At 39.6% G+C, this 54,406-nt stretch carries 72 protein-coding genes (1 of these 72 cut by a window edge); 10 read left to right on the top strand and 62 right to left on the bottom strand.

The features are described 5' to 3' along the window. The 4 genes from MN869_RS09765 to cxpE form a co-directional block, all read right to left on the bottom strand. Positions 1-2,132: the 5' portion of a CSLREA domain-containing protein gene (locus MN869_RS09765; protein WP_033134572.1), read on the bottom strand. 379 nt of this gene lie to the left of the window's left edge; only the first 2,132 of its 2,511 coding nucleotides appear in the window; its start codon is at positions 2,130-2,132; its stop codon lies beyond the left edge, outside the window. 16 nt (positions 2,133-2,148) lie between these two features. Beyond that, positions 2,149-4,035 (bottom strand): rhombotarget A, encoded by a 1,887-nt coding sequence (gene rbtA, locus MN869_RS09760; protein ID WP_033134571.1) that lies wholly within the window; start codon positions 4,033-4,035, stop codon positions 2,149-2,151. Between the two features lie 113 nt (positions 4,036-4,148). Further along, entirely contained in the window at positions 4,149-4,847 is a 699-nt protein-coding gene (locus MN869_RS09755; RefSeq protein ID WP_004805642.1) for a DnaA/Hda family protein, read from the bottom strand. Between the two features lie 20 nt (positions 4,848-4,867). Then, entirely contained in the window at positions 4,868-6,061 is a 1,194-nt protein-coding gene (gene cxpE / locus MN869_RS09750; protein WP_004805641.1) for a chloramphenicol efflux transporter CxpE, read from the bottom strand. Positions 6,062-6,195: 134 nt separating this feature from the next. On the opposite strand from cxpE, the gene purM reads away from it, so the two are divergent. Together purM and purN are read left to right on the top strand one after the other, a co-directional pair. Further along, entirely contained in the window at positions 6,196-7,266 is a 1,071-nt protein-coding gene (gene purM, locus MN869_RS09745) for a phosphoribosylformylglycinamidine cyclo-ligase (protein WP_033134570.1), read from the top strand. Continuing rightward, positions 7,263-7,892: a phosphoribosylglycinamide formyltransferase gene (gene purN, locus MN869_RS09740; RefSeq protein ID WP_171061089.1), complete on the top strand. Its 630-nt coding sequence runs from the start codon at positions 7,263-7,265 to the stop codon at positions 7,890-7,892. The genes purM and purN overlap by 4 nt, the downstream gene beginning before the upstream one ends. A gap of 37 nt (positions 7,893-7,929) precedes the next feature. Here purN and MN869_RS09735 read toward each other — a convergent pair whose 3' ends face one another. After that, a complete protein-coding gene (locus MN869_RS09735; RefSeq protein WP_033134569.1) occupies positions 7,930-8,721 on the bottom strand; it encodes an alpha/beta hydrolase in 792 nt (263 codons plus the stop codon). Positions 8,722-8,879: 158 nt separating this feature from the next. After that, positions 8,880-9,902, bottom strand: coding sequence for a signal peptide peptidase SppA (gene sppA / locus MN869_RS09730; protein WP_033134568.1), 1,023 nt, complete (start codon positions 9,900-9,902; stop codon positions 8,880-8,882). 139 nt (positions 9,903-10,041) lie between these two features. On the opposite strand from sppA, the gene MN869_RS09725 reads away from it, so the two are divergent. Beyond that, positions 10,042-10,998, top strand: coding sequence for a lysophospholipid acyltransferase family protein (locus MN869_RS09725; RefSeq protein ID WP_033134567.1), 957 nt, complete (start codon positions 10,042-10,044; stop codon positions 10,996-10,998). A gap of 1 nt (position 10,999) precedes the next feature. Here the strand turns inward: MN869_RS09725 and MN869_RS09720 are convergent, their stop codons facing one another. The 4 genes from MN869_RS09720 to MN869_RS09705 form a co-directional block, all read right to left on the bottom strand. Further along, on the bottom strand, positions 11,000-13,426 hold the full coding sequence (locus MN869_RS09720) for a DNA internalization-related competence protein ComEC/Rec2 (RefSeq protein ID WP_241345136.1): 2,427 nt from the start codon (positions 13,424-13,426) through the stop codon (positions 11,000-11,002). A gap of 88 nt (positions 13,427-13,514) precedes the next feature. Then, positions 13,515-14,750 (bottom strand): lipoprotein-releasing ABC transporter permease subunit, encoded by a 1,236-nt coding sequence (locus MN869_RS09715; protein WP_050511498.1) that lies wholly within the window; start codon positions 14,748-14,750, stop codon positions 13,515-13,517. Next, on the bottom strand, positions 14,743-15,432 hold the full coding sequence (lolD, locus tag MN869_RS09710; RefSeq protein ID WP_004654642.1) for a lipoprotein-releasing ABC transporter ATP-binding protein LolD: 690 nt from the start codon (positions 15,430-15,432) through the stop codon (positions 14,743-14,745). Before lolD ends, MN869_RS09715 begins: the two co-directional genes overlap by 8 nt. Continuing rightward, on the bottom strand, positions 15,425-16,660 hold the full coding sequence (locus MN869_RS09705; RefSeq protein WP_004805624.1) for a lipoprotein-releasing ABC transporter permease subunit: 1,236 nt from the start codon (positions 16,658-16,660) through the stop codon (positions 15,425-15,427). Before MN869_RS09705 ends, lolD begins: the two co-directional genes overlap by 8 nt. A gap of 25 nt (positions 16,661-16,685) precedes the next feature. Here MN869_RS09705 and MN869_RS09700 point away from each other — a divergent pair, with 25 nt between their 5' ends. Next, complete coding sequence (locus MN869_RS09700) at positions 16,686-17,267, top strand: PilZ domain-containing protein (RefSeq protein ID WP_005204919.1); 582 nt, start codon at positions 16,686-16,688, stop codon at positions 17,265-17,267. 13 nt (positions 17,268-17,280) lie between these two features. Here MN869_RS09700 and MN869_RS09695 read toward each other — a convergent pair whose 3' ends face one another. Next, the gene (locus tag MN869_RS09695; protein ID WP_033134605.1) at positions 17,281-18,174 is read right to left on the bottom strand and encodes an EamA family transporter; all 894 of its coding nucleotides are present in this window, start codon (positions 18,172-18,174) and stop codon (positions 17,281-17,283) included. 7 nt (positions 18,175-18,181) lie between these two features. Further along, complete coding sequence (locus MN869_RS09690; protein WP_005151751.1) at positions 18,182-18,652, bottom strand: YaiI/YqxD family protein; 471 nt, start codon at positions 18,650-18,652, stop codon at positions 18,182-18,184. A 233-nt stretch (positions 18,653-18,885) separates the two neighbouring features. Here MN869_RS09690 and MN869_RS09685 point away from each other — a divergent pair, with 233 nt between their 5' ends. Together MN869_RS09685 and MN869_RS09680 are read left to right on the top strand one after the other, a co-directional pair. Then, positions 18,886-19,824, top strand: coding sequence for a hypothetical protein (locus MN869_RS09685; RefSeq protein WP_243307371.1), 939 nt, complete (start codon positions 18,886-18,888; stop codon positions 19,822-19,824). Positions 19,825-19,949: 125 nt separating this feature from the next. Next, on the top strand, positions 19,950-20,174 hold the full coding sequence (locus MN869_RS09680; protein WP_171553576.1) for a hypothetical protein: 225 nt from the start codon (positions 19,950-19,952) through the stop codon (positions 20,172-20,174). Between the two features lie 123 nt (positions 20,175-20,297). Here MN869_RS09680 and MN869_RS09675 read toward each other — a convergent pair whose 3' ends face one another. The 14 genes from MN869_RS09675 to MN869_RS09615 form a co-directional block, all read right to left on the bottom strand. After that, a complete protein-coding gene (locus tag MN869_RS09675; RefSeq protein ID WP_243307369.1) occupies positions 20,298-20,825 on the bottom strand; it encodes a glycosyl hydrolase 108 family protein in 528 nt (175 codons plus the stop codon). Continuing rightward, positions 20,822-21,217 (bottom strand): hypothetical protein, encoded by a 396-nt coding sequence (locus tag MN869_RS09670; RefSeq protein WP_005145920.1) that lies wholly within the window; start codon positions 21,215-21,217, stop codon positions 20,822-20,824. Before MN869_RS09670 ends, MN869_RS09675 begins: the two co-directional genes overlap by 4 nt. A 39-nt stretch (positions 21,218-21,256) precedes the next feature. Next, complete coding sequence (locus MN869_RS09665; RefSeq protein WP_243307366.1) at positions 21,257-22,072, bottom strand: LamG domain-containing protein; 816 nt, start codon at positions 22,070-22,072, stop codon at positions 21,257-21,259. Positions 22,073-22,074: 2 nt separating this feature from the next. Continuing rightward, a complete protein-coding gene (locus MN869_RS09660; protein ID WP_243307357.1) occupies positions 22,075-24,750 on the bottom strand; it encodes a phage tail protein in 2,676 nt (891 codons plus the stop codon). Then, a complete protein-coding gene (locus MN869_RS20405) occupies positions 24,734-24,859 on the bottom strand; it encodes a hypothetical protein (protein WP_279324139.1) in 126 nt (41 codons plus the stop codon). Before MN869_RS20405 ends, MN869_RS09660 begins: the two co-directional genes overlap by 17 nt. A gap of 62 nt (positions 24,860-24,921) precedes the next feature. Next, the gene (locus tag MN869_RS09655; protein WP_243307355.1) at positions 24,922-25,170 is read right to left on the bottom strand and encodes a hypothetical protein; all 249 of its coding nucleotides are present in this window, start codon (positions 25,168-25,170) and stop codon (positions 24,922-24,924) included. Between the two features lie 8 nt (positions 25,171-25,178). Continuing rightward, positions 25,179-25,985: a phage BR0599 family protein gene (locus MN869_RS09650; protein ID WP_243307354.1), complete on the bottom strand. Its 807-nt coding sequence runs from the start codon at positions 25,983-25,985 to the stop codon at positions 25,179-25,181. Continuing rightward, positions 25,982-27,136 carry a hypothetical protein gene (locus tag MN869_RS09645; RefSeq protein WP_243307352.1) on the bottom strand — a complete coding sequence of 385 codons (1,155 nt, stop codon included), beginning with the start codon at positions 27,134-27,136 and terminating at the stop codon, positions 25,982-25,984. The genes MN869_RS09650 and MN869_RS09645 overlap by 4 nt, the downstream gene beginning before the upstream one ends. 514 nt (positions 27,137-27,650) lie before the next feature. Then, positions 27,651-28,043: a hypothetical protein gene (locus MN869_RS09640; RefSeq protein WP_243307350.1), complete on the bottom strand. Its 393-nt coding sequence runs from the start codon at positions 28,041-28,043 to the stop codon at positions 27,651-27,653. A 32-nt stretch (positions 28,044-28,075) separates the two neighbouring features. Then, on the bottom strand, positions 28,076-31,537 hold the full coding sequence (locus MN869_RS09635) for a hypothetical protein (protein ID WP_243307348.1): 3,462 nt from the start codon (positions 31,535-31,537) through the stop codon (positions 28,076-28,078). A 57-nt stretch (positions 31,538-31,594) separates the two neighbouring features. Next, entirely contained in the window at positions 31,595-32,113 is a 519-nt protein-coding gene (locus MN869_RS09630; protein WP_241332996.1) for a hypothetical protein, read from the bottom strand. A 24-nt stretch (positions 32,114-32,137) separates the two neighbouring features. Next, positions 32,138-32,734, bottom strand: a complete 597-nt coding sequence (locus MN869_RS09625) for a hypothetical protein (protein WP_243307346.1) — start codon at positions 32,732-32,734, stop codon at positions 32,138-32,140. 52 nt (positions 32,735-32,786) lie between these two features. Continuing rightward, complete coding sequence (locus MN869_RS09620) at positions 32,787-33,740, bottom strand: KilA-N domain-containing protein (protein ID WP_243307336.1); 954 nt, start codon at positions 33,738-33,740, stop codon at positions 32,787-32,789. 79 nt (positions 33,741-33,819) lie between these two features. Beyond that, positions 33,820-33,990, bottom strand: a complete 171-nt coding sequence (locus tag MN869_RS09615) for an Arc family DNA-binding protein (RefSeq protein ID WP_243307334.1) — start codon at positions 33,988-33,990, stop codon at positions 33,820-33,822. A 113-nt stretch (positions 33,991-34,103) separates the two neighbouring features. Here MN869_RS09615 and MN869_RS09610 point away from each other — a divergent pair, with 113 nt between their 5' ends. Beyond that, the gene (locus MN869_RS09610) at positions 34,104-34,376 is read left to right on the top strand and encodes an Arc family DNA-binding protein (RefSeq protein ID WP_243307332.1); all 273 of its coding nucleotides are present in this window, start codon (positions 34,104-34,106) and stop codon (positions 34,374-34,376) included. 26 nt (positions 34,377-34,402) lie between these two features. Here MN869_RS09610 and MN869_RS20475 read toward each other — a convergent pair whose 3' ends face one another. From MN869_RS20475 to MN869_RS09430, 36 genes are all read right to left on the bottom strand, one after another. Then, a complete protein-coding gene (locus tag MN869_RS20475; protein ID WP_347709333.1) occupies positions 34,403-34,540 on the bottom strand; it encodes a hypothetical protein in 138 nt (45 codons plus the stop codon). A gap of 92 nt (positions 34,541-34,632) precedes the next feature. Continuing rightward, positions 34,633-35,166, bottom strand: a complete 534-nt coding sequence (locus MN869_RS09600; RefSeq protein ID WP_243307327.1) for a phage tail assembly chaperone family protein, TAC — start codon at positions 35,164-35,166, stop codon at positions 34,633-34,635. 40 nt (positions 35,167-35,206) lie between these two features. After that, entirely contained in the window at positions 35,207-35,671 is a 465-nt protein-coding gene (locus MN869_RS09595) for a phage tail tube protein (RefSeq protein ID WP_243307325.1), read from the bottom strand. Between the two features lie 56 nt (positions 35,672-35,727). Next, the gene (locus MN869_RS09590) at positions 35,728-36,090 is read right to left on the bottom strand and encodes a DUF3168 domain-containing protein (protein WP_243307322.1); all 363 of its coding nucleotides are present in this window, start codon (positions 36,088-36,090) and stop codon (positions 35,728-35,730) included. Continuing rightward, positions 36,087-36,548 (bottom strand): HK97-gp10 family putative phage morphogenesis protein, encoded by a 462-nt coding sequence (locus MN869_RS09585; protein ID WP_241345160.1) that lies wholly within the window; start codon positions 36,546-36,548, stop codon positions 36,087-36,089. The genes MN869_RS09590 and MN869_RS09585 overlap by 4 nt, the downstream gene beginning before the upstream one ends. Before the next feature lie 8 nt (positions 36,549-36,556). Beyond that, positions 36,557-36,904: a phage head closure protein gene (locus tag MN869_RS09580; protein WP_243307320.1), complete on the bottom strand. Its 348-nt coding sequence runs from the start codon at positions 36,902-36,904 to the stop codon at positions 36,557-36,559. Between the two features lie 7 nt (positions 36,905-36,911). Next, positions 36,912-37,205 (bottom strand): head-tail connector protein, encoded by a 294-nt coding sequence (locus tag MN869_RS09575; RefSeq protein WP_243307318.1) that lies wholly within the window; start codon positions 37,203-37,205, stop codon positions 36,912-36,914. After that, positions 37,202-38,623 (bottom strand): phage portal protein, encoded by a 1,422-nt coding sequence (locus MN869_RS09570; protein ID WP_243307316.1) that lies wholly within the window; start codon positions 38,621-38,623, stop codon positions 37,202-37,204. Before MN869_RS09570 ends, MN869_RS09575 begins: the two co-directional genes overlap by 4 nt. A gap of 10 nt (positions 38,624-38,633) precedes the next feature. Further along, positions 38,634-38,801, bottom strand: a complete 168-nt coding sequence (locus tag MN869_RS09565; protein WP_243307314.1) for a hypothetical protein — start codon at positions 38,799-38,801, stop codon at positions 38,634-38,636. A gap of 86 nt (positions 38,802-38,887) precedes the next feature. Further along, positions 38,888-40,225 (bottom strand): phage major capsid protein, encoded by a 1,338-nt coding sequence (locus MN869_RS09560; RefSeq protein ID WP_243307312.1) that lies wholly within the window; start codon positions 40,223-40,225, stop codon positions 38,888-38,890. Beyond that, the gene (locus MN869_RS09555; RefSeq protein ID WP_243307310.1) at positions 40,222-40,812 is read right to left on the bottom strand and encodes an HK97 family phage prohead protease; all 591 of its coding nucleotides are present in this window, start codon (positions 40,810-40,812) and stop codon (positions 40,222-40,224) included. Before MN869_RS09555 ends, MN869_RS09560 begins: the two co-directional genes overlap by 4 nt. Positions 40,813-40,866: 54 nt before the next feature. Next, on the bottom strand, positions 40,867-42,549 hold the full coding sequence (locus MN869_RS09550; RefSeq protein ID WP_243307307.1) for a terminase large subunit: 1,683 nt from the start codon (positions 42,547-42,549) through the stop codon (positions 40,867-40,869). A gap of 2 nt (positions 42,550-42,551) precedes the next feature. After that, on the bottom strand, positions 42,552-43,001 hold the full coding sequence (locus tag MN869_RS09545; protein ID WP_243307304.1) for a terminase small subunit: 450 nt from the start codon (positions 42,999-43,001) through the stop codon (positions 42,552-42,554). 108 nt (positions 43,002-43,109) lie between these two features. After that, the gene (locus MN869_RS09540; RefSeq protein WP_243307301.1) at positions 43,110-43,346 is read right to left on the bottom strand and encodes a hypothetical protein; all 237 of its coding nucleotides are present in this window, start codon (positions 43,344-43,346) and stop codon (positions 43,110-43,112) included. Continuing rightward, positions 43,343-43,621, bottom strand: a complete 279-nt coding sequence (locus tag MN869_RS09535) for an HNH endonuclease (protein ID WP_243307300.1) — start codon at positions 43,619-43,621, stop codon at positions 43,343-43,345. Before MN869_RS09535 ends, MN869_RS09540 begins: the two co-directional genes overlap by 4 nt. Further along, positions 43,596-43,808 (bottom strand): hypothetical protein, encoded by a 213-nt coding sequence (locus tag MN869_RS09530; RefSeq protein ID WP_243307299.1) that lies wholly within the window; start codon positions 43,806-43,808, stop codon positions 43,596-43,598. Before MN869_RS09530 ends, MN869_RS09535 begins: the two co-directional genes overlap by 26 nt. 13 nt (positions 43,809-43,821) lie before the next feature. After that, the gene (locus tag MN869_RS09525) at positions 43,822-44,073 is read right to left on the bottom strand and encodes a hypothetical protein (RefSeq protein ID WP_243307290.1); all 252 of its coding nucleotides are present in this window, start codon (positions 44,071-44,073) and stop codon (positions 43,822-43,824) included. Beyond that, positions 44,063-44,563, bottom strand: coding sequence for a recombination protein NinB (locus MN869_RS09520; protein ID WP_243307288.1), 501 nt, complete (start codon positions 44,561-44,563; stop codon positions 44,063-44,065). Before MN869_RS09520 ends, MN869_RS09525 begins: the two co-directional genes overlap by 11 nt. A gap of 7 nt (positions 44,564-44,570) precedes the next feature. Further along, positions 44,571-44,747 carry a hypothetical protein gene (locus tag MN869_RS09515; protein WP_243307286.1) on the bottom strand — a complete coding sequence of 59 codons (177 nt, stop codon included), beginning with the start codon at positions 44,745-44,747 and terminating at the stop codon, positions 44,571-44,573. Beyond that, positions 44,747-44,920: a hypothetical protein gene (locus MN869_RS09510; protein WP_243307284.1), complete on the bottom strand. Its 174-nt coding sequence runs from the start codon at positions 44,918-44,920 to the stop codon at positions 44,747-44,749. The genes MN869_RS09515 and MN869_RS09510 overlap by 1 nt, the downstream gene beginning before the upstream one ends. Positions 44,921-44,958: 38 nt before the next feature. Continuing rightward, positions 44,959-45,315 carry a hypothetical protein gene (locus MN869_RS09505; protein ID WP_243307494.1) on the bottom strand — a complete coding sequence of 119 codons (357 nt, stop codon included), beginning with the start codon at positions 45,313-45,315 and terminating at the stop codon, positions 44,959-44,961. Beyond that, the gene (locus MN869_RS09500; RefSeq protein WP_243307282.1) at positions 45,281-45,565 is read right to left on the bottom strand and encodes a hypothetical protein; all 285 of its coding nucleotides are present in this window, start codon (positions 45,563-45,565) and stop codon (positions 45,281-45,283) included. The genes MN869_RS09505 and MN869_RS09500 overlap by 35 nt, the downstream gene beginning before the upstream one ends. Positions 45,566-46,035: 470 nt before the next feature. Continuing rightward, positions 46,036-46,569: a hypothetical protein gene (locus MN869_RS09495; protein ID WP_033134632.1), complete on the bottom strand. Its 534-nt coding sequence runs from the start codon at positions 46,567-46,569 to the stop codon at positions 46,036-46,038. Positions 46,570-46,578: 9 nt separating this feature from the next. After that, entirely contained in the window at positions 46,579-46,815 is a 237-nt protein-coding gene (locus tag MN869_RS09490) for a hypothetical protein (protein ID WP_243307281.1), read from the bottom strand. Next, entirely contained in the window at positions 46,815-47,219 is a 405-nt protein-coding gene (locus tag MN869_RS09485) for a hypothetical protein (protein ID WP_171553605.1), read from the bottom strand. The genes MN869_RS09490 and MN869_RS09485 overlap by 1 nt, the downstream gene beginning before the upstream one ends. 66 nt (positions 47,220-47,285) lie before the next feature. Continuing rightward, positions 47,286-47,474 carry a hypothetical protein gene (locus MN869_RS09480; RefSeq protein ID WP_243307279.1) on the bottom strand — a complete coding sequence of 63 codons (189 nt, stop codon included), beginning with the start codon at positions 47,472-47,474 and terminating at the stop codon, positions 47,286-47,288. Further along, positions 47,471-47,788, bottom strand: a complete 318-nt coding sequence (locus tag MN869_RS09475; protein WP_243307277.1) for a hypothetical protein — start codon at positions 47,786-47,788, stop codon at positions 47,471-47,473. The genes MN869_RS09480 and MN869_RS09475 overlap by 4 nt, the downstream gene beginning before the upstream one ends. Next, entirely contained in the window at positions 47,788-48,003 is a 216-nt protein-coding gene (locus MN869_RS09470; RefSeq protein WP_243307275.1) for a hypothetical protein, read from the bottom strand. The genes MN869_RS09475 and MN869_RS09470 overlap by 1 nt, the downstream gene beginning before the upstream one ends. Continuing rightward, entirely contained in the window at positions 47,996-48,523 is a 528-nt protein-coding gene (locus MN869_RS09465; protein WP_243307272.1) for a hypothetical protein, read from the bottom strand. Before MN869_RS09465 ends, MN869_RS09470 begins: the two co-directional genes overlap by 8 nt. Before the next feature lie 12 nt (positions 48,524-48,535). Next, positions 48,536-49,399, bottom strand: a complete 864-nt coding sequence (locus MN869_RS09460; RefSeq protein WP_243307270.1) for a phosphoadenosine phosphosulfate reductase family protein — start codon at positions 49,397-49,399, stop codon at positions 48,536-48,538. A 43-nt stretch (positions 49,400-49,442) separates the two neighbouring features. Next, positions 49,443-49,847 (bottom strand): hypothetical protein, encoded by a 405-nt coding sequence (locus MN869_RS09455; RefSeq protein ID WP_243307262.1) that lies wholly within the window; start codon positions 49,845-49,847, stop codon positions 49,443-49,445. A gap of 44 nt (positions 49,848-49,891) precedes the next feature. Beyond that, on the bottom strand, positions 49,892-51,214 hold the full coding sequence (locus tag MN869_RS09450; protein WP_243307259.1) for a DnaB-like helicase C-terminal domain-containing protein: 1,323 nt from the start codon (positions 51,212-51,214) through the stop codon (positions 49,892-49,894). Further along, the gene (locus tag MN869_RS09445) at positions 51,214-52,053 is read right to left on the bottom strand and encodes a replication protein (RefSeq protein WP_171553615.1); all 840 of its coding nucleotides are present in this window, start codon (positions 52,051-52,053) and stop codon (positions 51,214-51,216) included. Before MN869_RS09445 ends, MN869_RS09450 begins: the two co-directional genes overlap by 1 nt. Then, on the bottom strand, positions 52,053-52,211 hold the full coding sequence (locus MN869_RS09440) for a hypothetical protein (RefSeq protein WP_241286655.1): 159 nt from the start codon (positions 52,209-52,211) through the stop codon (positions 52,053-52,055). The genes MN869_RS09445 and MN869_RS09440 overlap by 1 nt, the downstream gene beginning before the upstream one ends. Before the next feature lie 54 nt (positions 52,212-52,265). Next, positions 52,266-52,532 carry a hypothetical protein gene (locus MN869_RS09435; protein WP_061519342.1) on the bottom strand — a complete coding sequence of 89 codons (267 nt, stop codon included), beginning with the start codon at positions 52,530-52,532 and terminating at the stop codon, positions 52,266-52,268. Between the two features lie 10 nt (positions 52,533-52,542). After that, positions 52,543-52,773: a hypothetical protein gene (locus MN869_RS09430; RefSeq protein ID WP_112986275.1), complete on the bottom strand. Its 231-nt coding sequence runs from the start codon at positions 52,771-52,773 to the stop codon at positions 52,543-52,545. A 123-nt stretch (positions 52,774-52,896) separates the two neighbouring features. Here MN869_RS09430 and MN869_RS09425 point away from each other — a divergent pair, with 123 nt between their 5' ends. The 3 genes from MN869_RS09425 to MN869_RS09415 form a co-directional block, all read left to right on the top strand. After that, positions 52,897-53,643: a LexA family transcriptional regulator gene (locus MN869_RS09425; RefSeq protein WP_112986276.1), complete on the top strand. Its 747-nt coding sequence runs from the start codon at positions 52,897-52,899 to the stop codon at positions 53,641-53,643. 3 nt (positions 53,644-53,646) lie between these two features. Then, positions 53,647-53,934, top strand: a complete 288-nt coding sequence (locus tag MN869_RS09420; RefSeq protein ID WP_171293742.1) for a hypothetical protein — start codon at positions 53,647-53,649, stop codon at positions 53,932-53,934. A 204-nt stretch (positions 53,935-54,138) separates the two neighbouring features. After that, a partial coding sequence (locus tag MN869_RS09415) for a pentapeptide repeat-containing protein (RefSeq protein WP_243307252.1) occupies positions 54,139-54,406 on the top strand: 268 nt, incomplete at its 3' end.

Here is a 54,406-nt window from a genome sequence, read left to right as displayed (position 1 = left end):
TTTTCTGGACCAGTCCCACCTTCTCCAGTGTCACCATTGTCATTGGCAAAGTTTAATAAATTCAGGCTAAGTTTTTGCTTTTCCTTATATTTAAACGTTAAAGATGTATCAGTTGCCACAGGTGCAATATTTACGAAAGCTGCACGAATTAAGCCAGACGAACTTATATTTGGATTAGACTTTGACGTGATCGTGTATTTACAGAAAATCTTGTCTCCTGCTTGGGTAATACTGTCATCCTTACGGTAAAAAATAATTTGCTGAAGGTCTTTATTCCAAGCACATACTAAATTTTCTTTGTCACTTGCATCAATATCAGTGACAGTATCATTAATTTGACCTTTACCAAGAGGTTCTGTCGTGACATTATATAAATCAGGATTAAAAAACTCTAATTTATAACTACCATCAGCTTGCTCAGTATCTTGAGGTAATGGTAATTGATAGTTACTTAAATCAATGTAAATTGCACGATATTTCAAATTAGCTTTTGTATATTGTAATAGCTTTTGATATTGATCCAAACGAGATTTATAGTAAGTTAAAAAATCAGGATTATTTGGATTTTTGACCAAATTATCAAAGAAGTTATATTGAGATTGATAAGTTGACATTGCACTACTAATAGAGGTATTAGTCAAATCTTGTAAATCACCCGCTGTAAATCGCATTAACTCAACTGAACCAATATCACAACGGTTGCTCGCATCAGGATTGTAATACAAAGTACCATCTACAATACGCGCCAAACCACGTTGGTCCGTTGCACTACAAGAAATTCCATCAACATCTAATAAACCAACTATTTTTGTAGTCGTCTTATCATCTACCTTAACTTCTATTTCTGTTACATTTTTCTTTGGGTAATAGATTGGTAGAAATGCAGTATAAGCAGAAGCTGCTTGTAATGGACTTAATAGTGTTCCAATACTAATATTACTGACATTTAAATTGGTTGTATTATTTTTAAGTGACTCTTTTGGAACATCACAGACATTATTGATTGGAGATGTAGAATCGCCCTCTTTTAATGAAAGCGCATTATAAGCTATACCAAAACTAACCTCTTCCTGATTGACGACATCACCAAATAGATATCGACATGCATAACTATTCACCCCACCATTATAAGCAAGAACGTTATAGGTTAATACTTTCCCACCAATTTTATCATAAAGCAGAGTTGTAAAAGCTTGATTTTCAACAATGGTATTACTGGTTAAAATTATATTACTTGCATTACTTAGAATACTGGAATTATTATTTTCTTCAGTTCCTGGTTTAGTATCACCTGTAAATTTGATTAAATTACCAGATGAGGAATTAACAATATTTTTTGCAATCGTATTCGTTATTAATGTTGCAGTTGACTCTCCACAAAACTCAATCATACTGCTTGAGTTTCCAGAACCATTTGTAACAAAGCTGTTTGATGTTAAATTAATCGTACGTTTTGCATACGTCACATCATTAAAACAACTCATAGACAAGACACTACCTTTATCAGCCTGATTTCCCTGAATCAAGCTTTTCGTCAAAGTTAGTGTTGTTGAGGGACCTGCTAAATAAACAGCCCCCCCCTCTTTTGCGTGGGAATCTAAAATTTGACTACTTTGTAAGACAACATCAGCACCTGCATAAATCGCTCCACCACGATCTGCCGTCCGACCACCAGTCAAAATTACATTACTGAGACTGAGAGCTTTCGTTCCTAATGTTGTATTAAAAATACGTGAATTCTCAGCTTTAATCGTAGTTTGCAAAGGAATTTGTGCTGGATATTGATTAACTACATCATTTAATAGAACATTTTTTTCCTGCCAATCAACTGGACTAGCACCCCAAATTGCGACATTCACATTTGGCGTTAATTCCTTCTTAAGGGTATAGACCCCTTTTTCAAGCTGAATAACTTTCTGCGTACTTGAAAGCGTATCTGTGACCACACACCCACCATAAGCAACGCGTGTTTCGGCTGTTTTTAACGCTTCGCGCAATGAACAAGCAGAAGGGTTTTCACCATCTTCATCCACAAAAGTAGTGACTTTAATAGGTGTGCTACTAGTTGCCGCTAACAGTGGCATTGTCGCCAGAACCATGGTTGCTAAAATTGTTTTTTTATAATGTCTCATCTCATCTCATCCCTGATTATGATTTAATGCGGCGCAATCCTACCAATCCAAGTAACATCAAGATCGCACCCATTCCAAAGCTACCCGTACTCACTGTTTTGCTTTTAAAGGTATTCGGTGGATCTTGTACAATTGTTGCTGGAATATCAATAAAATAGTTTGATACATCATTAAAACGAGTCGTAGTCGTCATTACTCGTAAATTAAATTTATCTGCACCATGCCAATCACTATCAGGCACATAAGTCACATTACCATCCTGATCAATGCTGGTCTTGCCTTTAGATGGCGTTTGTGTTTGCACGACTTCTAAACAACCGACTTTCCAAGGCTGACCATCTGAACGCTTACCAAGTTGTGCTTCACATGTTGCAGGATCTAGCAACTCACCGTCTAACAAACTCTCCGCTATACTAAACTTAGCCACTTGTCCGTATAAAATATCTTGACCAACAATTGGAATCTCACCACGATTGACAATTAACTCAACTGAGCCCAAATCACATAATTCATTAAAACCTGTACGGCTTTTCCCGCGTTGATCTGTAGGCTCACAATTTGCTGTACTGAAGGTTGTACCATCACTATAAATGCGCCCTTTATTAACAATGAGTGAATCTGACAACTGTTTATAAGAAGCCAATAAACGGGGTTTAAAGAAACCAAGCATTTGATCTTTCGGAATAGAATAAGGGCACAGTAACCCCTTCGCTGGTGGAGCTGCACAAATTCCTTCATCATTTGTACCCCCCGCAATTAAGGCTTGCTCAGGATCATTCTGATTCCACATAAAGTTTGGTAAACGTTTTTCTGCATTACGATCACAATCTGATGTGGTTAAATTACTTTGAACAATGGTCGTATCATCTGAAGTGTTCGTACAATTCGTATTTCCATTCGCAACTAAAATACTATTTGAAACATAAGAACTAGGGTATTCTTTAACTGTTTCTTTTTTCTCGCCATTTTCATCAGTTGTAGTGGTTATTTTGAAATTTAAAGACTGTAAATGTAACCCAGCAGCATTTTTAATAATTGTATTATTATTCAGGATCATCCCTTCACGAATATTCGCAACATAGCCCCCTTTATTATGAAAAATAGTGCTACTGCGAATACCTGAAATACCTGTTCCCAATGCCCCACCAATAGTATCGTTATTAAAACCAGTTTGGACATAGAGCAAAGCACCATTGGTACCTGCTACACCTTCATTATCCCGTATTACCGATTGTGCAATCAGATACATTGGCATTTCACTATAAATGACAGCGCCCTGATCCGCCTTATTATTTTGTAAAATACTATTATTAATATAGACATACCCTGCTGTGTTTTTCGCATCCGATAAGACACCAGCATTATAAATTGCACCGCCCCGATTTGCTGAACCACCCACTAACCTTGAGTATTGAATCGATAAACTTTCTCGATTGAGAATTAAACCGCCATCATTAACCTTACTGGAAGCTCCTTGTAAATTTAGCTCAATCAAACCGACTGCAAGTAGTGCACTTTCAACATTATTATCATCAATTACGAAAAGACGATCAGAACCCACCATTTTAATCGTCGCATTATTTAAGCCTTTTTTATTGTCATTAAAGCCATCACTAGCTGCCGTCCGAATTGTAGCTGCCGCTTTGATATTTAAAGCTGAATTGATTTGATAAGTCTGGTCTCGTTGCAAAATGATGTTACTGGTTGCATCTTTATTACCACATCCGTGATAACCATTTTCAAACTCTTTTTGACTTCTTTTATTTAAAAACTCAACAGCTTCTCGTAATGAACAAACGGCATCATCTTTGTCTTCATCAGCCAATGTTGTAACTTGAATATCCGCAGAATATGCATGTCCAGTAATCGCAAATAAAGCGCAGGCAAGCGTCCGTTTGAGCATACCGATCTCCTTCTATTTTTCATTTTTCTTTGTATTGCAAACGCAATGTTTGCAACCACATTCCTTTGTGCGTACTTTGTCATAGCTCTCGAAATTACTCAAGAAATTTTATGCTATTGGCGATATTCATCAATCAAAGCATAAATCTGCTTAAGTGTTGTATTTGAAAGCTTAGTTTTTTCACCCTTTAGCATTTTTTCCAACTGAGCCAGTGTCTGTAATAAAATTGATGCCTGATGCGGACCATTGCTTAACAAGTAATCTACGATCTGTTGATCAAAATGAATACCACGTCGAGTCATAACCGATTGTAGTAAAGCATGCCGATCAATATAGGAACTACCATTCGGCACTTTTACACTGACAGCCTGAGTCAACCTTGACTGTAAATCTGGTAATTCAAGCTTTAGCTCAATTGGCGCAACACGAGAAGAAAAAACCAACTGCCCTTCATGATTATTCATTAAATGAAAAACGGCTTTCTGCCAATGTGGAACGCCACTAATCGAATCAATATCATCTAATGCAACTAAATCATAAAATTCTAAAGACGTGATTGCTTCGATGGGTGCATCTAATAATTCTAATAATGAAACTTTGATTGCAGGTCGACCTAACTCTAAATATGAATCACAGATCGCTGAAAGCAAATGACTCTTACCTGTTCCAGCACCGCCATAGACATAAAAGCGGCTCACCAACCCAGCATGTAGCTGTCGAACTGCATCAACCACAGGTCCCCAACCCGGTCCCGAAAAATCACTGATTCGAGCATCGAGTTGAGGTTCTATATCCAGTTGTAGTTGACGCATATACTTAATTTGTTCCTCAATTACTTTAAGTCATTCGAGTTTGAAGTCTCTGTATCTTGAGAGTTTTTAATTTGAATATCAAGCTCTACATGACCTGATTCAATATTTATATGTTGAGTTTCACCTTCCACCAACACAACTTCTGTTGGTAATCCATATAAGCGACTTTTTTCATAATTATCACGTGCGTGCTTTAATAATACAACAATGACAGCAGCCACAGGTAAGGCAATTAACATTCCAAGGAAACCACCAAGTTGTGCACCAGCCAATACAGCAAAAACCACTGCGACTGGAGATAAACCAATTTTATCTCCCAACAAGAATGGCTGAAGAATATAGCCTTCGACCATCTGTCCAATCATAAACACAACACCAACCAGAAGTAGCTGCGTCCAGTCCAAACCAAACTGAAACAGTGTTGCGATTACGGCAGCAATAATCCCGACACCAAAGCCTAAATAAGGAATAATGCTTGCTAAACCAGCAATCATTCCAATAATCAAGCCAACCTCAAGACCAATCAGTTGTAGACCAACAGCATAAACAATGCCTAACAGAAGCATGACAAGGAATTGGCCTTTAACAAAAGCACCTAATACACTATGACATTCACGAACGATGGTTAACGTTGACGCTTCATAAGGACGTGGAATTAAACGTCTAAAGCTTTGCAGCATTCTTTCCCAATCAAGCAAAAAGTAGAATGAGATAATTGGAATTAAAATCACCACACCACCCAACTGAATAAAGTTCAATCCAGATTGGGCAACTCTTAATGCCATGGTTTGAATACTGTCAGCACTGTAGTTGGTCTGGATATAATCCATAAAAGCTTTGGTAATCTGCTCAGTATCAATTTCCATCGGCACCACATTAAAAGTATGTGATACCCACGGTAAGAAGGTTGCATTAATCCAATGAATTCCCGCAGGAATACTATCCCGCGCATACATCAATTGCTTCCAGATCAATGGTACTAAGAACCATAAAACCATGGTCAAAGTCACACCAATACCAATAAATACGATGCTGATTGCGAGCCAACGGGGCAATTTAATTTTGACAAGAACATCCACAAGCGGGCTAAACAAGTAGGCAATGAAAAAAGCACCTACAAAAGGAATCACAATGGGCTTTAATAGATAGAGCACCCAAAGGAGTAATGCGAGCCCAGCGAGGATAAAGATACGACGTAGTACCTGATCTTGCATAAAATCTAGCCTTTTTTCGTGTAATCGTTATAAATGGAAAAAAATTTTAATTAAAGATAGCATTTTCGAGCATAAATAACATAAGAGTTTCGTATATTCAGGTTATAATCTGCCGCCACTGCGGAGACTTCACTATGAGCAACTCAACTTCTACCCCAAATACTGGTTTAAGCTATAAAGATGCTGGCGTCGACATTGAAGCGGGAGACGCATTGGTCGATCGTATCAAATCTGTCGCTAAACGCACCACTCGTCCTGAAGTAATGGGCGGTCTTGGTGGTTTCGGTGCCCTATGCAAAATTCCAAAAGGTTATGAAGAACCTGTTTTAGTATCAGGAACAGATGGTGTAGGGACTAAATTACGTTTAGCACTAAACCTCAACCGTCATGACACGATTGGTCAAGATCTCGTTGCAATGTGTGTAAACGACTTACTTGTTTGTGGTGCTGAGCCATTATTCTTCCTCGACTACTATGCGACTGGTCATTTAAATGTTGATGTTGCAGCAGATGTCGTAACAGGTATTGGTAAAGGTTGCGAACTTGCTGGTTGTGCATTGGTCGGTGGTGAAACTGCTGAAATGCCAGGTATGTATGAAGGTGAAGATTACGATCTTGCTGGTTTTGCTGTTGGTGTGGTTGAGCACAGCAAAATTATCGATGGAACTAAAGTGAAATCTGGTGACGTACTTCTTGGTGTAGCATCTAGTGGTGCACACTCAAATGGTTACTCATTATTGCGTAAAATTTTAGATGTTAAGAATGTAGACTTAACTCAAATCGTCGATGGTCGTCCACTTGCCGACGTGGCAATGGAACCAACACGCATCTATGTAAAACCAGTACTTGAACTTTGCAAACAAGTTGATGTTCATGCAATGGCACATATCACTGGCGGTGGTTTACCAGGTAACTTACCACGTGTACTTCCAAATGGTGCTCAAGCTGTCATTGATGAAGCAAGCTGGGAATGGTCTGAATTATTCCAGTTGTTACAACGTGAAGGCAACGTAGAACGCTTTGAAATGTACCGCACATTTAACTGTGGCGTAGGTATGGTGATTGCAGTTGATGCAAGTGAAGCAGACAAAGCTATCGATCTCTTAAATGCTCAAGGCGAAAAAGCATGGAAAATTGGTTATATCCAAGAAAATGCTGAATCAGTTGAAGGCGCAGACGAAAAAATTCGCGTGATCTTTGCATAATGAGAATTGCTGTCCTTGTCTCTGGCAACGGTAGCAACTTACAGGCCCTGATCGATGCAAATCTTTCAGGGCAAATCATTGGTGTCTTATCCAACAAAGCTGATGCTTATGCATTACAACGTGCCAAAGATGCCAATATTGCGACCGCTGTTATTTCACATAAAGATTATCCAAATCGCGAAAGCTTCGATGACGCCATGCATCAACAATTATTAGCATGGCAAGTTGATCTCGTGATCCTTGCTGGTTTTATGCGGATTTTAACACCAAGTTTTGTTAGCAAATGGCAAGGCAAAATGTTAAATATCCACCCTTCTCTGCTGCCTTTCTACAAAGGTGTGAATACACATCAACGTGTATTAAATACCGGAGATCGTTTGCATGGCTGTACCGTTCATTTTGTAACAGCAGAACTCGATGCAGGACAAAGTATTGCGCAATCGGCAATTCAAGTTGGTTTGCAGGATTCGGTAACAAGCTTGGCGCAACGTGTGCATGAACTTGAACACTTTATCTATCCTCAAGTTGCACAATGGTTCTGTACAGGTCAACTGACCTGGCAAAATGGTCAAGCCTATTTCAATCAGAAACCTTTAGAACGGCCAATTCAGTTTGCACAGTTCTAAAAAATAAAAACGCATCCTAGGATGCGTTTTTATTGATTTAAACCACTAAACTTTTAATTTTCTCTATTGTTTCCATCGGATGCTCTAATGGGAACATATGTCCGCCCTCCATTACAGAAAAAGGGATACCCAATTTCTTTTTCGCCACTTGCGGGAATTTTTCTTTTAAGAAAATACTGTCTTGCCCCACAACCAAATGTACAGGTACAGGAGGTTTTGGCATCGGTAACCACCACATGGATGGCGTAGTCCTAAACATTGCCACTTCATCCTCTTTCGCAATGGTCAGTGTGACACCACCATTTTGTGGGTCATCTGTCAGGGCATAGTCGATATAAGCTTGAAAGCAATCTGGATCAAAGTACTGATAAAAACCTCTCGAACCTAGCAGCTCCGCAGCTTGTTCACGCGACTCCCAATGATCACGACGACGTACCGACAAGCCAGCTGGGGTGATTTTATCCACTAATTTAGGTTTAAAGATTTTAGCAAGATGAAAAACAAAGGATGCTTTACCAATAATGAGTGGTGGATCAAGCATGATGACTTGTGAAAATAGTTCAGGACGGCGATAAGCAGCCATCAGTGTCAAAACTGAACCCAATGAATGCCCCAAGCCAATCACTTTACGCCCTTGTGCTTGCTGCACAATGCTATCAATAATCTGATCGACTAAGTGCGTCCAACCATGGGTAATTGGATAGCGCTTGTCATTTCCAATTTCTGCAACATAGATAATGTCGTATTGATCTTTTAATTGATCAAACAGCTTTTGATAAACTTTAGATGGAACGCCATTGGCATGGGCAAAATGAATCAAAGGTTTCATAAGCTTGTCTTTTATTTTCACTGATTGGTCAATTATCCTGCTCTACATATGTATTGCAAATTAAAAGGATAACTGTCCAGTTATTTTTAGCATAAAAAAGGCTGTGATATACACAGCCTCCTTAAAATCAACATAGTGCTTTGATCAAAGCCTATCTATTATTGTATTTTCGCGTTCTGCTGAGTTTCTAGCTGTGCAGCAAGCGAACTACTAATACCTGCACCGAGCTGCGCCCCCATACGTCCTAGAATTGATTCTAACGGATTACGTTGAACGGTATAATCTACTTTTTGCTCAATCTTCAGATCACGCATCAATGTGGTCAAACTACCACTACGGTCAGCAACACCTAAAGCAACAGCCTGTTCACCTGTCCAGAACAATCCAGAGAAAATAGCTGGGTCATTTGACTTCAAACGTTTACCACGCCCTTCTTTCACTGCATTGATAAAGTGAGTATGCACATTATCAAGCACCGACTGCACATGTTGTTTCTGTGCTGGATCAAGTGGCTTGGTCATACTTAAAATATCTTTATTACTACCCGCAGTCAGAGTACGGTCTTCAATGCCTAACTTCTGCGCCAAGCCACTTAAGCCATAGTTCGGCATAATTACACCGATCGAACCCACTAAGCTAGATGGATTGACAATGATTTCATCTGCTGCTGAGGCAATATAATATGCACCCGATGCGCCCATATCCCCAATCACCGCATAGACTTTTTTATCTGGGTGCTGTTTTTTCAAGTAACGAATTTCTTGCCAGATTTCATCCGACTGCACTGGTGAACCGCCTGGTGAATTGATATTCAATGCAACTGCTTTACTGCCACTCGCTTCAAATGCACGTTTTAAAGCTTTGTTGGTATCTTCACTATTCACAGTAGACTGGCCAGCAGATGAATCGATGGTTCCCACAATATCAACAACAGCCAAGTGATTGCTGCTGATACTGGTGGTTGCTTTATCTGATGACGAGGTACAGCTCTTGGTCATTGCCAATAATACAATCAGCAAATATGCAAAACCCAAGCATTTAAAAAAGATGCTCCAACGGCGGCTACGACGTTGTTCTTCCACAGAAGCAAGAACAGCTTTTTCTAAAATTTGCCATTCTTTGCCTGTCACATTATTACTATTTGTAGATTCATTTTGTGGTTTTGGTGGCCAATCGGACATAAGATTCCAATCCAATATATTTTAAAAAGTGACTTTATTATATACGCGGATTTGAGTAAAACTGTTTAAATAACTTGTCTTAACTTATAATTATTTTTTGCTTTATACTTTCCTTTGTAATTTTTCTAATTTTGAATACATGACCCAGCCCAAATCAAACAATTCAAGTTATCGTCTTATCAAGCTTGTTAGTCATCAGCCACTCCAATTGGGACGGTTTTTTGCACGCTTGGTTGCAGCCTTAGTCAATACATTCCCGCTGTCTAAGCTTTCAAAAATTATCAGCTTGAATATACAAATTGCTTTTCCTGAAATGGAACAACAACAAAGACAAAAACTCACCAAACAAGCAATACAAAACGAACTGACCTCTTATTTCGAGTTTTTGAGTATTTGGGGTTCAACAAATGAAAAAAATATCAAGAGCATCCATCGCATTCAGGGTGAACATTATTTCCATGAAGCTGTTGCAGAAAAGAAAGGGTTGGTATTAGTCGTTCCTCATTTTGGTACATGGGAAGTCATGAACGCATGGTTATCACAATACACCCAAATGACGATCCTCTATAAACCAGTTAAAAATCCCGATGCTGACCAGTTTGTCCGTGATGCACGTAGTCGCGAACTAGCCCATCTGGTTCCTACCGATGAAAGCGGGGTTAGACAGATTTTTAAGGCCTTGAAACAAGGTGGAACTACTGCGATTTTACCTGACCATACCCCTGATCATGGCGGGGACATGATCAACTACTTTGGTATTCCGCTTGCCTCCAGTAGCCTCAGTGCCAAACTGATTCAAAAAACCAAGGCCAAGGCCCTCCTCATCTATACAAAAAGAAATGATCAAGATGGCTTTGATATGTATGTCGAACCGATCAATCCTCAAATCTATGAAGGTAATGCCGAAGATGGCACGTTAATTATCCATCAAACTTTAGAACAACTGATTCGACGTTATCCAGAACATTATCACTGGAGCTACAAACGTTTTCGCGCTAATCCCGCTTTAAAAAAAATCTACGATATTGATGAAAAAGAAGCACTGGCAAAAGTGGCTGAAGTTCGTCAACAAACGCAGCAAAATAAAGAAGCTTAGACTATTCTCGCTGTAGCCACTTCCATTGCTGTCTTTGTTGCTTTAATTCAGTAACACCATTTTCAAATAAAAAAGTTAAACTGCCTGACTGTGCTGTATTCAGCAAAGGAATATTTAAGGATTGAAGACGACTTTGTAATTCTTGGCTTGGATGGCCGTAACGATTATCGAACCCAGCTGAGGCAATCGCTAATTTAGGGTTTAATGTCGCTAAAAAATCATAGGCAGAGCTATACTTACTGCCATGATGCCCTAAAACTAGAACATCCACTTTTAAATCAGGATAGTGCTGCAATAGCTTATATTCGGTTTCCCACCCCGCATCCCCCATAATCAGAAAATTTTGATACGGTTGTGCATTCAGGAATTGTAAATAAACGACACAAGACTGCTCATTTTGCTGGTATGTGGCAACAGCCAAGCCCTCTTGATCGGGTGATAAAATTTCTATTTTTAGATTTGAATATGACCAAGTCTGACCTTGTTGGCACAATGAGAAATTATTTTTAAATGGCATTTTTTCATTGCGGTCATTGGACTGCACTTGAGTGATTGCAAAAGCATTTTGAATTGCTGTAAATGCACCACTATGATCTTGATCCAGATGAGACAAAATCACATGATCCAATGCCCGTATCCCTTGCTGCCTTAAAAAAGGAATGATGACGCGCTCGCCCAAACTAAACCTAGTTTCATCATATGACCCACCCGTATCAATCATTAGACTCAGTTCTGGATGCTGTAAAAATATAGCCTGTCCCTGTCCAACATCAAGAATAGTAAATACCGTTGATTGGACTTTTATCCCAAGAAAAATCGGTAAAAAGCACACCAGCGACCAGATCTTGGAGACTGTGCCTCTTGGCAGAAATAGAATCACGATACCAATAATAAAACCCAACATCATCAAGGGAGTGTAACTGACACCATATAACTCAGGTGAAATGCGCTGTAGGCTATTGAGTAGCCATAACAAAATAGCCAGTAATCCATCACTCAACTGAAATAGTAGTTGCCCAAGCGTAGGAATCAACAACCAAATACATGCTGCGATAATCCCTAAAGGCACTACTACGCCACTAAGCAATGGGATGGCAATCAAATTACTGATCGGCGCAAGCCATGAAATCTGCTGAAAGAAAATAAGTACCAAAGGGAGTAATGCAATGAAGATTTTCCATTGCGACTCAATCAGAAGCTTCACCGCTAGAAGTAGTTTTTGAGTCGTTGTGATGACTTGTTCTTGAGGTACATCCCTAATCGTTTGATAGATGCGCAGCAGAATAAAGCACGCCCCATAGGACAACCAAAATGCAGCAGACAAAATACTGAATGGATCAAAGATCAGCAATAAGCTTGCGCTATAAATCAATAATGCAAATGGTTGAATCGACTGTCTAAACCATAGAAAAATGCTGGCAATAATTACGGTTAATAAAGTTCGCAATGCAGGAATTTCAAAACCGACAAAGGCCACATACAACAGTACACTGAATCCAAAAGGCAACAGTACTAACACCTGTCGTGGTTGCCATAAATATAATTTTGGCGCATAACGCTGAACCATGCACTTTAATACCCAAGTCAGCATCAGCGCAAAAACCAAGACATGTGGCCCAGAGATTGCCAATAAATGTGAAAGACCTAATTGTTGGAATTGTTGCTTTAAACGATTTGATAACAAGCTTTCGTCACCAGTCAGCAAAGCCAATAACAACCCTTTGTGCTGTAGCGTACTCGCTTGTAACATTTCACGGAATGACAAGCGCAGTATTTCAACATTGAGCAAAAATTTTTCTTGTAGGGTCTGTTGTTGCTTAAGATGCTGGTGGTAGCCCAAACGATAGATCTGATCCTGACTTAAAGACTGGATGTCGCTGACCTGATAAGCAGACATGATATTTTGTTGTAAAAACCATTTTTCCTGATCAAATGCACCTGCGACAGCATAGCTATGTGCAGGTTTTATCCTCCCAGATAGACGATAATAATGACCTAATTGCAACTCTTGCTGCTGAACAATTGGATTATTTTGTTGTTTTATATAAAGTACCCAATCAACGGGCTGTGTGTGCCGATTAAGTACTTCTGCGATTTGTTTCTGCCCATCGTCGCTTAACTCGTCAATCTTTTTGATATATATAATGGCTTCAAAAGGCTGTACTTCAATTTCTTTGAGTTTTAGCCGTTGCTGCAAGGCTGAATCTGCATAATAAAAACCTGTACATAACAAGGCCCAACTGACACTACATAAGAGTAACAACCTATAGGCAACAGATTCAGAATATAACGTTCTTTTATATAGACCCAGACCAAATATCACGGCTGCTAATGTTAGCCAAATCCACCAAGTTTGTGCGGCAAAGCTAAAATCATGTCCCATCAGGGCAATACCAGCAATCCAGCTGATTAAAACAATTTTCAACATTTCTTAAAATTAGATTTAGTTTTTCTAAAGACAAAATTAAAGCCCTTTTTCAGGGCTTTAACAAGAGGTCTAATTCAATATTTATGCACTATTCATAACGTAATGCTTCCGCAGGTTGAACTTTAGCTGCACGTAATGCTGGATAAATTGTTGCGAGTAGGCTTAACAGTAGCGAGACACTCACAACAAGTAAGACATCTTGCCAGCGTAAATAGGAAGGCAGATAATGCACAAAATACGCATCGAGTAGATTCAAGCCAAAGGTGGTATTGATCCATGACACAATATTACCAATGCTTAAAGATAGAATAATGCCTAAAACAGTCCCTAAACCCGTTCCAATCACACCAATAATTGTCCCCTGCACCATGAAAATTTGGGTGATCAATAAGGGAGACGCCCCTAAAGTACGTAAGATTGCAATGTCTGACTTTTTGTCGGTAACCAACATCATCAAAGATGAAATGATATTAAAAGTAGCCACGATAATAATCAGTAAAAGCAATAACCCCACCATATTTTTTGCCATTTGAATGGCGCTAAATAAATTACCTTGGGTATATGTCCAATTAGAAGCATAAAAATTACTTGGTAATTTTTTGATAATGCTCTCAGAAATTTCTGGTGCGGCAAAAATATCATCCAGCTTTAAACGTATGCCCTGCGCACCATCTGGTAAGCGTAATAAAGTTGATGCATCATTGAGTGCAATATATCCCACCATCGAATCGACTTGAGTCCCGATTTTGAATATTCCAACCACTTCAAAACGTTTAAATCGAGGCACAACACCTGCCGATGAACTGGTCGCTTCTGGTAAAACCAGTGTTACAGGATCATTAAGTTTAAGTCCCAAACTATCAGCTAAATCTTGTCCTAATACGATTCCATATTTCCCTTTTTTCAGCGCATCTAGACTGCCTGCTTTCATATAGTCATGAACAATAGAGACTTGTTTTTCATATTCTGGCTCAATCCCCGAGATCGAAATCCCAGTCACTTGACCATGTGCAGTTAGCATCCCTTGTAACTGGGTATAAGGCGCAACTGCAACAACATGAGGCTGTTTAGCGATATCTTTCGCCAGACCATCCCAATTGGTCATAATTTGTGTTGAGGCAATGGTCGCTTGCGGCACAATGCCTAAAATACGGTTTTTTAATTCCCGGTCAAAACCATTAATCACAGATAAAACTGTAATCAGTACCGCCACACCCAAAGTGAGACCAATCATGGTCATCAACGAAATAAAAGACACCAGACGGCTTTTTTTTCTCGCTTGTGTGTATTTCAGCCCAATATAAAATGAAATGGGTTTAAACATGCTCACCCACCCATATACCATCTTGCATATGCAAAATTGAATCTGCTGACTGTGCCAATTGTTCATCATGGGTCACGATCAACATTGCCATGTTGAGCTCTTTTTTCAAATCGGTGAGCAATTCAAAAATATTGAGTGCTGTTTTACGATCCAGATTTCCTGTTGGTTCATCTGCCAACACCACAGCTGGCTTGGTCACCAATGCACGGGCCAACGCCACACGTTGCCGTTCACCACCCGACAATTCGCCTGGTTTATGATCCATACGATGGGATAAACCTACTCGATCCAGTAAATATTCAGCCTGCTTTTTCACGTCCTTAAAGTTGCTTTCTCTGCGCAACATTAATGGCATAGCCACATTTTCTAGAGCTGAAAATTCAGGGAGTAAATGATGGAACTGATAAACGAAACCAAGGTATTGATTACGCTTGTAGCCACGCTCCGCCTCGCCTAAATTATCAAAGCGTTGGCCTTGTAAAAATACTTGTCCTTGTGAAGGCTGCTCCAAGCCACCTAACACATGCAATAAGGTACTTTTACCTGAACCACTTGAACCCACAATTGAAACAAACTCGCCCGCATTGACTTGAAGAGATAAGCCTTTGATCACTTCAACTTTACTTTTGCCATCATCGAAATGCTTAAAGATATTTTTTGATTCTAGAACGATCTTACTCATAACGTAATGCCTCAGCTGGTTGCGTTTTCGCTGCACGAATAGCGGGGTAAATTGTTGCTAAAAAACTGATAGATAAAGATGCTGTCACAACAATCAGTACATCTTGCCAGCGTAAATAGGAAGGTAAATAGCCAATCACATAACCACTAAATAAATTCAGTCCAAAGGTATGATTTAACCAGCTCACCAAATCGCTGATGGTTAATGCAAAACTGCTACCTAAAATCACCCCGATCACAGTACCCACAACACCAATGATGGTGCCCTGTACAATAAAAACAGACGTGATAAATCTTGGAGAGGCGCCTAAAGTACGCAGAATTGCGATATCCGCCTTTTTATCGGTGACCACCATCACCAATGAAGATACGATATTAAATGCTGCCACGACAATAATCAGAAATAACAGCAAACCGACCAGGTTCTTTTCCATTTTTACTGCGCTGAATAAACTCCCATGCGTTTCCTTCCAGCTTGTTGCATAAAAATTATCAGGTAATTGTTTAACAATCTGGTTAACTACTTCGGGAGCAGCAAAAATATCATCCACTTTAAGGCGTACACCTTGTGCACCATCAGGTAAACGCAATAAAGTAGAAGCATCATTCAAGGCGATATAACCGACCATTGAATCCACTTCTGCACCGACACTAAAAATCCCCACGATTTTAAAACGTTTAAAACGAGGTACCACACCTGCGGGTGACGGTGTCGCTTCAGGCAACACCAAAGTCACACTGTCATTTAAGCCAAGGCCGAGTGCATCGGTCATATCCTTGCCGAGGACAATCCCAAACTCGCCTTTTTTTAATGCATTTAAATCACCTGAAACCATGTGGTTCTGGATAATCGAAACCTTCTTTTCATATTCAGGATCAATCCCCGTCACCATAATGCCTGCAACTTGCCCTTGCCCAGTTAACATCCCTTGCAATTGAGTAAAAGGTGCAGCACCAGTGACATGCGGATGCTTCTCAACTTTTTTTACAAGCTCAGGCCAATCTGTTAGAATTTGAGTAGAAGAAACAGTGGCTTGTGGAACCATTCCAAGGACACGATTTTTTAATTCACGATCGAAACCATTCATAACAGATAGCACTGTAATGAGAACAGCGACACCAAGCGTCAAGCCGATCATGGAAACTAAAGCGACAAAAGAAATAAAATGATTACTCCGCTGAGCACGAGTGTATCTCAACCCTATATACAGCGAAATTGGCTTAAACATACCATCTAGTCCGAGGTGATTTATTATGGAAAATTCACAACATCATCTTGTTGACGACAACACTGAACGTCGAGTGATGTCTCGTATTGATGCTGTGTTGAGAATCAACTATCAAATCATTCCAGATGATGTTGCGTTGAATGACCCGTATGATTCTCATTTCGTTTTGCCACGCTATTTTCTACTACTTGCAGAATTAGATCAATTTGATCATGCGTTTCGCTACGAATTAGAACAATTAAATGAAAAAGATCAACAAATTGCTCGCATCTTATCCCTTTTTAACCAAAAATTGAATCTGATTACAGGCTCTTTTTACGACAATATCGTGCAATCCTTATTGCCCGTTCCTGAACAAGTAAATTTTTCGGAGAATGGTTTAAGTTTTTATAGTTCGCAAGATATTATTGAAGGCACATATATCCATATTACCTTGAGCCACCCAGAAAATTTCTTCCATATTGCAGCAACAGCACAAGTGGCACATAGCACGGCAGACGAACAAGGTAAGTTCCGTATCGGCGCGTATTTCATTACTTTAAATCCGCAAGATCGGGCTAAATTAGCGGCCAGTATTCAACAAACACAACAAACGGAAAGTAATTAATCCCCACATTTTCTTATATTTTTAAACGGCGATATGCTCTTAAATCTTTAAAGAAATAAAGGAGTAGTCCAAATAAAATAATACTCGCCCCAATAAAGACCTGAGCGGACAATTGTTCGTGATTCAGGTATGCCCCGATCAAGATCGCCAACATTGGCGTCATCACCGTTGTTAATGACAATGTGGTTGCTTTTAGATTTTGCACCAATTTAAAGTAGCAGAACATGGCGATCAACGATGCCATAATCACCGTATAAGCCAATGCCAATAATGATTTGGCTGATGGGAAATGTGTTGGAACATATTGCCAGATCCACGGGATTAACATGGTTGCGAATATTGTTGAAACCAGAATTGAACCCGTTGCCTGTGCCATGACAGGCAAATCTGCATTAATCTTCTTCACTAGAAAAATTGACAATGAATAAGAAAAAACACTAATCAGCATTAAAATAATACCAATCGGCTGCACATGTTGCTGGCTACCACTCAGGCAGATCATGGCTAATCCAACAATCGATGTTGCCATCCCTAACCACTGTAAACCCGCTAGTTTTTGCTGGAAGCCAAAGCGCCCAATTAGACCGGCCATAATCGGCGCCAAACCAAACATCAGCGCAATCAATCCAGAACTTAAATAAGCTGTTGCCGCATAGGTAAAGATTTGCGATCCAATCAGGCTTAATGAACCCGCAGCATAACTGAATACTGCAATTTTATGGACTGGGAACTTAACCTTCAACAGCAATAACACCGTTACAGCCAAAGGCAAAGCAATAAAGAAGCGGATCACCAATGCCCACATCGGATGTAGGTCGGAGACACTCCATACAATCGCTAAAGGTGTAGTTGCCCAAATAAAGACTAATAGCCCATAAGTAAGCATGAGGTTAATACGTGATGGCATAACCGACTCAAGAAGCTGTCTTACGTTTCTGTTTTAAAATGGTCTGATCCAGTGAACTTGAGAACTCTCGCTTGTCTCGTTCTGAGATCGGAGGAGGCCCACCGGTTTGAACTCCTGCACCACGTAAAGTATCCATAAAATCTCGCAAATGCAGACGCGCTTTCACATTTGCAGTGGTATAGATCTCACCTCGCGGATGGATTGCAATCCCGCCCTTTTCAATCACTTGTGCTGCAAGCGGTATATCCTGCGTAATGACAATGTCATTTTCTTGCATTCGATCTACAATTTCCTGGTCGGCCTTATCGGCACCACTCATCACTTGAATTGATTTAATCCGCAGTGACGGCGTAATACCCACATTTTGATTGGCAACAAAAATAACTTCAAGTTGATAACGATCAGAAGCACGTAGAATAACTTCACGTAAAATTTTAGGCAAAGCATCAGCATCTACCCACAATTTGAATGGCAGCACGTTGGCAAAAGCTCATGAAAGTAAAAAATATAGTGTAACAGATTACTGGAAAAGTAGAGTGAAGATCATCCTACTATTCACATCGACAGTTCGTTTAAGACATACTTAAGCAGCATATTGATATTTCGAGCTAAAAAGTAAATTAATTGTAGAGAATTACAGATTCAGACTTGAAATATGACAGTTACCCTCGATTTAATAGAATAAGTTCAATCTTTTTAGCATTACGCTTTATGAAAAATCAAAACAGTCCAGAAATCATTAAAATTCAAGATCAAAATTTCGGTAATCATGTCGAGCATTGGAACTTACTGACAGATACTCCCGAAACGGATGTTCCCAAATGGTTAGGATTGGCTCTTGATGCACCGGTAATGCCGATGGGCCTGTGTCAGGACGAACATGAAATGGATCAATCATTCTGGTTGATTCAAGGTCCGAGTGGCGAAGCTGTTTCGATTAATCAAATTATTGCGGTTGAAGATCAAAAACCTCGTGCATTGAAAACAGCATTTCCAAGTTTTGATAGCCCATATAAATATGATGCGCAAATCGAGCGAATTATTACCTGCGATTCTTCAACTCAGGCAGTATTACGTTTGAACTTAAATAAAAATACCGTTATTTATGCATTCGATAATTTATTCAGTGTAAATAGCTGTCAATATGACAAGAATCAAACCTATCAAGTTCAATTTAATGCTTGGGCATATGAATTAGAAACGGTTTCGGCTGATGAGAAAATCATTGTTGATGACCCAGCTTCAATTAAGCATCATCGCGCATTAAATGCGATTTTGACAGAGCATAATGGAATTGCCCCTGACAATTTACAAGAATTGATTAATGACTGGCAACCAAAAACACCAGAAGATCAAGAACCTGTCACTGTCGACTTTTCTAAAATGGTAGCTTACTTATTTGGTGAAACATTAGGTCAAGAAGATGAAGCTTGGTTCCAAGGTAATATCGTTGGCAAAACTTCTATGCAGTTTATGCAAGAACAATATACCCTTTATGATGTGACACTGGTATTAGAAGATGATTTACCTGCAATCTTGATCCGTATTGCAACCAAGAATGAATTGTATAAAAACTTTAACATTGGACAATATATTCGCGGTAACCTATGGATTCAGGCCAATATTTATGCTAAAACCCCTAGTGTTTAGGTGTTTTTAAATTAAATATCAATGCTTTAATAAAAATAAAAGCATTCTGAAATCCAAATATGTACACACATATGTACACAGTAGATAAAAGCCCTTATGGGCTTCTACTTTTTGGAGAATCTAAAATGCGCTACTTCTACATAAAGAAAGGCAGGCAATATTTGCATATACAGCACTCACTTTTTGAAGATTATCAAGACTATTCAGATATCAATGCAATGGTCACCCAGCAGTATGTATTTTTAGATACCAAAGATGATGCAAAAAAGTTTTTAGAAAAACGAGAGGCAGATAGATTCATGGTGACCAGAGGAAGAAAGCTGAAAGGTGTAGAGGTTGTGAGGGAGTAAGCTTGCTAATGCTGAACACACTGCAAGCAAACCGAAATACTGACATTTGTTTTAATGCTATGAGCTGTGCATCCAGAAAATAAGAGACACAGCACTGTGATAATGGTTGCAAATTTAGAGCGTTTACATTGCTTCTGAATTATCTTCTGCTGCATAGATTAGATTCTCCGCAACACGATTAGTCCAACCTTTGCCGTATGTAGGCCATGTGCTCAACGATGTATAGAACTTCAAACGCTCTGCATTGAGCTTTAGAAGTACATCATTTACATCCATAGCCTTTACTGCAGTAATCGTTTTAGGGCCAATGATTCCATCATCTGGTACGCCAGCCACTTGTTGAAGCTCTTTGATTGCTCGCGACTTCCCTGCATTAATAGCAAAATCCCAAAGCTGAAAGACGATAGATGAATGCAAACTATCTGCACCCAATTTATCCCACCAATCCTTTTTATAGATCTGCTTTGCCTGATCAATGGTTAGATTCTTGATATCAAGATTTGGGTAGGTGTTGGCAGCTATGCCAAACTTGGTACCTTTTAAAGCACCTACACCAACTTTCCCGCCAGTCCAATTACCAGGATCACGCTTATCGATTGAATAGCCTGCTTCATGCCCAATTAGTCGTTCAAATGCTTTATCAAAATTCATGTCTCACCGCCTGAAATATCGTTCTTTGCTTTCTTGATTTCTTTGATCACTTCTACAATCGTTTTACCTTCTTGCTTGTCAATAAAGTTGAATATCCAACGGACCAATGCCCAGCCGGGTAAACCACACATAAAGAACAAACCGCCGATTGCAAACCATCCCCATGTATCTGTAGCCCATGCATGGAGTGTGAATTTCATGATGATGAAAGACCCACCTGCAAGGCTCGATACCACTGTGCAAATCAGCCCTACTGCCCACTCCTGTGGAGACCTTGGCATTCGAGTCATCATCACAACTGCTGCAACCAAAGCGACTGCTAAAGTCACCATGATTGCTACCCCGTAAAACTTTAAAATTGCTGCAAAACCGCCAGTTGAAACTGGTTCCATTCACTTTCTCCAGATAATAAAAAAGCCCCGATTGGGGCACTAAATTTGATAAGTTATAGTGAATTTTGCTTTATATACAGCTACACCTTTGGTTATCCTGACTTTTCTAATTGAACCGTCAAAATATCCAGTGCCATTATGTGCTCTTCCTATATTGACCTGTCTTGACGTTCCGTAGTTTTGAGATGATGTTTTAGAAAATCTAGATACGCCATCAATATAAACTCTCAGCATGCTTCCCCATCTGACAACAGCTATGTGATGAACATTTCCGTCATTAAGAGTTACCAAAGAAGTCTTTTCAAATGTTAACTGGTCAAGCCAATAAACACCGTCCTTGTCGTACCAGAGCGATACGTTGCCGTTTGTTCCATCCCTGAAATCAATCAGGCATCTAGAAACTGTTGATGTGCTTTTTATTGCGCATTCAACAGTCATATCTCCTGTGCCAAAACCAAAGTCCGCATGAGCTGGAGTTGATATATATGAGCTTGTTCCATTAAAGACAGCAAAATTTGCGGAATAAGTTATTGATGTTGCTGTAAAGGTCTTTGGCTTTAATCCCCTATCAATCACATCCGCAAACAAGTTCAAGTAAGTATCAGCGTATTCAACGATACCTCTTGTTGATACAGATATCTGACTACTTAGCTTCTCTATTCCTGCTTTTACACTACCAAATCTCACATAGTAATCAGCATCAGAGGCAGCGGTAGAATCGGTATATGTTAGACCTGTTATTCCTGTTGCTATTGGCGGGGGCATAGCCCCCACGTTAAGAGGAGTTGTTGATCTATAGTAATTGACGGTATTGAAGAACCCATCAATTTTGTATGTGTAATCTATGATAGCCATTTTTATCTCACAGTATAATGAATGTCATATGGCGCACTAAAGAACGTTGAAAGCTCAACGGTATGCTTGAAATACTGATAAGACTCATAGCCATCTCTAGTGGTTTTTGCAGATACTTCAAGCTTTACAGTGTCAGCTTGCATAGATGCAATCGGTAGTGTGTAAGAGCTGGTTCCTGTTGCATTTACATTGTGAGTTGCTATCACAACATTAGCTCCATTTAGCTCTTTAATGACTAGCATCGTTGCTGCTCCACCTTCTAGTGCAACACCGCCATCAGTCCAACCGAGTATTGAGCCACCAGTTTGCTGCAATCTATTACGATCAACCCACGTCACAACAAGATCAGTTTCAATCTCTTCTGGGTAGTATTCAGAATTGATTTTGACGTTTGCAGGCGGATAAGGCCGATTAGGGCGTGCATTCATTTCTAATGACATTACAGAAGCTTCATTAATATCTAAGATGCCGCTTGGTGTAGTTGTCAGCACTTTCGCATGAATCACTTCGTTTAAAACATATTGTTCAGAATCGAATGCATTAAAAGCATCATAGAAGTAAAAAACCGCATCTTGTGAATGCGGTTTTGGTACTGTGTCTAGTGCTGCCCGTTTGACAGTTAGTATCTTTGTCGATGCGTCATAACTTTGGTAAACCATCAACTCTTCATCACAAAGAATCAATGTACCAACTTCAGCCTGACTAATTGATGCAACATTCTTAACAGCGAATGATGAATTCAAATATCCAATGTTCTGATCTAAAGTTGCAACAGGACAATAATCAACTATTGAAGCTTGTTGATATCCACTTTCATCATCTGTATATAGCAAAGCATTGATAGAATTGTTTTGAGGCTTTTTAGTCGCAACAACTAAATATCCAAGATCAGGGTTGTTAGCCAACTCGGCATCAACTTGTGTTTGTCCAAATCGTTGTACAGCTTCAAAATACGGCATTTCGAAAACTACACTTTGGTTCGGCTGAGGCGGTAATACCACAGAAGTTGGTGGATCTACATTGATTGTAGGGAATATGGTTGATGAATAAGGAATAACTTCAACCCAATCCAATGAAACAGTATTGTCTCGACCATCTCCAAGACCAATCTTCATAATACGAACTGGCACTTCATTCATATTTTGATTGGCCCAAGTCAGCTTCACAACATCATATTTATTGATCTTGCGAGCTTCATATTTTCCTGTTGTGAATGTGCCTTTGCGCGTTGGAGTTGAAAGCTGTTTTAGCTTCCAATTACCCACCAATTCTGCATTTCTTCTATTCATGAAATATGGAAAATCAAGAGTTTGAGCATTTACCTCGGATGACAACACAGAACCAATTTCATCAAGAGAAAATGAAGAGCTTTTAATGTTTTGACGATCATAGTAATTCACATTAACCGAGTTAATTACATCATCAACATTCGCAATTTCAATATTGAAAGACTTAATGTTGCTTTTATTAAATACAGGAGCAATGCTTAAATTAAGCAAATCATCACGAAACAAAACTATTTCGTATTGCCCTGTTTGTCGATTTAAACGTATTCCAGCTTCGATATGAAATAGAAGTTCATCAATTGCCTCTTTGCAGGATTTCTCAGTAAATGCACCAGAAACACCTAACGACTCATCAAATATACGATCAGCAGCTGCCATAAAGTTCACATCATTGATCATCGACTCTGGCTTATTCATCGCAGTGTCATCCGTAATGATTTCCCTAATTTTATGTATAACGTTTAAATCCAAACCAACTCTATCATCATCAGCGGGCTGTATTTCAAGAAAGAAGATGTCTAGAGATGCGCCCATAACGTGCTGATTTGTACTTGGATTATATTTTGAGTTGCTGCACCAAGCGATTTCTGAAAAAGACTCCAATGGGGCCACTATTTTTATATAGTTCTTGTCTCCACTTGTTGACGCGCCAACGGTTGTTGATTCAACTCTGATTTTTATCTTATATGGAGACGTGTTTGTGAAAGACTGTGTTTCTTCATGATAACCAGTGAATGGATTTTGAGAACTGCCACCCTCACCACCGCCAGACTTGTTTGGGCTAAATGTCTTCAAGTTTGCATTGTAACTTATTGTTTGGGTTGTTATAACTCCGTTATTTCCTCTTGAAGCCAAGAAAGTGAAATCATGTGGCTCTACAATAATAAATTCACCGTCAAGAATTTCAGCCTTTTCATCGTACCATTGCAGTGCCCCATTATCTTTTATGTGAATTCGCTTTGGCCAGTACAATACCTCTTTTAGCATTCCTGACATAGCACATAAAAAGAAGCCCTGATCTGTGGCAGGTTCAGTTGTATTTGCCTTAAATCCTCGAAAAACTAGATAAGATAAATTAGGAAAGGATGAAACCAGCTCGCTATCTTGAGCTGCCAGGTAGTCATTCTGACGTAGATACTCTTCGCGCCCTGTGTGAATGTCAATAATTCCTGACCAGCCACCCTCCCCTTTTTCTCCACCAAAAATATCCCCTTTTAATACAGTCATGGAGGTGTCACCAATTTTAAGCTGGTTAAGTTCTTCAGGTTTGGTGAATATCCACCCACGATTATCAGGATTGATATTTATAATTTGCTCAATACAGTTGCCGATAACAACCTGCAACCCTGCAAAATAGTTGTATCCGATTACTTGTTTACTGCTTCCGCCCATTTCTAGCTACCTCTACAACTTGCAGTGCCATTGCATCGCCAGTATTAATAAAGTTTTCTTCATCTAAACCATTCAGTAAGAAGTCCTGAAAATCCCAACCTCTCGCCAAAAAAAATGCCCGAGTTCCCCGCGAGCACATGTTTGCCTTTCGTATGTCGGACATATAAATTTTCATTTCTTACCCCCTTTGGTTGTAATGGCTTCCGTACTCTCGTTGCCTTTCCATACAATATTTCCATGAATGTGTGGAGAGCCAAAAATAGAAGAAAAAGAGACACCTTCGTCAGCAAGCGAACCGTCCATTTGAGATGGTTCTGCACTATTCTTTCTCTGCATTTTTCGCATGTTGTAATACGAATAAACAGCTGTAGCCACCGTAATTGCTAAGATGGCGTAGATAATCCATGGTGCAATAACCATTACTCACCTCACTTAATTATCTGATCATTAACAGGATTGGATGCTGGAATATTAGGGAAACCCATGAAGCGGAGATGGTTATCAAAGATGGTGTGACATGGACCTGCTCTTGTCTGGTCACAACCAGGTGCGATCATCACAACATCCCCTACTTCCATTCCAAAATGCTGACGACCCAAAACTAAACTCCCGCCCACGCTAGACATGATGCTTGTAAAGATTCCATTCTTATAAAGCACACCACGGCTGAAATAGTTTTCTGGATACATGGAACTGTTATTTATCGTGAAACTAACAGTCAGTCCACTGATTGCAGTCACAGTGACTTCAACCGACCAATCTTCAATCTTAAGCCCACAAATACGATCATAGATTTTGTTTGAACAAGTCTTTTGAAACTTGCGTGTCAGAATGCTTTTGTTCTGTTGAGTCTCTGCTGTAGAGCTCACAAGTGTCATAGTTTTTGCATCATCATCAAACTTGGGTTGTGTAATACGGCCAATGTGGATGACCAATGTCACACCTTTATAGAGTTCCAGAATCGTTACCGTGACACTCTTGTAGTAGATCTTGTTGATGAATAAAGCTTGTAGATCATCACCTTCAGCATTCAAAATTTGCATCGGGTATGGGAAAGTTATCTCTGTATCGCATTTATCAATGTCTTCATCTGTAATGTCACTACGCCCCACAACCAATGGCAGATAAGTGCGCCCATTATGCTCAACAGCCTTTGCTGCGCTTGTGAAGTACCATGTTTTGTCGCCATGCTTGAACTCAAATAAGTCCTTTTTAGATTTGAATAGGTTCATCATGGTGATAACTCAACTATTGGAACAGTTGCCTCTACAATTTCAGCGCCATTGAAATAGAACTCAACTGCGTCACTGTTTAACCGGTACAAGCCAAGGTACGAAACACGATCAATATTTAGAGGAGGCTGAGGAGTCAGGTTCATCACGATATTTGCACCACTAACACTTGAAGATGTGACTGAATGAGCCGTCCAAATACCATTTGCTTTGATAGCAATGTTCTTTCGGTCACTCAGAAAGTTGTCATTCTTAACTGTTATACTTGAAGCAGAACGAGATACTAAGTTGAAGTTGTTCTGATAACTCGGCATCCAAAACTGATTTAAACGTCCACGTCTGCGGTAGAACCACTTCTTGTAATCAATGTATTCTTGGCGACTCTTCATGATCACGCGAAAGTTCTTGTTGATCAGAGGATTGATCCAATGCGTAAATTGCCAGAACTGCCCTACCTCACCATCTACAATCGTTTGATGCTGTTCAAAGTTGATATCGAGAAAGTCTCCATCAAGCAATAAAGGTGTGAAATAAATGTCATCGCCTTTGTATTGTTGCGGATCTGCTGCCACTAGATATTCAACACTGTCAGTCACTCTTAAAGCGATTGTTGGCTTGAACATTAGGCCATTGGCTTGTGATGTTGGATTGCCTGCAATGATTACCTTTCGCAATGGGATTATCTTCGCATCAGATGCCATTACAGCCCCATTTAATCGATATCCATCAATGTATACTGGCTCATCTTCAATCACCTCATATCTACCAATTTCGGTGACTTCTGCAACCTTTAAAACTCCCACAGCATGCACAAGGATCAAGGTGCCAACATTGATACCCAAGTTACTTGTATCGGTCTCAACAAAGTCATCTGATAGATTGCCTACCAGTTGTGATTCTAAAGGCTGCGGCACCAAATACTCTTTGCGCATCCAAGAGTACAAATCATTGAACATTTCAGGCACTTCATTTCTAAATGCCATCATTGACCAGTTGAAAGATTGACGCGCTACATCAAGCAAAGGAATCCTTTCCTCATTCGAAGCATCAAAGCTTTGGTGCACATCAGTCTTAAACTCATATCGTTCAGTTGTTTCAAGTAATGGACATTTGGTGAGCAAGATATATTCATGCCCGTTTACTGTGACTTTCATATATTTCACCCATAAAAAAACCGACCATTTTCAGGTCGGTTCTAAGTTCTCTCAATAGCTGGCTCAGTCATTAAGATGCATCCAAATAATTGAAGTTATAGTTGCCATTAAGCTGATATAACTCAGTTGATTATTCATTCACTTAAGCCCTAGTCGATTTTCTGCAAACTTAATTAATAGATGCACAATCTTTATAACGATATAACATGCAACTACGAAAGCTATTAATTTAATAAAACTATCTGGTTCAAGATTAATTACGTTCATATTAACCCCTAGTAAGTTGAGTGAAAAACTGGTATCTTTATTGAACATATAGTTATGTCTCCTTGATCTCGCTGGTTAAGTTGATTTAAAGAACCCTCGATTGCCGTCGAGGGTTTTGCTTTTTGTAGAAATGAAAAAAGCCGCTCGAAAGCGACTCAGTTCTGGTTATCTCTTATACGTGTGTATCTAAAGTGTAGGCGTTAAAAAACCGACCACAGTAGGTCGGTTCAATAGAATTTTGGTTTTATCAAGCCAACGTTAGTTTTCCAAAATGATATGCATCAATAGAGTCAATATTAACAACTACAAATGTACCATCCTGTGAAGGTATGACCTTGTCACCGATATAATACTGAGCATCAATCAAAAATAATTTATGAATGTTCTCTATTAAGTCCCCTTTCTCCTCATCTTCCTTAATTTCTTCTGGTGTAGATGCTTCTAATGCTAAATCTTCAAAAGCTTTGAGGGTTGCATTTTGTCTGGCTTCCAGAAAAACACTTCTTGGGACAGGTCTACCAGAAATAATAACTCCATTACATGCAAGAGTAATTGGATCACCACCATTACGGAAACGCTCAGGATCAGCTTTTACAACAAGTGCTAGAAGTCTTATTTCTGTATTTCTTAAATCACTCATATTTTACCTTTATTATCAATTAGAAGTGCCTATTAACTAGGCACACCTAACATACCACGAATTGTAGATTTGTGGAGTTTGATAAAGTTCATAAACACCTTCGCTCCATAAGGGGTTGCCATTGCTTGTGGAATCTCCTTAGGGTCAATGAAGTTGTTAATAGTGAATTGATTTATAGCTTCTGAAGCATTAGCCGCCTGCTCATTCGCTGCCTGACGGTCTGAGAGGTAGCCACTTATTGCTTGGTTATTTGCCATATCCAAAACTTTAGTATCTACAACACCACCATCCGCAAAGCCTTTGCCAGTACGCATTGCTTCCACATTACCAACACCACCCCAGCGAGCTACATCATCTTGCGAGAAAACAACCTCGCCTTTATGGACTATGCCTGCTGGATCGTATTTACCACCAGCACCCGTGTAACCACCGTTTGCGAAGCCTTGAGGTGTGAATGCTTGTAATGTCGCTTGTAATGCCCCCGTTTCAAGAGTTGCCATTGCTACTGCTGGCATGTTGTAAGGGAAAGGTGCTGATGCCCAAGCAGCACTAATAGCTGTCACACTGTTCATTAATACACTGGCAAGGTTAGCCCCTTTTTGGATGGCGACTAAAGCTCGATATGAACTTGAACTTTCGTCAACAAAGTTAAGCATCACCCCAGATAAGCCGCCAAATACATCTGCCGCCATGCCAAGTTGATAAGACTTTGTTCTGTTCCAATAGTCCTCATCAATTAACCGCATACGGTCATTATGAGCTTTCCAGATCGCCTCACGTTCGGCTGCGGTTTCAGCTAATGCCATTTGTGAATCAAATAAATCCTGTGATTCATCGTACCGATCAAAACGGTCACGCTCCAATTGAAAGCGCGCACCTGAACCAGTCATATCTGCATAACTTTGCCCCCATGCCATTGAAGCATCTTTGAGATTCTTGCGCTTCTCAAATTCTTCTTCAGCATATTTAATGGCTAATAGTGTATTACGCTCATTTAGATCATTAATTTTTTCAAGTTCTAACCTCTCTAAGCGATACCGTTCTTGCATGTATTCAGCATCAGACATATAGAATTGGCGTGAATCTAAAAGTCGCTGCTGTTGCTCCAACCGTATCCATGCTAGTTCTTGATTTGATCTTCCAATCAATGACTGAATTGCTAGCTTCTTTTGCTCCTCATTCATATCGGAATCAAGCTGAATCATTAGCTCATTGATATAAACTTTATGATTAAGCTTTTCCTGTTCTGAGTTTTTCCATTCTTTTAATTCGGCATCTAGTTGTGCTTTGTATAAAAGTATCTCTAGGGCACTTCTAGATTCAGCATTGTCGATATAACCAGCTTGCATTTTTTGATTAGGAAACTCAGCTTCTCGAATTTTTTTAAGCTCAATCTGAAGATCTTTTTCAATCTTCATTTCACGTGTAGCATATTTATAATAAATATCTTCACGGTCCTGATATTGTTTCTCTCTTAATTTTTCAGCCTCATTTAGTGCCTTACTTCGATCAGATTCGCGTTTTTTGGCAACTTCATCAGCCTTTTTTTCAGCCTCCTCGCGTATTTTGCTAGCCCTCTCGATTGCCCAAGCTTGCTTTTCAGCTTCAACAACCAAATTTGGAATTTGATTTGGTTTTGAAAGATCTACTTTTGCACTTGCATATGCATTTGCTTGAAACTCAGCTCTATCTCTAGCAATACCATTTCTAACTTGGTCTTGAATAAACTTTTCACGTAAAGTATCTGCCTGCACTTGATTAACATAAGAGCGTTGCTCACTAGTTAACTTATACATTTCAATAGCTTGCTTGCTAATTTTTTCCGCAACCTTTCCGTGTGAATCTGCTAATTTTAGATTCTCTTGGATCATGGCTTGTGTGATGCTTTTTTGCTGACTCATTTCTTCATTAGCCAGCTTCACCGCACCAGTCTGAGCATCAATTTTAGCTTTACCTTCCGCACTAACACCATTTAGTTTGTTGATTTTTGCTGCTAGTGTTTCTGCGCTAATTTGTCCGTTCTTGTACTCCAAACCAAGCTGACTAATTTGTTTGGCAATATCAGAAGATGCCTCGCCAGATCGGTAAAGATTCAAAGTTAATGCAACCAACTCATCTTTTGCATCTTTATATTTACTTGTTAACTCAATTAAAGAATCTGTTTCAGCTCTTAATTGATTTCGTTGTTGCGCCTCCGTTAATTGCTGATATTGGCTAACAACATCATCAACTGCTGCACCATTCTCATTCAATGATTTAGTTGCTTTATCTGTATTATCTCTAAGTAATAGATAACTCGCTGCTGCCCCTGCAACCAAAATTCCCAATCCAACAGGTCCGCCCAATACTCCAAGCAGCCCTCTACCAACAGTAATAGCCATTGATTTGCTAGCATTGTTTGCATTCTGGGCTGCGGTATTAGCCGCAAGAGCTGCTGTGTGCTGCTGCTCTAATGGGATAAGTGTTTTTTCAATAAAAGCCAACCTTGCCATACCAGCCATACGTGCAGCTTGGGCACGCGCATTATTAAGCTCAATTTCTGTTAGATGCAAAATCCTTGCAGCTCTATGAGCTGTTATCTCATTTGATAATTGAGTTGCTCGCATATCAGCTAATTGAACATTAGTTTTTTCAATTATTGCTGTAGTTGCAGCATAGATAGTTGGAATGTATGCCCCCACTAGGAAAGCCCCACCAACTGTAAGCACGCTTGTTAATACATCTATGTTTTTAATTACACCCGTTATTGCTGGCAACGCTTCATTAATGAGTGTGGTTTTTAAGCCTTGCCATTGTAAATCGTATGTTTGAAGATTATCTTTTGCTTCTGACATTTGCTGGATCATACTGTCAGACATGATTGCGCCTGCTTCTTTTGCGCGGTCTCCCCACTCTTTAAAACCCTTTCCTCCATCTCTCAATAAAGGAATTAGCTTTGAAGAATCTGAGATAATTGCTTCCATGTAAAACTTAATATCGTTTTCAGTAGCAAAGACTTTTTGTAAAGAGCTGTAAAACAATTGAATTGCATCTGGTCCAGACAACTTCTGGAATTGATCAATTGTCACCCCAACCAAAGGTGCAATATTGGTAAAGAAATCAGCTAACGGACCACCGCCAGTTTGCTGAAAATCACCAATACGATCCTGCATATCTTTCATTTGATCTGCAAACTGCTCCAACTCAATTCCTGCGGTTTTTGCACCAACTGCATAGTATTGAAATTGTTGTGTGGAAGCGTTTGAAAGGTCAGCTAATTTTTTAATTTCATTCCCTGTATTAATTGCTTCAACAGCTAATGCGGTAATACTTGCAACAGAGATTCCAGCTATCAAACCAGATAAAGCAGCAACTGAGCTCCCAACGATGTCAAAGCTTTCTGACATATTTTCTGTGCTTTGCACTGTCTGGCGTTCTGCTCTTTGTAAACCCTGATTATAGCTGCCTGTTTGCGCAACAAGATTTAGTGTCAAAGTGCCTAGGTTCGTTGCCATAACTTTTCTCCGATGAATAAAAAACCGCCTTTCGGCGGTCATTTGACATTGATTCAATTACGATATTTGTTTTAATACATTTAATATACTTTTGTATGCCATTGATTTATCACCATTCAAAACAACAGCACCATCTGTATATTCACCTGATAGTGTTGTAATTCTAAACTTAGAATTCTTTGAATTCACTATCTTTTTAGCTTGATCAATTGTGATTACATAGGGTGCTTTGCTTGCCTTATAATATTGATTACGCTCTATATCTGTAACTACATTCATACGCTTAGCTTCAAATATTTCACCATCAACATTAAAACTCAATGAATTCAAGTTTTGAAAGTCATGCATATATTTAACCTCCAAAATTATTAAATCTGGTGCTCTATCTGACCACCTTGCGCCAAAAAATACATTGCTAGGATGCCACTTGTCTTTTGCAAAGGCTGGCATTTCTCTTGTGCTAATATTTTTAGAATTATCAAACATAGCAGTGGTTGTTGTTGCCTTGGACATTTGATCAGCAGTACAACCGAATAAATTTAAAGTAATAATAAAAATTAAAATTTTATTTTTCATAAAAACCCCATTTCATACAATTATTTAGTTTACACAGTTTTTAAATTTAGTGGCAACTTGGTCAATTGCACTAATTGCAGCTGGTGCTCTAGCACCTGACCATGTTCCAATGTTTCTAAAACCTACATTGCTAGTTCCGCCAGTATTTTCTTGCGCAGCTTTTAAGTTCTTAAATTTCAAACCGACATTGTTTTTACTCAATGAAATCTTCGCATCATATTGAATAATATCTACTATTAACCCACCTTGTTGTGGTTTAGTTTTAATTCGACCACTTGCAACCAAGGTCTGTCCACTATCATCAACATATTTAAATAATCCACCTCCTTGCACTACAGCTGAGTTTTTATTTTGATAATAGTTACCAGTATAAATCCCAACAAAACTTCCAGCGCTATCACGCAAAACCACACTGTCATTAGTGAAAATATCAGCTGAGCAAGCTTTAATTTTTTCAAATGGAACTTCAGTGCTAAGCTGGAATGATTTATCTACCTCATCAATATATGTTGAGTTCCCCATACCAGTAGGAATAGTTTTAATATTTGATGGAAGATCAATCGGATTTGAAGAACAACCAACCAACCCAATAATTAAACTTAGCAAAATAATCTTTTTCATAAAAAATACCCTCTTATTTGAGGGTATTTATAACATAAATTGAAATGAAGGTTTACATTGGTACAGTTTTAAGAGGCAGCTTGCGCAAGTTACTTGCTCTCTGTCTTACTTCATATCCAGTAATGAACTCCAATAATGGCTCAACTGCTTCTGCAAGTTTCACGACATTTAAAGAACAATGATGAACAGATTGCGGCATTACAATAACTTTACCCTTATTAATTACCACATAATAAACTAGACGCTCATCATTGGTATTCTGGTACTGCATTTTCTCACTAATCTGCTCCGCAATCTCATGTGCAATTGGGTTCTGCAAAGCAGGATAACGTGACGCCAAGTTCTTAACAAACTCATCCAATTGTGTGAGTGCATCAGAAGTTTCATGTTTTTCAGGCTTGCTAGTTAAATCCATCACTTCAAGATAATGCTTTGCATCATCAAAATGAATTGCACGTAATTCACGATAACTGGCGGAGTATTTAAAATGATTCTTCAAACGGCTCCACATCTGAACAATTAGGTTTTTATTGCCGTTTGCTCGTGTGTGAACAATGTTATAAAGAATTCCTGCCTGTTCAGGTGAAATTGTCTGCTTACCATTTAATAACCATTCCATCACAAGTGAGTCATAAGCACGAATAACCATTAAATGGAACTTAGGACTAATCCACATTGCATAGGCATATACTAGCTCCTTTACTACGTACGCACCTTGTTTTTCTCCGCCCTTAATAACATTGATTGCTTTTTGACCGATGCTCAAATTTGAGCATCGGTCATCTTCTGAGCTTCTCATATTTGAGAAGCTTTCTACTTCTACGATCAAATCTTGTGTTTGTTGATTACGTAAAAAGTTTGAAGGCTTGTGTTTTGCTAAATCTCCACTCGCCTTATGTAGATCATTCAAACAATAACGCCCGTCTTCATCTTGGCGTATTGTGAAATCACCAATAACAAAAGGCTTATTGTTTGGGTTTAAAAAGTTTTGTGTTAAACTTGTCATAGTTAATATTCCTTACTGTTTGTTAACAATCAAAAAGCCCTGACTCTCACCTCAAGGGCTTTTTTCATGTCTATACGATTCATGCTTTCGCACTCTCTATTTCTTGACGCAATTTTTTAATTGCTTGTGTGATTACATAATTTACTGGCCTTTCGTTTTCAATTGCCACCTCCTTTAGCCATTCATGTAACTCGTGATCAATACGCAAGTTGTACTGCATCTTGCGCTGTGGTTTTGTTAATGCCTCCATTTTATTCTCCTATCAATCAGGTATTATCAACTATAGAATTAATCAGGTAGCATTGTCAATACCTGAATAATAGAACTAATATGTATTGCAAATTTGTGGTATATGGTTTTCCGATGAGTAAAAATGGTGGTAACTTAACAATTCAGTACAATCTACGTTGGACTGAAGAGATGCGCGATAAGATTGCAGAAGCAGCTAAAGAAAATACTCGCTCTATGAATCAGGAAATTATTGCTCGCCTTGAACAAAGCTTTGAACAGGGGTTAAACCACGAAACTGAAATGTACATGATGGCTCAAGTTGTCAAAGATCAGCAAAAGCAAATTGACCAGTTACATGAAATGGTAAAACAACTAGTGTTTAGACCAAGACAAATGGATGATTAATTCATTCCCCTTGGGAACAGATATGTCTACTTTCCAACCATGCTCATCATGTAGTCTTCAACATCAAGTTCAACTGGCTTAGGCTTCTGCTCATGTGGCATGAAGTCAAATGGTGAAAAAGGTTTGGCGCCTTTTCCTTTATTTGAATTTGCATAGAAGGCCATTAGATTGCCAACAGCTTGCTCTACTCTTCTGCCTAGGTTTAGTGAGCCATATTTCAATCTATAGGCCCTCCAGAAGGCCATTTCAGAAATACTTATTTTTTGCTCTGCTTCTTCAATGGTGCTGCCACCGATTCCGTTGAGGACAAGTTCTCCGAGGAGTTCGTTTCGCTCGAATTCTTCTTGACTAACTTTCCCATGAAGTTATTCACTTCGTCAGCAATCTGGTACAAAGCCGCAATGAAAGACGGATCTGAGTCATATACATCTTGAGCTGATGCGAAGAAAGGTGTGCCCTTTGCATCTTCGCAAATGGTGCCTAAAAGTTGTGTTGCTTGGAGTTGATCAGAATCAACCGACTTGAGTTTAGATTTCTCAACATCTTCGTAATCAATATCCCATTCAAAAGCTTTTGCTGCTTCACGACTTGCCTTAAAGCTCATGCGCTTAACAAAGACTTGGCCTTCTAATTCAACCTGATCACCAACTTTTAAATCATGGTTTTCTGAAACTGTTTTTAACTGTTCAAGATTTTCTTTGGTTACTTCAACTGCCCACTTAACATCACGTTCAACTGGAGCACCAGCTTTAGTAATATTCTTTGCTTTCTTAAAATCAACTTTAGCCATTTTAATTCTCAAAAGTAAAAGCCCCTTTCGGGGCTAGATGTTAGGTTTTAGGTGTGAAAACAACAGTTGATGAACGTTGCAAAGTGACTGTATAGCCAACTAGTGCATCTGCTTCAAATGACGGTACAGGGGTTGATACGCCACCAGTGAATGTCCACCAAGAACGAGTTGTTGGAACTGTAACCGTGCCACCTGTTGCTGTGACTGGTGCTGTGCCATCTGAGGCACCCACATAAAACTGTAAGCCTTCTTTCTTTTCAGTGGCCCATTCGATTAGTTTGAGATGGCTTTCGTTTTCAGGATCTAAATTGAATGTAAGACTTGATTCTGCTGGGTCACTAAGTCCATTAAGATAAGACTTACTTTGAGTTTCATCTAAACAAGTATTTTCAATTCGAGTAGTTGAGTCACTACCCAAGTCGATACCCGTTAAACAAACAAGTTGAGTTACTGCTGTGCCATCGAATGCATAGACATTCGTGCCTTGTACTTTAATTTCTGCCATTGCATTTCTCCAGGCATAAAAAAAGCGCCCTTATGGACGCCTGTTAGTGAATTTGTTTATCGTGCTAAGAACCAATTTGCATCAAAGCCACGGCTAAATAGTTTGGTATCTGGCTCATAATTGCTGATTCGTGGATTCAAGATATAGCTTTGATTTTCTAATGCTCTTCGGATTGCATCACGCCCTTCATAAGCGCGTTTTTGATTGGTGTCATACACAATCACCTGATACATGATGTGATCAGTCCTAGCGGGGCAATCAAGGCTATTCTCAGCATTGCCACCAACCTCTTGCCAGACTGCATATGGTACGGGTGTATTCAGTGGTGCGATGTCTTCATAGATTCGAAGGTTGTCACCAAAGATAGCTTTCACCGCAGCATCAGCATTCAGAGTTTTGTAAATCGGTAGATAAATCATAGGTTTGCCAATTCCTTATCTAGTTCAGCATCAAATACTTCTGCGAACTTGTTTGTAACCTGCTGAATATTGGTTGCTAATGCAGGCCGCATGAATGGAACCGCTGGCACGCCTGATCGGCCATATTCGATCCATCTCCAATGTCTCGTATCGCCACCACTGGTCGGCTTTGGATTTTTGTTTGAAAACGACGCACCGCCATCAACGCCAACCCGCATAATTACTACATCTTTGTTCTTACTTTTTCCGGGTGATACTTTTACGTTTTTCCATATCTTCTCTCTTGTATCTGGATCATCAATGGCTTTGGCATTCAATCGAGCAGCATCTCGAACAATGTTCATTGCTTGACGTGCTGCTTTACGAGCAATGCTTCTAGCTTTACGAGGATTGGCAAGTCTTTGAAGTCGATTCTTGACATCATCAAGACCTGTAATTTCAACTTCTACGCCTGCCATAACCACCTCTACTTAGGTTTTTCCAGACCCTGCCCCAACAAGAAAGTGCAATAAATATTGCCTGTTTCATTGTCATCAAGTGCTTGGCTTTGGATTGAGAATGTTCGACCTTTCCAGATGACTTGCATCTCTGTGGTGATATCTTCTCGATAGCGGATTTTCATCCTGGCAACTACTTCGGATTGATCAGCTTGAGCGGCCATCAAGTCTTTTGCTGAATGTGGTGTGACTTTAGCCCAAAGCTTTTTATATTCCTGCCATGAGCCTTCAATAGGATATCCATCCTCATCACGACCACCAGCAACATAGTGTTGGATGGTGACTCGGTGGCGTAGTTCGCCTGCATTCTGCCCCATAGTCACCTCACACAGCCGTTGGAGTTCGATAAGTGAATAAAAGAGCCTGTACAGGTTGCGGCATGAAATTACCGTTCACTGGTGCGTCAGATTCAGCGTTACGGTATTTATCAAAGTATCCTACATACAATAAGACTGCACTTCTAAACTCTTTTGGATAAGGCTCAACACGATGTTCTTCATCCACATAACGCAAAATTGTTGATTCAGCAGAATCTAGATAAATCTGCAACTCGGTGTCGTTGGAATCGTCATCATATCTAAGATGGCCTTTGGCTTCTTCCAGCGTAACTATGCTCATTCTGTCCACTCCTTCGCGCACAACTTAAAGTTCTTATGATCAAACTCACCTAAATGGTCATTCTGGACATGCCACAGGGAGCCACCCTTCGTGACGAACTGCCCCTCATGATACTGCACACCCTCTTTAAACACGCCCTTGTAAAGTGCTTTAAGAGAGTTATCAGGCTGAGAAGTTGTTTCGGATTTACCGAATGGATCTTCTTTTGCATCACGCTTGGCCAAAGCTGAAAGCGAGTAGTTCTGTTGTTGCATGTAGACGGTATCACCACCTTCAAGTGGTAACTTGCCAACTTTGGCTCGGCCTTCATTCGGCGTAAGAAGCGAACCCTTAACATCTTCACGCACCATTGTGTGGAAGCGTTCTGAATCCATGCGAATAAGCACATCAATATCTAAAAAGCATTCAACATTGAAAGACTGTAAATCCAAACCATCGTCAGTTAAGTTTTCCCGACCCTCAATGAGAGCTTGTAAGCAGTCTGAATAGTAAATTCCATTTGCTTTTTCAGGATCATCAGGAATTGGGCCAATACCGATCTTAAAGGGCGGCATATTAAAGACGCTACAAACTACACGACCTGACATCTCAAGAAGCTCAATCATTTGTGAGTCAGCGGCACTCATACCAAGTTGGGTATAGGTCATTCCATCGCCAATAACTGCTGTCTTTCCGAAATTGGCACCTGAATAATTTTGATTCCAGCGTGCTTGGATTTCTTCTGCCTTCTCTTTAGTGATTGAACCAGGTGCAACCAAGATTCCACCCGGTCTGCTTCCATTCCCAAAGAAGTTCGCAGCATTTTTGATGATCTTCACACCCATACCAGCTGAAACACCACAAGCCATAATTGGCGATAAGCCAACTAATGGGTGATAGAAGGCATTGATACGATCATGAATAATTTCAGAAGCAGGCACAATCACTGATTCTGTTTGCGTCAAGCGGTCAGTATTTAGCTGATAAAACACATTCCCGTAGTCATCAACGAGTGGGCAAACAAGATCAGGATTAAGCACTACCATTCGGTAGACTTCACCGAATACATCACGCAGTTTCCACACATAAGTATTGCCACGTAGCAATAAACTAGATGTCCATTGTTCTTGGAACTGCTGCCAAGTCTGGTAATTGTTCGGTTTCTTTAAAACACGCAGCTTGTCAGGGATGTCGACATTAACCAATACGCCTTCTTGCTTACGTTTCAAGAGAATTGGTAATTTACCAATATCCTTTGAAATAATACTTACACAAGAAAATACTGCATAAGAAGCAGTTATATCTTCTCGTGTCAGTTCATCATTTTTCTGCCAAGCACCTGAGTATGGCTCTTGCACAAACAAGCTTTTAAAAGTCGGCCCAGCATTATGGACACTTTGAAAGCTCTTTTTACCTCTAAACCAGTCAAAAATGCCCATTTTTACCGCCTTATTCGCTAGTTTTTACTTCTTTTTTAGGTTTAGTTGCTGCCTTTTTCGGTTCTTCATAAGGCTTTGCAACACCCGTTTTAATCAAGATATTTGCTTCTAAATCGGTTACTTCCAGCACATCACCAACATTGGCATTGTGCATAACCTGTAAATATTCAATTTTCATAGCTGCTCCCATAGCTCAACAATGAATTTTCATTGCTCAGATATGAAAACAGCCCCATTTAAGGAGCTGTTTTAGTCAAATTACCATTAAGGTGTTGGAGTTGAATAATCAATCCAAGCCGCAGCAATTGGTCGGCGTTTATTCCATGTAATAAACTTCTCTACACGTACGGCAAATTTGTTTTCTTGCCATAAGTTAATGATAGTTCCATCTGTGTTTTCTAAAGTTGCTTGGTCTGAGTAAGAAACATCAACACCACCATCTTGAGCTAATAGAATTTCAGATGTTTTAATCAGGATAATTTTATCTCCAACCGTTTGTGAAGTAATCACAGGTCGACCGTTAAGCTCCTTATTCACACCCTGCATACCTTCAAAGTAGCGGTTGCCAAGTGCATCGCGAATTCGACTCATGCGTGCTGCACGAGTTTCTGACATTAAGTAATACGAGCCATCTAAGGACAAGTTTGCTTCAATGAAGGTATCTTCAAGTTCAGTTAAATCGTTGTCATATGCCGCTGCTGTGGTGCCAGTTGATGGGATTGCAGGCACTCCATTGATAATACCTACAGGAACTTCATCAGTTGCTGGTTGTGCCCCCAAGAAAGTTTCATCAATAAGAATTTGCGAAGCTTCAATCAAGTCATCACGAACAAGAATGTCAACAGATGGATCTGAACGAAGAATCAACTCTTGTGTGTAAACGGTAATGGCAGCTAATTTGTGTTGCCCGATTTTCACATCACCAAACTCTGGATTGGTTAATGGTTTTTTCTTACCCTCACCTACCCAACTTGCTTTACCACGCTTCGTTTTAGAAGGAATTACAGAGTTAAATGGCACATTGCGCATGCCTTGTAACTTGTCAAATACAGTAGCTGCACGAAGCATATCTACAAATTCACCAACAAGGTGATTATCACGCACTAATGATGCTGCGAAGTTTGGATCAGTAGTTGTACCCACTGTTGCCTTTTGAACTAAATCCTGAACCTCATCACCAAAGCCCATTTGTTTAGCCATTTCATGCGGGGTAATATAGTTGCCATTCTTTGCTGCCAACTGAGAGCAGATTTTAGCTCGCGCATATTGGGCGAAACCAACACCTTTCTCTAATTTCACAACTTCAATCTTCGGATCTGCTTTTGGATCTGGATCACCTTTAGCAGATTTCGTTGCCTCTTCGGAATCATTCCCTGCCACAGGTGTTGCCGTTTTGGCCGCTTCAGCAGCAGCTGCAATTTGCTTTTTGACTCGCTCGATGTTCTTTTCGATTGCGGCAATTTCGGCCTCAACCGCTTGAATTGACTTTTCAGTTTCTTCATCAGGCGTTTGACCAGCATCCAAAGATTTAGTCATGTGACCTTCCAATTCTTTGTTTTTAGCTGCCAGTGCATCAAGAAGCTGTTTTAAATATTTATTCATAGAGATACTCCACCCTTTGTTGGGCTATTTAGTTTTACAGTTACGTGTTTTTGCTCAGATGTAGCGCCATCTGGAACGTTCTGAGGTGTATTGCCCAACGCGGCTTTGTGTTCCTCAAATGCTTTTTTAAAATCTGTTTCGCTTTCGCGATTGCATGGAATGGTGACAAGGGAAAGTTCATAAAACTCCCAATCATTGAATTTAATCCCACCACCTTTAATCATTTCTGCGTCATCCCAATTTGGGATAAAACCAACTGACAGACCTTTTACCAGGTCGTGTTTTAGAGATTGGTAAGCTTCATCAATTCGGGCTTTAAGTACCCCTTCTTCTTCAATCTTTGGCAGGTGAATCTCTACCTCAATCCCTTTACTTGTAACCTTCACATCAGTGACATGCCCAATAGGCGATTTGTGGTCATGGTGAAATAACAAAGGCATCGGCAAAGTGAATTTGGCACCAGTTGGCACCATGATGTCTTTTGCACGGTCCTGATTAGGTGTACTTGCCATACCTTTGAATGTTCGCTTCTCTTCGTCAACGGCCTTGATTTCGAATGAGCCGAATGATTTGTGCAGAGCAGTCATAGCCCCTCCAAAATGCAAAAACCGCCTATTAAGGCGGTCATTAGTTGAATTTAATTAAACGAAAAAGACGTTGTATTCTTTTGTTGATGGTTCAGGGTTCATGGACATAAGAGCAACTGCGTTAAACATTGCTATGACAGGATCTATTTTCCCTTTGCCAGATTCTTGTTTGGTAATCATCACAGCATTACCAGTTACCTTACCTTTTGCATTACTTACTGCCCACTTAACGAGTGATTGTTTGGCAGGAATGAAAGTTCCTTCTGCCAGCTTTCTTTCTGCCGTGGTTGCATATCCAGAAAGTTTGTAACCCTGTGGAACAGCCATCATAGATTCTTGAGGAATTCCAGCAGCTAACAGCCCATCAAGAAGTGATGGCATACCAAGTTGGTCCAATCCAAAAGCTTGCTCTGGCATCTTTCCTGTATCAAAGATACGTTTTGCTATAGCTCCTGCTTGGTCAACATCGTCTCCAATATTCTCAACGATTACTAACTCTTCAGCTTTCTCAAAATCTTCCATCAATTGCTTATTTTCTTTTCGTCTTTCCATTGCAATTGGGTGAATCCAAGACATAGACCAACCACGCCATAAAGGCCTGTAATCTTTATCCCGACCAACGACATACATGCTGAATAAATCATCAAGTCCACCGCCATCGAATCCCACAGTGATACAGGCAGATTTTTCAATCAACTCATCAAGCGTCATAACTCGTTCTTTTTCTTCCCAAAAGTCTGATCCAGCCCAACGCCCTTGACGTAGATTCATGCCTATTTGGACATTTAGACGTTTTGCAAAGAAGTCTTTAGTGTCCTCTTCACCTGCATAAAGAGCCTTTTCATGGTCATCTTCTAATTGCTCTGGATCAACACTTGTTCCATAGTTTGGATTTGGGATGTGGAAGTTTTTCGGATCTTTGTATTCCTCGGAATCAATCATTGATTGAGGAAATTCATAAATCAAAGGCAAGAATTTCTTGTTTATTACCTTGCCATCACGGACATCACGTGCGTAATCGAGTTTTGTCTTAAATACTCCACATGGTGGTTCTTTTGACTGTGTTGATAGCCAGATTAAACAAGCTTCATGTCTTGAAGCCATACCGCCTGTTGCTTCTCGGAACATTGAAGCTGCTGATGACATTGTTTGAAATAAATGCAGCTCATCTACTAAAACCCAAGAAGCTTTTTTACCACCTGTTGATTTATCATCTGCTGCAACTACTTTTAAAGTTGCTGCTGTACCATTATGTGTAATTGTTTTGGTATGTTCTGAGATATTCATCATCTCATCTAAATCAGGGTCAGCCCTAATAGCATCTCGAATAGGATTAAACGAGTTATCCGCTACTTCTTTAGTTGGCGCAAGAATGATCAATTCTGCTGACATCCGCCCATTAAGAATAAAAGCAGTTAGCATGATGAATGCAGCAATGGTCGACTTGGTATTTTTCTTTGGAATTAGGAGGAAAAACTCATTAATCAGTCTTCTTCTTGACTCTGGATTATAAGCACCAAAAATAGCCGCAACAAATTCTGTAACCCATTCTCGAACAATCTCTCCCATTTCAGGAGAGTCCATTACATCAACCACTTTAAGCGCGTTAAATGTTTTAAGGGCAACATCTGCGACATCCTGAAAAAGAGGCTTGCAAGGCATTAAAGATTTGCCTTGAACGATGCGCTCTTCCCAATCTGGGCATGCAGTTGTCCAGTCGGGAAGTTTTGCTGTCATTTTTAGCTTCTCAATTGGTTTTCAAGAGTTGCGAACTTTCCGCTTTTAGTTGCTTCTTGTGCCTTTTCTTGCTTAGTTTCTTTCTTGCCCTTTTCTGCCACTTTGCCGTGTACGTATGGAAGTGCCGCTTGGGCAGCGCGTACACGTAGAGCCATATCTTCAACTGGATCAGAAAATACCGACTCCAAAAACTCCAAGGGGTCCGACAAATTCTTAGATGTTGCTATGGTTGTGAAAGTTGTTAAAGGTTTAACCTCATGTTTAACAGCTTGTTCAGGAGTGGCTTCATCAAGTCGTTCCAGATAAGCAATAACGTCTTGATCTTTGGCTAAACGTGCACCAGCCGCAGATGCAGTCTTTTCAGGGCATCCAGCTAAAATAGCCGCTTCTTTATTGTCTTTACCGTTTCGTTTTGCGAGGGCAAATGCCTTCTTTTTTTCTGTTAAAGCCATATACCCTCCTTTAACATATTTTTGAAATGGATAATTTTTTTATAAATGAGTTGGTGGGCGGTGTCCGTAAAAAATTCTTAAAAAATAATTTACCTCCCCCCAGCCTTCTCAGATTTTCTGCATCTTTTTAGTGCATTTTATTGGAATTAATTTATGTGCGATCGAACTAATCTTCGTCTGTAACTTCCATCCGAAAAACCAATATATTCTTAACCCAACTACATCATCCCATGCATTACCAATCCAAGCGTACCAAAACCCTTTTTCATGTTTATAGAGATAAGTCATATCACCCCATACAACTTTATGGGTGGCATCATCAGGAATAAGTATCGATTCTTTCATAATCTACTCTCCTTCAACGTCTTCTCTTTATGACAAGGCACACACAAGCTCTGTAGGTTTGACTCATCATCATTACCACCCTGTGCAATATTAACGATGTGATCTAACTCAAGCTCCATTGTGACAACACCACAGCATTGGCATGTGTGCTTATCTCTAAGGTGTATCTTTGCTTTGAGCCTACGCCATGGACGACCACCACGACCTGAACCCCAACTATTCTGCCTTGGCGTTCTCTGTGCCTGTAGTCTAGGCTTGAGTGTTTGTAGTTTCATGATCACCAACTATTCTTAATCGATCACCATCAACGATGAACTTAACGTTTAACTCAACATATCCATTTGGATTTGATTCGATCTTGAGTTCTTGTTGTGAGGAAAGCATCTCACCTGTGATTGCATCATGTAATGCTAATGGACCTTTAGAACCTTTGGTTCTTTTCAATACAATATTGCGTGACATAGCCACCTCTTAATCAAGAGTTCTCGACCTTGGTTGTTCTGACTCTTGTTCGCTTAGTTGCAACAGGAGTTCGTTGTTCTGTTCCAGTGCTGCTAGGATTATCTGATCCTTGTTCGCTATCTGCTGAATCAGTGTTGTGTTCTGTTCCACTATCTTTGTCAGCAATTCCTCTAATGCGTTTGATTGCTTGGGCTGTTCTTTCTTTTGCTCGCTCATATTGAACTCTCATCCATTCACGACGTTCTTCACATGATTTACAGACCATGGGCCATCTCCAATGCAAATTTAAGGTCATCTGGCACAGGTAGTGATATACCCAACTTTGCCAGTGCATACGCTTCGATCTGTTGTAGATATTCGGTGTATTGTTTTGTATCCATCCGAGTAGTTGAAGTCTCCCTAATCACGCCATTGGCAATGGCTTCAAATTGCTCAGATTCGCTTTGTTTTAATATGGACAAGGCTAAACACATCTCAGCGTATTCTTTGTCGTCACGCTTCAATATGCTGATTAGAAATTTCTTCTTAAACTCAAAGTGCAATTGATCCTTATCATTACCTGTCTTCTTCTCAATAACTGAAAGCCATTTCCAATAAAGGGAATTTTGCGCTAAGGAACGCTTTTTACATTCAGGTGAGATTGTCACAACCAAAGGCTTATTCTCAAAATTGGCCTGTGTGTAATTGGTATGTAGGTACGACATTGTTTTAGTGATGTCTGAGTGATCTTTGATGGTGAACACTGCTTGATTCATACCCACCTCAACACATTAAATTTGAGTCTTCCTTTTCAACTTCAACTCGCAATGTATAGTTGTTATCGCTATCAGGAGTAAAAGACCATTCTTTGATTTTGCAGTCATTCTCATCCTGAAACTGGTTCAAGAACTTTAAAAGTTCATCCTCAAACTTATCTTCAAGTAATTCACTAATGGACATTAGATTTCCTCTATTAAAAAAGAGCTTAAATCTTTTGTTTTCCAAGACTCATCAAATTTATCGTGCGCAAGCCATTCCTCTAACTCTTCACAGTAAAAGCAATAGTTTGTATTGAATGAATGATCTTGATAAATATGTGTTGCACCTTTAGGTGCTTCTGATTTGATTGACATATGTTTTTCCTCGCAATAAAAAACCACCCGAGGGTGGCTTAAGTTTGATTAAAGATTTGTTCATGGAGCCAAGCTAAAAATCTATCTTGATCTTTAAATTCTGGTGCCTTATTCAAGTCAAGAGACACCAACTTATCATCCACCAAAATTTTAAAATCATGATGAAAGAATATTTTCTTATTTTTAGATTTAAACTTTGTTGTCAGAAACATCATAATCATCCCAATGTTTCCGTTTCCATAACTGGATGAGGCAAGGTCACTTAGTTTTGCGTAACCTTCATGATTCACAAACTGGTCATATAGACCTTCTATTTTTGCGTATTCCATAACTTTTACTTGTATTAAAAAGCTCAATATATCAAAAAACGTCATCCTGCTCGTCATTTTTGACATTCAGCATCCGATTGGTTTTATTCAATGCTTGATCGAACCATTCTTTAGATTGTTCACGTGTCAGTTGGTAGTACCCATCAAACCAACGATGACAGATATGGCACAACGGAATTGTGTAGCAGTCATCAGCCTTTCTGCTGCGTGATTTGCCGTGTATGGCGAAATTACTGTGAGCTGCTTGACTTGGACTAGAGCCGCATCTAACGCAAGGCAACTGCCTTATTTCGTTTAGCCTCTTTTGCGAACGCATCTTCTAGGTTCTCGATTCGTTTGACTAAGTCTTTCTTAACTCTCTCACACTCATCTTTGAATGTCTGGCTACTGAACAAATGGTTATAACTTTGCAGCTTGCATAAATTGCTCTTGTAGATTTCTAAATTTTTCTTCGCTTCGATTGTGTCCATATTCAACCATCCCAACCTTCACCGATTCCATATCCATCCATTTTTTATGCTCCTTTAACTTAGATGAAGTGAACAGTCCCTAAGGCACGACAACCACTCTGTTTTCACTATTGCGTCCAATACCAGAGCCGCTCTACTACATTGGCGTATATTCACTTCTCTAAATTAAAAAAAGCCCCACCGAAGCAGGGCATAAAGAGGAAACTTTAGACAACAAAAAAGCCCACCTTTCGATGAGCTTTTATCAGTTGGTCACTTTACTGTGTAGTACGACCAGTGTATTAAAACTATATCTTGTATGGGGGTTTATTGTCAATTAAGAATTCCTAATATTTTTTCTATACAAATCAACATAAAAATCTATTTCATCTTGCATGTCCTCAAGAGCGATTGTCACCATAAACTCAAGATATGCATAGTGCTCTCGGTAAGTGCGCGGCTTAACCTCAACGATATTAAAAAACTTTAATTTCTGCTCTGTATTAAAATCAACATCTCTAAGATTTAAAAACAAAGTCATCTTGGCAATTTTTAAGGCGAAAGATTCTAAATTAAATCTTACCCTTTTCACTTCTTTCTTTAGCTGTATTAACAATAGATTTGCAAAATACTTTTCAAGTGTATGGTAAGCAAGAGTGTTATCACGATAATCACCCCATACGAGCAATTCACAATATGCCTTTGTTGCCTGATCTTCGATTGATGCAATGGCACCACACCGCTCTTCCCACGTAGGCGCCTTTTCACCAGTCGACATTGTTGAAGCTTCATAGTTTGCTGTCTTAGCTCTCATCTGCTGTCCAACCCATTCAAGATTTGATAATTTTTCTGTTACTACTGCCGCATTCATACCGTCACCTCAAATGTTTTCTAATTTCTTGACCCAGTCGATAGGCTCATAACTTAAAGGAAGCCCACCAAGATCAAATAGTTCTTCTACTGTTTCACATGCATGAACCCATTGCTTGTTCATGTCTTGCATAAGGATTCGATCGCCATATTCTTTGAAATAGAAAGCGCCACCCACCCATAGAGGTGCAAAAGCGAAGAACTCAGCTCCAACTGGTGCACCTTCTCGGATTTTTGCTATATCCATCACCCACCTCTCAACCGTTCAATAAGCTTCTCAATCCATTGGATGACTAATCCTTCTTTGATCTGTGCTGTAGTGCCACGTATCACAAACCAACCATTCACTGCTGCTGCTGAATACTTCTCGCAATCCTTTGTGTAGCCTTCACCTCTTGTGTGACGACCATTGCTGAATACACCACCTTCAACTTCAACCAAAATAGGCATGTCATCAATTCTGAAATCTGCTAACCACCGTCGTTCTGGATGAAACCGATACTCCTTTGTAAATGGAATCTTTAGAGCATTGAGGTGATTCTCCAATAGAGCCTCACCCTTGCTGACTGTCTTTCCAAACTTCCGTGACACGCTTGAACGCGCCACAGGTTTTGATCTACTTCTTTGAGCCTGTTTGAATGTTGTGTTCATATCAGCTCCAAATTCCAATTAACGCCAAGAATGCTGCAAATAATAAGAACGCTTGAAAGTCAGTCATTAGAAATGCCCCTTGATCCAATTGATCACAATCGACATAACGACAACCGAGCCTGACACACAAGCAAAATAGTAAGAGAGCCATCCCTCAATACCATGTTTGGCTTTGAATTCTCTTGCACGAAAGCGAATGACGCTGAGTGAAAGCACAAAGCAAACATAGGTGCAGTAGATTAAATAGATCTTCATGCTTCATTCCCCTTGAGCGCTTGCTCTAACGCTTCCAACGAGTCAAACAGATTAACCCCACCACAATTCCAGTCGTCAATAAGTTTTCGTGCCGCATCCATCCGCTTTTGCAGCTCATCCACCTCGGTCTGGCGGTGATTCCAAGCTTTGGCGTATGCTTCCCACTTACCGTTAAAAGCTTCCAAGTAGCTATGATTCACATCTCTAGAACCGTTTAATTCGTATCTTCCAAACTCGCCAAGCAATGCATTAAATTCAACATCAGTTTTGAATAAACCTATCCAATATCTGTTTTTCTCAAATTCACTTCTCATCACTTCACCTGCTTATAAACTGGGATTTGCTGAAAATCACATCTAGCCCAAAATCTTGTCTTATAACCGCGGTTTTCAATCACATGGTTTTTCTTTTGCTTTTCACAGACAGATTGAGTGGCATACTGCAATTGATAAGTAGCTGGACCACCTTGCTGATAGTCATATTCGAAATAGCCAACTGTTAAAACCCAAACCGTTACGAACTCAATCATTGCTATTTACCTGCTCTAAGTCGATTTTCTTGCAATTTGGAGATGTGTCACAGTCTCTTAATTCTTCTAAGTCAATGCGGTGGCCCGCAGTTTCTTCCTCTGCGGTGGCGCGTCGAAATCGATATGTATTTACCCAGTGCTCACCGTCATTTAGCTCCAGACCCCAATCATCAATAAATCCGGTAATCTTTTTTACGGTTAGATATTCCGCTTCTAAACCATCATCAGTACAAACCACTAAATCACCGATCTCAAAATAAATTGCCTCGTAGTCTGCTATGGCTTGTTTCAAAGCTGAACGACGTGGTGAGTCATAATCCCAATCAATATCTAAATATCGAATGTCCATTTTTGCGTTTATAATCCCGCCATAGGATTTGATTAAGTCAATGCTCTCAACTAGGCGCTTGAGCTCTACTACAAACAACTGCTTAGGACCGCAGTAAAGTCTTTCATATGCTGGCAAGTTTTCTTTAGCTCGCTGAACACCATGACGCTGAATTAATTGGATTGCGTTCATTGGCTTTACTCCTTAAACAATCGCTTCACATGATTCAGAGCAAGAGCCTGATTCATATCGTTTGCTGCTGCGTAATGCCTTGTACATTTCATCGCGGTCACGGTCTTTATATGCTTCAATCACATCACTCATGTGTAAGCGTTTTCGATACATGCGATGGTGATTGTATTTACGACCTTCGGATCTAACGTCTGGACCCTCGGTTACGTCGATCCACTTAACAGCCATTTCTGGCTCATCTTTGGCGGCGAGAGCTACTTTGTTTAATCCTTTCTTTATGCAGAAAACGCAGTTACCAAGATGCTCTGTTATTGCTAAATCAAAAGGTTGTTGCTCCCACCAATCCAGAACATCATCTTTCTCAAATTCACAAATTTCTGCTAAATAACGAAACCCTTCTTTCTGGTGTTTCGCATCTTTATGTATTGGCAAATTTAATTTTTCTAATACCTCAATTGGTAATCGTGTTGGTTCATCAATTCGCATCCCAATCCAACGCTCAAAGTTTTTCCCGAAGGTTTCTGCGCAATATTTTTCAAATGGTTCAGTTTTCATTCTTGCGGTGCAGAAAGGAGTGTTGTAATACGGACTACCATACTTCTTAAGCATGTCTTTCCAAGGTTCTAAATCCTGTTTTAAGTCATCCAGAGAAATGATTTTGTAGCTTCCGCCAATATTCATTACAGGATTGACAACAACACGAAGGCAAACAAGATTAATTCCCCAATGCTTCACAATATCTTTGATAAATTGGTATGTAGCTGGATGTTCTGCGCCTGTGTCCATAAATACAAAGCGCGCTTCAGGATCATCCTTGAAAAGGTGAACTAAATAAGCTGAAGTTCGGCCACCGCTAAAACTAATTACTTTATTCATCGCCCTTCTCCGTCACGTGAGTCACGTTTAGTAATGATTTGGTTCATGCCGCTGCCCCTTTTAATTCTTTTCGCGCCTTCATTACTTTGTTGTACATATTCAACGTGCAATTAATTCGACCATGTTTAATATGTCGCAAGTTCCAAACAGAACATCCAGCCAGAGCAGCCAAATCATTCCAATTGCCGTCATAGTTTTTAAGCCAAATCTCCATTTCTTTTCTATCAATTGGCTTTGGATATTCTCGTGTACCGTAAGGCTTTAACGGCTTATCAGCTTGCTTCGGCTCCAACTCAAAGAAAGGAAGCTCTTTGATTAATGGATGCTCCAACCCATACTCTAATGCACACTTAACTTCTTTCACTGTGCATAGCTCATAGTCTGGTCTGCCTTTGCGCTTAGCTAATAGTTTTAGTGCTTGGCGTACTTGGGTTAGATTTGGAACCATACGATTCTCCACCTAATCCACAGTTTGATTATCTAGAGGATGTTTCACGCTGTACCTCCAACTTCTTCCTTAATCGAAGCAAAACGACAGATATCTAAACGATCTAGAACACGCACAACACCACGCTTGCCATGACGGTTTTTCGCAACAATGATTTCTGTAATGCCGCTTGGTAATTCGTCATCGTTATTGAGAATTGGATGAGCCAAGATGATTTGATCGGCATCCTGTTCAATCTGACCTGACTCTTTGAGATCGGATGCTTTGGGGCGTTTCCCTTTCTCTGATTCACGGTTTAACTGAGCCAAAGCAATCACTGGACAATTGAACTCCTTAGCCAATGCTTTTAAATCACGGCTAATTGAGCTGACTTCTTGATAGCGGTCTTTTTTGCTTGGGTCGCGTACCAACTGCAAGTAATCAATAACAATGCAGCCAAGGCGCTTATATTTGCGTTTAGCCTTACGTGCATAAGAATGAATTTCAGCAATGGTAGGCTTCTGCTTATCTTCGATATGAATTGGCAGTTTACTGAAACGCTTTTGAGCATCTGCAAATTGGCCTAACATCCCATCAAACAGCTCTGCATTGTGAATATTGTCATAAGGAATATGTGTTAATGCTGACACACAGCGGTTAGTGAAGGTCTCAACATCCATTTCAGCAGATACAACCAAAACAGCTTCACGAAACTGGACAGCGGTTTGAATAGCGACCATTTGAGCCAGTGTTGATTTACCTGAACCTGGTCTACCACCAATCACACAAAAATGACCTTTCTGAATTAATCCAACTAGGTTATCCAAGTGAGCTAGATTGAATTTCACTCCTGCGTATTGCTTGTTGTTTTTAGCTTCCGCTTTCTCAATTAATCGATCTACAGAGCGCTTGATTGCTTCCTCAAATGTGAAACTAGACTTCTCAACATCGTTGCCAGTCTTCTTCCCATCAAGAATCGATTCAGCTGCAATGTGAATATCTGGAATGGTTAAGTCTTGCGAGATTTGCGCAATACTTTCACCCATTTTTTCAACTTCACGGTGAGCCTTGAATTTATTTAGCTCCGCTGTGTATGACTCAAGATTGTAAAAACTCGAAGGCGCTTCACTGCTCATTTGAAGCAAGTATTCAGAGCCGCCCATCAAATGAATTACATTTTTTTGTTTAAGCTGTTGCTCAACCATTACGAAATCATAAGGTTTGTTTTCATTGGCCAATTCTGCAATTGCTTTGAAAATTTGCTTGTGGCGCTCTGGAAAGAAGCAGCCTTCATCAAGATCATTGCTCACCACATCAAAAGAGTTCGCAACAGTCATAAGTGCTGTAAGAACAGCTTGTTCCATTGGGATATTGTGAATATGACTCATTACCAATCCCCCATGTCAGCTTCAAAGCTTTCAGGATTGATAGCTTGTGTGTTGTCTTGTGCAGCTTGTTTGAATAGTTTTTCAGTGAGTTTGAAATCTCGCTTCACCCACTTCACGAAGTTTGAATACATTTGGTTTGGTGTTACTGCACCAGTATGGATTTTGCTTTCGTAATGAGGATTAATTTCAAGTAGTAATTCTTCGACCTGAGCTTGATTGATTTTTGGCAACCCTGATCTTTGCATCCAAGAATTGAGTTGATGTAAATCTGGTTGCCAAATATTTAAAACTTCATCGACTGGATTTCCATGCTCATCACTTTCTTTTAAGTTTATTTTCTTTTCTTTTACAGAGTGACATTTGATGCTACTAGTTCCAGTATCATTTGATGTTACTAGTCTAGGTACATTTGATGTAACTACTTTTAATGCACCAGTATCATTTGATGTTACTAGTTCAATAGAAAATCTTGACTCAAAAGTTACTTCATAGCTTTTAGATTTCCCCAAAGTTTTTGTGATTTTTACAAGGTTGTACTTTGCTAAATCAGACATAGCTTTTCTGACAGTTCTCTTGTCTTTAAAGCCTGCTAATTTCAAGATTAATGATTCACCAATAGCTTTGTTTTCTTCATGAAAGCCCTTGATATGCCTATTAAGCAAAACTAGACACTTGATGGCCTCACCACTTAAAACAGCTAAATAACCTTCATCACAAACAAAATTAGGCAATGGTGTATAACCATCTTCTTTTTTGGACATGGCTTTTTGCTCATTCCTTTTTGCTGTGCTTGGGTGAATGTCAACATTCTCCAAAGGCATAATTTTTAATGCACTCATCAAACACCCTCCATCACAAAAGCAACCAATTCAGCTTTCGCCTTGGCTACTGCAATTGAGTTTTCCAAAGTGTGATTGAGAGCATAAGACTCTATTGCTTTTTGCAGACAACTAATCTTCCGATTTAGTTCAATGTCTGCTAATATTTGATAGTTCATTTGATTTACCTCACTGAACATGACCGCTGCCAGCTGTAACTGGAAAGCGGTTTTTTATTGCCCTTGATTCCCGTTAATCCCTTCCAATCCCTCACCGAAAATTACTTCTGTAGAGAGATCCCGCATCAAAGCTCCTAATCCCAAGCGCTCGAATGATTTTGCTTGTAAATTAAGTACATGCCACTCACCTGCTATTTCTTTTTCAAGGAGATATGCAAGATATTGAGCAAGGTCTTTACCTTTGATTTCAGCGAGAACTTTTGCTCGCTCATGGTTTTCAGGAGACAAACGCACATGCGTAGATTTTTTTTCAAGACTCATACATTTGTCCTTAAGCTGCTAAATGTTTTGGATTCGCTTTATCAAGCAACCACTCTTTGGTTAATTTTCCATTGCTATGCTCTGCAAAAATCTGTGCGTAATTCGTTTCGCCTGTGTAGTCAGTTCTTGGTAAAACACCTTTCTCTGCCATTTTCCGCACAGCTACATAGGAAATCCCGAGCAACGCTGCTGCTGAGGTTCGCCCACCAACAGCATCAATAGCTAGTTGAATAGGATTCATATTTAAACCTTATTTATACCACTTCGATATTTTTATTAAACCATGAGTTAAAATTTATTTCAACCTATGGTTGCTTTCATTTTTATTCTTTTTATACGAAAATTTAACCAAAGGTTTCAAGTGATGACAGTTATGAGCACAATGGTTGAGCGCATTCAAGAATCTCTGAACGCTAAGAAATTATCTTGGGCAAAAGCTGCCACAATGATAGGTTTGTCGCCTCAAGCTCCCTCTAAATGGAAAAAGGGACAAATTAGCAAAGAGACTCTAGATAAGTTGGCTGAATTGCTGGAAGTCGATGCTGGATGGCTTTTAAATGGCAAGAAAAGTGAGAATTTAACTAACTTCAACATGCAGCAGTTCATGGATAAGCATGGCTTAACAAAGAAAGACGATTCTTCTTTTGATGTAGATGATATTCATGAGCCTACTGTTGTTGATTACGAAACTGAAAACGGATTTATTTGGATTGACGTGGTGGAAGCTAATTTTTCTTGTGGCGCTGGTGAATCAATCGAGTTTCATTTTGATGTTATTAATGGAAAGTTTCCCTTCCCACCTTCTTTTTTTCAAAGAAAGCATGTTGACCCAAAATGCATGAGAATTATCAAAGCTAAGGGCGATAGTATGTCTGATTTCATTCATGACCAGGATCTTGTTGGGATTGATATTTCACAGACAGAAATCATTGATGGGGAGATCTATGCTGTTTACTTTGAAGGCGAAGGCATGATTAAGCAAATATTCAAGGAAGAAGGAGGAAAGCTGATTTTACATAGCCTAAATCCCAAATATCGTGATCGTGAAGTAACAGAACAAAACGGCTTAAATTTTAAGGTTATGGGGCGTCAATTTTGGCGTGCGGGATAAGACGTGAAAAATAAAAAACCGCCTGAACTACACACTTATAGAGAATTAAGCCTAGCTCAACAGATATCAATTAACGAAGTTCTTATTAATATTGTAAGAGATAATTGCAGGCACAATATCATCCTACCTAACGATGCTGAACCATATAATCATGTAAAGGTAATCAGTGTAAGCTTTGAGAAAGAGGCTTCGGCTATTTGGATACACTTTGAGACCAAGAGTGGAGAGAAAATAGCAATACCAATTGATTTTATATCAAGTATTGAAATTGCTGGACCAATGATAACTTAATTTAATGAATTTTCTTAAACCCACCTAGTGTGGGTTTTCTTTTGTCTATCAGAAAACATTAAACCTAGGTATAAATTATTTTCACCTATGGTTTAAATTTTACTTGATTTAATTTTATACCTTTGGTTTAATAATCTCATCAAGACAACAAAAAAGTCCCTGACATTCGACCGACGGGACTTTTACTCAAAGAGCGAGATAAGTATGACACAAAATCATGAAATCAAAAACCGTTGGACTGGCGAAGTTCTATTTACATGTGAAATTCCTGAAGGAATGGAATCTGGGATGATCGCTCGTCATGTTGCAGAGGCTGCGATAGCTGCCGATGCCAACCTTCGCGATGCCAACCTTCGCGGTGCCGACCTTTACGATGCCGACCTTCGCGATGCCGACCTTTACGATGCCGACCTTCGCGATGCCGACCTTCGCGGTGCCAACCTTCGCGGTGCCAACCTTCGCGGTGCCAACC

It is taken from the genome of Acinetobacter sp. NIPH1876, assembly GCF_022808535.1.
Lineage (GTDB): Bacteria > Pseudomonadota > Gammaproteobacteria > Pseudomonadales > Moraxellaceae > Acinetobacter > Acinetobacter higginsii.
The sequence above is the reverse complement of the archived record's forward strand: the minus strand, read 5'-3'. Positions and strand labels throughout refer to the sequence as shown.

What these genes read in the sequence shown, in the direction of transcription:
- rbtA (WP_033134571.1), bottom strand. Translation starts at nt 4,035, where the DNA reads ATGCTCAAACGGACGCTTGCCTGCGCTTTATTTGCGATTACTGGACAT.
- MN869_RS09755 (WP_004805642.1), bottom strand. Translation starts at nt 4,847, where the DNA reads ATGCGTCAACTACAACTGGATATAGAACCTCAACTCGATGCTCGAATC.
- cxpE (WP_004805641.1), bottom strand. Translation starts at nt 6,061, where the DNA reads ATGCAAGATCAGGTACTACGTCGTATCTTTATCCTCGCTGGGCTCGCA.
- purM (WP_033134570.1), top strand. Translation starts at nt 6,196, where the DNA reads ATGAGCAACTCAACTTCTACCCCAAATACTGGTTTAAGCTATAAAGAT.
- MN869_RS09735 (WP_033134569.1), bottom strand. Translation starts at nt 8,721, where the DNA reads ATGAAACCTTTGATTCATTTTGCCCATGCCAATGGCGTTCCATCTAAA.
- sppA (WP_033134568.1), bottom strand. Translation starts at nt 9,902, where the DNA reads ATGTCCGATTGGCCACCAAAACCACAAAATGAATCTACAAATAGTAAT.
- MN869_RS09725 (WP_033134567.1), top strand. Translation starts at nt 10,042, where the DNA reads ATGACCCAGCCCAAATCAAACAATTCAAGTTATCGTCTTATCAAGCTT.
- MN869_RS09720 (WP_241345136.1), bottom strand. Translation starts at nt 13,426, where the DNA reads ATGTTGAAAATTGTTTTAATCAGCTGGATTGCTGGTATTGCCCTGATG.
- MN869_RS09715 (WP_050511498.1), bottom strand. Translation starts at nt 14,750, where the DNA reads ATGTTTAAACCCATTTCATTTTATATTGGGCTGAAATACACACAAGCG.
- lolD (WP_004654642.1), bottom strand. Translation starts at nt 15,432, where the DNA reads ATGAGTAAGATCGTTCTAGAATCAAAAAATATCTTTAAGCATTTCGAT.
- MN869_RS09705 (WP_004805624.1), bottom strand. Translation starts at nt 16,660, where the DNA reads ATGTTTAAGCCAATTTCGCTGTATATAGGGTTGAGATACACTCGTGCT.
- MN869_RS09700 (WP_005204919.1), top strand. Translation starts at nt 16,686, where the DNA reads ATGGAAAATTCACAACATCATCTTGTTGACGACAACACTGAACGTCGA.
- MN869_RS09695 (WP_033134605.1), bottom strand. Translation starts at nt 18,174, where the DNA reads ATGCCATCACGTATTAACCTCATGCTTACTTATGGGCTATTAGTCTTT.
- MN869_RS09685 (WP_243307371.1), top strand. Translation starts at nt 18,886, where the DNA reads ATGAAAAATCAAAACAGTCCAGAAATCATTAAAATTCAAGATCAAAAT.
- MN869_RS09680 (WP_171553576.1), top strand. Translation starts at nt 19,950, where the DNA reads ATGCGCTACTTCTACATAAAGAAAGGCAGGCAATATTTGCATATACAG.
- MN869_RS09675 (WP_243307369.1), bottom strand. Translation starts at nt 20,825, where the DNA reads ATGAATTTTGATAAAGCATTTGAACGACTAATTGGGCATGAAGCAGGC.
- MN869_RS09670 (WP_005145920.1), bottom strand. Translation starts at nt 21,217, where the DNA reads ATGGAACCAGTTTCAACTGGCGGTTTTGCAGCAATTTTAAAGTTTTAC.
- MN869_RS09665 (WP_243307366.1), bottom strand. Translation starts at nt 22,072, where the DNA reads ATGGCTATCATAGATTACACATACAAAATTGATGGGTTCTTCAATACC.
- MN869_RS09660 (WP_243307357.1), bottom strand. Translation starts at nt 24,750, where the DNA reads ATGGGCGGAAGCAGTAAACAAGTAATCGGATACAACTATTTTGCAGGG.
- MN869_RS09655 (WP_243307355.1), bottom strand. Translation starts at nt 25,170, where the DNA reads ATGGTTATTGCACCATGGATTATCTACGCCATCTTAGCAATTACGGTG.
- MN869_RS09650 (WP_243307354.1), bottom strand. Translation starts at nt 25,985, where the DNA reads ATGATGAACCTATTCAAATCTAAAAAGGACTTATTTGAGTTCAAGCAT.
- MN869_RS09645 (WP_243307352.1), bottom strand. Translation starts at nt 27,136, where the DNA reads ATGAAAGTCACAGTAAACGGGCATGAATATATCTTGCTCACCAAATGT.
- MN869_RS09640 (WP_243307350.1), bottom strand. Translation starts at nt 28,043, where the DNA reads ATGAGTGATTTAAGAAATACAGAAATAAGACTTCTAGCACTTGTTGTA.
- MN869_RS09635 (WP_243307348.1), bottom strand. Translation starts at nt 31,537, where the DNA reads ATGGCAACGAACCTAGGCACTTTGACACTAAATCTTGTTGCGCAAACA.
- MN869_RS09630 (WP_241332996.1), bottom strand. Translation starts at nt 32,113, where the DNA reads ATGAAAAATAAAATTTTAATTTTTATTATTACTTTAAATTTATTCGGT.
- MN869_RS09625 (WP_243307346.1), bottom strand. Translation starts at nt 32,734, where the DNA reads ATGAAAAAGATTATTTTGCTAAGTTTAATTATTGGGTTGGTTGGTTGT.
- MN869_RS09620 (WP_243307336.1), bottom strand. Translation starts at nt 33,740, where the DNA reads ATGACAAGTTTAACACAAAACTTTTTAAACCCAAACAATAAGCCTTTT.
- MN869_RS09615 (WP_243307334.1), bottom strand. Translation starts at nt 33,990, where the DNA reads ATGGAGGCATTAACAAAACCACAGCGCAAGATGCAGTACAACTTGCGT.
- MN869_RS09610 (WP_243307332.1), top strand. Translation starts at nt 34,104, where the DNA reads ATGAGTAAAAATGGTGGTAACTTAACAATTCAGTACAATCTACGTTGG.
- MN869_RS20475 (WP_347709333.1), bottom strand. Translation starts at nt 34,540, where the DNA reads ATGGCCTTCTATGCAAATTCAAATAAAGGAAAAGGCGCCAAACCTTTT.
- MN869_RS09600 (WP_243307327.1), bottom strand. Translation starts at nt 35,166, where the DNA reads ATGGCTAAAGTTGATTTTAAGAAAGCAAAGAATATTACTAAAGCTGGT.
- MN869_RS09595 (WP_243307325.1), bottom strand. Translation starts at nt 35,671, where the DNA reads ATGGCAGAAATTAAAGTACAAGGCACGAATGTCTATGCATTCGATGGC.
- MN869_RS09590 (WP_243307322.1), bottom strand. Translation starts at nt 36,090, where the DNA reads ATGATTTATCTACCGATTTACAAAACTCTGAATGCTGATGCTGCGGTG.
- MN869_RS09585 (WP_241345160.1), bottom strand. Translation starts at nt 36,548, where the DNA reads ATGGCAGGCGTAGAAGTTGAAATTACAGGTCTTGATGATGTCAAGAAT.
- MN869_RS09580 (WP_243307320.1), bottom strand. Translation starts at nt 36,904, where the DNA reads ATGGGGCAGAATGCAGGCGAACTACGCCACCGAGTCACCATCCAACAC.
- MN869_RS09575 (WP_243307318.1), bottom strand. Translation starts at nt 37,205, where the DNA reads ATGAGCATAGTTACGCTGGAAGAAGCCAAAGGCCATCTTAGATATGAT.
- MN869_RS09570 (WP_243307316.1), bottom strand. Translation starts at nt 38,623, where the DNA reads ATGGGCATTTTTGACTGGTTTAGAGGTAAAAAGAGCTTTCAAAGTGTC.
- MN869_RS09565 (WP_243307314.1), bottom strand. Translation starts at nt 38,801, where the DNA reads ATGAAAATTGAATATTTACAGGTTATGCACAATGCCAATGTTGGTGAT.
- MN869_RS09560 (WP_243307312.1), bottom strand. Translation starts at nt 40,225, where the DNA reads ATGAATAAATATTTAAAACAGCTTCTTGATGCACTGGCAGCTAAAAAC.
- MN869_RS09555 (WP_243307310.1), bottom strand. Translation starts at nt 40,812, where the DNA reads ATGACTGCTCTGCACAAATCATTCGGCTCATTCGAAATCAAGGCCGTT.
- MN869_RS09550 (WP_243307307.1), bottom strand. Translation starts at nt 42,549, where the DNA reads ATGACAGCAAAACTTCCCGACTGGACAACTGCATGCCCAGATTGGGAA.
- MN869_RS09545 (WP_243307304.1), bottom strand. Translation starts at nt 43,001, where the DNA reads ATGGCTTTAACAGAAAAAAAGAAGGCATTTGCCCTCGCAAAACGAAAC.
- MN869_RS09540 (WP_243307301.1), bottom strand. Translation starts at nt 43,346, where the DNA reads ATGAAAGAATCGATACTTATTCCTGATGATGCCACCCATAAAGTTGTA.
- MN869_RS09535 (WP_243307300.1), bottom strand. Translation starts at nt 43,621, where the DNA reads ATGAAACTACAAACACTCAAGCCTAGACTACAGGCACAGAGAACGCCA.
- MN869_RS09530 (WP_243307299.1), bottom strand. Translation starts at nt 43,808, where the DNA reads ATGTCACGCAATATTGTATTGAAAAGAACCAAAGGTTCTAAAGGTCCA.
- MN869_RS09525 (WP_243307290.1), bottom strand. Translation starts at nt 44,073, where the DNA reads ATGGTCTGTAAATCATGTGAAGAACGTCGTGAATGGATGAGAGTTCAA.
- MN869_RS09520 (WP_243307288.1), bottom strand. Translation starts at nt 44,563, where the DNA reads ATGAATCAAGCAGTGTTCACCATCAAAGATCACTCAGACATCACTAAA.
- MN869_RS09515 (WP_243307286.1), bottom strand. Translation starts at nt 44,747, where the DNA reads ATGTCCATTAGTGAATTACTTGAAGATAAGTTTGAGGATGAACTTTTA.
- MN869_RS09510 (WP_243307284.1), bottom strand. Translation starts at nt 44,920, where the DNA reads ATGTCAATCAAATCAGAAGCACCTAAAGGTGCAACACATATTTATCAA.
- MN869_RS09505 (WP_243307494.1), bottom strand. Translation starts at nt 45,315, where the DNA reads ATGTCAAAAATGACGAGCAGGATGACGTTTTTTGATATATTGAGCTTT.
- MN869_RS09500 (WP_243307282.1), bottom strand. Translation starts at nt 45,565, where the DNA reads ATGCGTTCGCAAAAGAGGCTAAACGAAATAAGGCAGTTGCCTTGCGTT.
- MN869_RS09495 (WP_033134632.1), bottom strand. Translation starts at nt 46,569, where the DNA reads ATGAATGCGGCAGTAGTAACAGAAAAATTATCAAATCTTGAATGGGTT.
- MN869_RS09490 (WP_243307281.1), bottom strand. Translation starts at nt 46,815, where the DNA reads ATGGATATAGCAAAAATCCGAGAAGGTGCACCAGTTGGAGCTGAGTTC.
- MN869_RS09485 (WP_171553605.1), bottom strand. Translation starts at nt 47,219, where the DNA reads ATGAACACAACATTCAAACAGGCTCAAAGAAGTAGATCAAAACCTGTG.
- MN869_RS09480 (WP_243307279.1), bottom strand. Translation starts at nt 47,474, where the DNA reads ATGAAGATCTATTTAATCTACTGCACCTATGTTTGCTTTGTGCTTTCA.
- MN869_RS09475 (WP_243307277.1), bottom strand. Translation starts at nt 47,788, where the DNA reads ATGAGAAGTGAATTTGAGAAAAACAGATATTGGATAGGTTTATTCAAA.
- MN869_RS09470 (WP_243307275.1), bottom strand. Translation starts at nt 48,003, where the DNA reads ATGATTGAGTTCGTAACGGTTTGGGTTTTAACAGTTGGCTATTTCGAA.
- MN869_RS09465 (WP_243307272.1), bottom strand. Translation starts at nt 48,523, where the DNA reads ATGAACGCAATCCAATTAATTCAGCGTCATGGTGTTCAGCGAGCTAAA.
- MN869_RS09460 (WP_243307270.1), bottom strand. Translation starts at nt 49,399, where the DNA reads ATGAATAAAGTAATTAGTTTTAGCGGTGGCCGAACTTCAGCTTATTTA.
- MN869_RS09455 (WP_243307262.1), bottom strand. Translation starts at nt 49,847, where the DNA reads ATGGTTCCAAATCTAACCCAAGTACGCCAAGCACTAAAACTATTAGCT.
- MN869_RS09450 (WP_243307259.1), bottom strand. Translation starts at nt 51,214, where the DNA reads ATGAGTCATATTCACAATATCCCAATGGAACAAGCTGTTCTTACAGCA.
- MN869_RS09445 (WP_171553615.1), bottom strand. Translation starts at nt 52,053, where the DNA reads ATGAGTGCATTAAAAATTATGCCTTTGGAGAATGTTGACATTCACCCA.
- MN869_RS09440 (WP_241286655.1), bottom strand. Translation starts at nt 52,211, where the DNA reads ATGAACTATCAAATATTAGCAGACATTGAACTAAATCGGAAGATTAGT.
- MN869_RS09435 (WP_061519342.1), bottom strand. Translation starts at nt 52,532, where the DNA reads ATGAGTCTTGAAAAAAAATCTACGCATGTGCGTTTGTCTCCTGAAAAC.
- MN869_RS09430 (WP_112986275.1), bottom strand. Translation starts at nt 52,773, where the DNA reads ATGAATCCTATTCAACTAGCTATTGATGCTGTTGGTGGGCGAACCTCA.
- MN869_RS09425 (WP_112986276.1), top strand. Translation starts at nt 52,897, where the DNA reads ATGACAGTTATGAGCACAATGGTTGAGCGCATTCAAGAATCTCTGAAC.